The organism is Pseudomonas sp. Irchel s3h9 (assembly GCF_900187475.1).
GTDB lineage: Bacteria > Pseudomonadota > Gammaproteobacteria > Pseudomonadales > Pseudomonadaceae > Aquipseudomonas > Aquipseudomonas neuropathica.
In genome coordinates this window covers 1-42,508 of record NZ_FYDH01000025.1, presented here as the reverse complement: position 1 = coordinate 42,508, position 42,508 = coordinate 1, and the positions used below count along the sequence as shown (strand labels likewise).

Below are 42,508 nucleotides of genomic sequence, written 5' to 3'. Positions count from 1 at the left end.
CATCCCGAACTCAGCAGTGAAACGATGCATCGCCGATGGTAGTGTGGGGTTTCCCCATGTGAGAGTAGGTCATCGTCAAGATTAAATTCCGAAACCCCAATTGCGAAAGCAGTTGGGGTTTTGTTTTGCCCGCAGGAAAGTTCGTACAGCATTCAAGGATGTCGTCCGGCTGTCATACCCTGTCGACAATGCTAAGGTTCTGCCCTGGCTTTTGTACTTCTCCAAGGAAACCCTTATGCCGGACGCCCAGTCCCTCAACGCTGCATTCATGGTGGTCCAGAGCAATAGTCTGGACGAACTGCGCAGCCTTGTGATCAGCATAATGCGGCGCTATCCACTGGCCCCGCTGGAAAACGAAATCGCTCTGGTGCAGAGCAACGGTATTGCGCAGTGGCTCAAACTGGCCTTGGCTGAAGATCCAGAGGACGACGACCTCGGAGGTTGCGGTATTGCTGCCGCGATAGATGTGCAACTGCCGGGCAGTTTCATGTGGCAGCTTTACCGCATGGTATTGGGTCGAGATGAAATTCCTCCCAAATCCCTGCTCGATAAGGCCCCGCTGACCTGGCGCCTTATGCGTCTGCTGCCACAGGTCATTGATCGCCCGCATTTCGAGCCGTTGCAACGCTTCCTTACCCATGACACCGACCTGCGCAAGCGCTATCAATTGTCCGAACGCTTGGCGGATCTGTTCGACCAATATCAGGTGTACCGGGCCGACTGGCTGGAAGACTGGGCCGAAGGCCGGCATCAATTGCGCACTGTCAGAGGTGAAGTAAAACCACTGCCCCCGACCAGTTGCTGGCAGGCAGAACTGTGGCGTGCGCTGCTGGATGACGTGGGTGAGCAAGGTATGGCGCAGAGTCGTGCCGGCGTTCATCAACGGTTTATTGAGCGCATCAACAACCTCAACGAAGCACCTGCGGGATTGCCTTCGCGAGTGATCGTTTTCGGGATTTCTTCGCTGCCAGCCCAAGTACTTGAAGCGCTGGCCGGGCTCGCGCGTTTCAGTCAGGTTCTGCTGTGTGTACACAACCCGTGCCGGCACCATTGGGCCGACATTGTCGCCGACAAGGATCTGCTGCGCCATCAATACAAACGGCAATCGCGCAAGACCGGAATGCCAGCAGTGCTGGATCCTGAAACACTGCATCAACACGCCCATCCACTATTGGCTGCGTGGGGCAAACAGGGCCGGGACTACATCAACCTGCTCGACAGTTATGACGATCCCAATAGCTATCGGGCAGCTTTTCGCGACGGCCGCATAGACCTGTTCAGCGAAACTCAGCCGCACAATCTGCTCAATCAACTCCAGGACGATATCCTGGAGTTGCGCCCACTCAACGAAACCCGTGAGCACTGGCCTGCTGTCGATCTGGCACAGGACGAGTCGATCCGCTTTCATATTGCCCACAGCGCACAACGTGAAGTCGAAATACTGCATGACCAGCTCCTGGCACGCTTCAGTGCCAACCCGGATCTGCGTCCGCGCGATGTGATCGTCATGGTGCCTGACGTCGATAGCTATGCCCCGCATATCCGCGCAGTATTTGGTCAGCTTGACCGGCATGATTCGCGGTTTATTCCCTTCACGTTGGCGGATCAGGGGCAACGTGGCCGTGATCCACTGCTGATCGCGGTCGAACACCTGCTCAAGCTTCCCGACAGTCGTTTCCCGGTCAGTGAAATTCTCGACCTGCTCGACGTTCCTGCACTCCGCGCTCGCTTTGGTGTAGAAGAGCGCGACCTGCCGACACTGCATCGCTGGATCGAAGGCGCGGGCGTGCGTTGGGGCATGAATGCCGAGCAGCGAGCGGGTCTGGGTTTACCCGACGAGCTTGAGCAAAACAGCTGGCATTTCGGTCTGCGTCGCATGCTTCTGGGCTACGCCGTCGGCAGTGCCAATGCATGCGAAGGGATTGAACCCTACGATGAGATCGGCGGACTCGACGCCGCACTGATCGGGCCGTTGGTGGCTCTGCTCGATGCGCTGGAACTGGCCCACCAGCAGCTCACCCAACCCGCTCAACCCAAGGAGTGGGGATACCGTTTGCAAGCGCTGATGCAACTGTTCTTCAAGGCCAGTAACGAGCATGACGACTACTTGTTGACCCAACTCGAAGAGCTGCGCGAAACCTGGCTGGAAACCTGTGAGGCTGTAGGTCTGGCGGATGAGCTACCACTGACCGTGGTTCGTGAAGCCTGGCTCGCCGGCCTGGACCAAGGGCGTTTGTCTCAGCGGTTTCTGGCCGGTGCCGTGAATTTTTGTACGCTGATGCCCATGCGCGCCATTCCATTCAAACTGGTCTGCCTGCTGGGGATGAACGACGGCGATTATCCCCGCGCGCAGCCGCCGCTGGACTTCGACCTCATGGGCAGCGACTACCGTCCGGGAGATCGCTCACGACGTGAAGATGACCGTTATCTTTTGCTTGAGGCGCTTTTGTCGGCGCGCAATCAGCTGTACATCAGCTGGGTGGGGCGCAGCATCCGCGACAACAGTGAACGACCGGCCTCCGTGTTGATTGGCCAACTGCGCGATCACCTCGCCAGCGGTTGGCGATTGCTCGACGAAAATCGCGATCTGTTGAGTGCCATGACGCAAGAGCACCCGCTGCAACCGTTCAGTGCGCGCTATTTTCATGAGGGCGACCAACTCTTCAGCTATGCCAGCGAATGGCAGGTTCTGCATCAACAGCATGAGCCTCAAAACGAAGCGCAGTTACTCACTCCTTATGTGCAAGAAGACCCGTTGAGCCTAGCGTTGTTGCAGGACTTTTTGCGCAACCCGGTCCGGCATTTTTTCACGCAACGCCTCAAGGTGTATTTCGAAGCGGCCGAAGCCCCCCTGGCCGATGAAGAACCCTTCGTGCTGGACGCATTGCAGCGTTACACGCTCAGCGACAGCCTGCTCGAAGCTGCTCTCAGGCAACCGGACAATGTCGAACAGGCGCTGACTGCCCAGGCACGACGTCTGCAAAACAGCGGTCTGTTGCCAATGGCCGGGTTTGGCGAGTGCCTGCAGCGAGAGCTGATCGAACCTCTGCCGGATCTACTGCAGCGTTATCAGCAACTGCTGACATTGTGGCCGACCCCGTTGAGCAGTGCCACGCCGGTCAACCTTGAATTGCAGGGCTTGCGACTCGAAGGCTGGCTCGCCGGTTTGCATCAGCGCGCCGATAGTGGCCTGTTGTCGGTCACGACCATTCCCAACAGCATTGGCTCGATCAAAAGCCGAAAATGGCATCGCCTGACCAAACCCTGGGTCAATCATCTGGTGGCCTGCGCCAGTGGACTTTCCCTGAGCACCGCATTGGTGGCCAGCGATGACACGCTGCTGCTTGAACCGATGGAGCCGGATCGAGCGGTACGTTTCCTCGGTGATTTGCTCCTCGCCTGGCAGGCCGGGATGCGTCAGCCACTGCCGATCGCGGTAAAAACTGCCTTCGCGTGGCTCGCTCAGAGCGACCCGCTGAAGGCCGAAGCGGCCGCGCGTAAAGCCTATGAAGGTGACGGGCAGACCAGCGAAGGCGAGCGCCGCGAGAGCCCGGCGTTGTCACGGCAATTTGCCGATTTTGAGGCATTGCTTGCCGATGAGACGTTCTCCGGTTGGTGTGACGCCTTGTATCGCCCGTTGTTTGAAGCGCCCTGGCGTTCGCTGTCCACCGAAGGGGCTCGCGCATGAGTACCAAGACACCCCTCGCACTGGCCTTTCCGTTACAGGGCAGCCAGTTGATCGAAGCCAGTGCCGGTACCGGTAAAACCTTTACCATTTCGGCTTTGTATCTGCGGCTTATCCTCGGGCATGGTGACGAGGCGAATGGATTCGGCCGAGAACTGTTGCCACCACAGATTCTGGTGGTGACCTTCACCGATGCCGCGACCAAGGAACTGCGTGAGCGCATACGCACGCGTCTGGCTGAGGCCGCTCGATTCTTTCGTGACGAAACGCCTGCGCCCGACGCGCTGATCGCCGAATTGCGTGATCAATTCGACTCCCCACAATGGCCCGGTTGCGCCAACCGCCTCGATGTCGCCGCGCAATGGATGGACGAGGCAGCTGTCTCGACGATCCACAGTTGGTGTCAGCGCATGCTGCGTGAGCATGCGTTCGACAGTGGCAGCTTGTTTACCCAATCTCTGGAAACTGACCACAGCGAGTTGCTCGGCGAAGTGCTGCGCGATTACTGGCGGCTGTTCTGTTACCCGATGCAGGGCGATGCCTTGAATTGGGTTCGCAGCAACTGGGGCGGGCCCGCAGCGTTGTTGCCTCGCGTGCGCGGCCTGTTCGCCAGTGAGCGCGACAGCGACGAGGGCAAAGCGCCTGCGGAGCTGATCGATGAATGTCTGCAAGAACGCCGTGCAGCGCTGATCGAGCTGAAAATGCCATGGCGTCAGTGGGCAGACGAATTGCTCGCCATCTGTCATCAAGGTGTTGCGAGCAAAACTGTCGACGGTCGCAAGATGCAGGCGCGTTACTTCGAACCGTGGTTCGAAAAGCTCAAGGCATGGGCCGAAGATGAGTCCCTGGAGCAACTGGATATCGGCACCGGTTTCACCCGACTGACTCCCGACGGGATGGCCGAAGCGTGGAAAGGCCAAGCTCCCAGTCACCCCGGCCTGGACGCGATGCCAAAGCTCAAGTCGAGCCTCGATGCATTGCCAACCCCTGATGCCGCAGTGTTGCAACATGCCGCCAAATGGGTAGGCGCGCGCTTTGAAGAAGAGAAGCGGCGTCGCGCCGAGATGGGCTTCGACGACATGTTGTTGCGCCTGGATGCCGCTCTGCAATCCGACGGAGGCGAACGTCTTGCGACGTTGATTCGCGAGCAGTTCCCGGTCGCGCTGATCGATGAGTTTCAGGACACCGACCCGGTGCAGTATCGAATCTTCGAAAGCATCTATCGCATCGAAGACAATAGTCCTGAAACCGGCCTGTTCCTGATTGGTGATCCGAAGCAGGCGATCTACGCTTTCCGCGGTGCAGACATCTATACCTACCTGCGTGCGCGTCAGGCCACCACTGGCCGGCTGCATACGCTGGGCACCAACTTCCGTTCCAGCCACGGCATGGTCAACGCGGTCAATCATGTTTTCGCACGCGCCGAGTCCCGAGAGCAGGGCCGCGGGGCGTTTTTGTTCCGCGAGAAAAACGGCGACAACCCGGTGCCGTTCCTCCCCGTCGAATCTCAAGGTCGCAAGGAACAGCTGCAAGTTGCCGGGCAAGCTGTCGCGGCGTTGAATGTCTGGCACTTGTCCACCGACCAGCCACTGTCGGGTGCGGTCTATCGTCAGCAGTTGGCGGCAGCGTGCGCCAGCGAAATCACCTCGCTGCTCAATGGTGGGCAAAACGCTAGCGCAGGGTTCATTCAGGACGGCAAAGACTTCAGAGGCCTGAGGCCGTCCGACATCGCGATTCTCGTGCGCGACGGCAAAGAAGCCCAGGCCGTGCGCGGAGAACTCGCCGCCCGTGGCGTTCGCAGCGTTTACCTGTCGGACAAGGATTCGGTATTCGCGGCACAAGAAGCCCACGACCTGTTGTCCTGGCTCAAGGCCTGTGCCGAGCCGGATATCGAACGCTCCCTGAAAGCCGCATTGGCCTGCATCACCCTGAACCTGCCATTGGCCGAACTGGAACGTCTGAACCAGGACGAACTGGTCTGGGAAACCCGGGTCATGCAGTTCCGTGGCTATCGCGAGCTATGGCGCAAGCAAGGCGTGCTGCCGATGTTGCGCCGCCTGCTGCACGACTTCCATCTGCCGCAAACCTTGATGACGCGCACCGATGGCGAGCGTGTCCTGACCAACCTTTTGCACCTGTCGGAATTGATGCAGCAAGCAGCAGCGGAGCTGGACGGTGAACAAGCGCTGATTCGCCATCTGGCTGAACTGCTGGCAGTGTCTGGCCAGGCCGGCGAAGAGCAGATTCTGCGTCTGGAAAGTGATGAGCAATTGGTCAAGGTCGTGACCATCCACAAGTCCAAAGGCCTGGAATATCCATTGGTGTTCTTGCCGTTCATTTGTTCGGCAAAACCCGTGGATGGCAGTCGCCTGCCACTGCATTACCACGATGCAGAGGGCAAGGCTCAAGTGAGTTTGAAACCAACTGCCGAGTTGGTAGCGCAAGCGGACGATGAGCGTCTGGCCGAAGACTTGCGCTTGCTCTACGTTGCGTTGACTCGCGCACAACATGCCTGCTGGTTGGGCGTGACGGATCTCAAACGGGGCAATAACAACAGTTCGGTGCTGCACCTCTCGGCGCTGGGTTATCTGCTTGGTGGCGGCGCATCGCTTGGCGAGTCCAGCGAACTGAAACGCTGGCTGCAAGACCTGCAACTAGACTGCCCGGCTATCCATATCAATGAAATGCCCCAACCTACCGACGAGCATTACCAGCCGCCACGCAATGACGCCGTGCTGAGTGCCACACTGTTGCCCAAGCGCAAGGCCAGCGAGAACTGGTGGATCGCCTCCTACAGCGCTCTGCGCATCAGCGACGTGTTGAGTGGCGGCAGCGATGAAGCACCGGACAGCCCACAAGCGCAAAAGCTGTTTGATGACGAACGCCTCGACCCCGATGCGCCGCGGGAAATCATTGCCGGCGGCGCCGATATCCACCGCTTTCCGCGCGGTCCCAATCCGGGAACATTTCTCCACGGTTTGCTGGAATGGGCGGGAGATGACGGCTTTGCCGTTTCCCGCGAGGCGCTGGAGGATGCGATTGCCCGACGCTGCAACCTTCGCGGTTGGGAGGGTTGGATCACCACCTTGAGTGACTGGTTGCAGCATTTGCTCAAATCGCCACTACCGATTGCCGGCGGGCAGCCACCGGTTGTACTCGAACAGCTGAAGCAATATCGGGTCGAAATGGAATTCTGGTTCGCCAGCCATAAAGTCGATGTACTCAAACTCGACGAACTGGTGCGTCAGCATACGCATCGGGGCGTGGCTCGCGTGGCAGCCGAACCGGTGCAACTCAATGGCATGTTCAAAGGCTTCATCGACCTGACCTTTGAACACGATGGCCGTTATTACGTGGCGGACTACAAATCCAACTGGCTCGGTGTGGATGATCAGGCCTACACGGAGCAGGCCATGGAACAGTCGATCCTCGACAACCGCTATGACTTGCAATACGTGTTGTACCTGCTGGCGTTGCATCGCCAGCTCAAGGCGCGGCTGCCTGATTACGATTACGACCGACATGTCGGCGGCGCGTTGTATCTGTTCCTGCGTGGCACGCGTGCTGACAGTCGTGGTGTGTATTTCGCCCGTCCCCCTCGTGAACTGATCGAGCGTCTCGACCGTATGTTTCAAGGAAAACCCGAACCCAAGTCCGAACCCGCCTGGGAACAGGGAGTCCTGCTATGAGCCGCACCTTTGCCGATCTGCTACCCATACCGCTCGCAGCCGACAGCCTGTCGAGGCTTTCGCCGCTGACCAGCGCCGATGACCTGTTGATATTGCTGACTCGTTGGGTCGAGCGTGGCTGGCTGCGTGCGCTGGACAAAGCGTTCGTCGCGTTCCTGCACGAACTTGAGCGCGACACGGATCCGCTGGTGCTGTTGGCTGCCGCCCTGACCAGCCATCAACTGGGCCACGGTCATGTCTGTCTTGATCTGTACGAAACCCTGAAAGCTCCTGACTTCGCGCTGTCACTGCCCCCCGAAGGCGACGTGCAAGGCGGTGTGCTGTTGCTGCCGTCGCAATTGCTTGAGGCGCTCGACGGTGCTCATTGGTGCAGGGTGCTGGCGGGCAGCTCCTTGGTCGCGCTGGCGGCGGATTCCAGCGATTTCGCACAGCAACGCCCGCTGGTATTGTCGGGCAAACGTCTGTATCTGCGACGCTACTGGACCTACGAGCGGCGCATTGATACGGCGTTGCGCCAGCGCCTGGAGCAAGTCGAACCAACACCGGACGATCTGCCGCAGCGCTTGAACGAACTGTTCGGATCAGCCAGAACCGGCGAGGTAATCGACTGGCAGAAACTCGCCTGCGCCCTTGCCACTCGCGGTGCCTTCAGCATCGTCACCGGCGGTCCGGGTACCGGCAAAACCACCACGGTGGTGCGTTTGCTGGCCCTGCTTCAAGCGCCCGCAGTCGCTACCGGTCATCCGCTGCGGATTCGTCTGGCGGCACCGACAGGCAAGGCCGCGGCGCGGTTGACCGAGTCCATCAGCCAGCAGGTGCAGTCGCTGAAAGTTACCGAAGAGGTGCGGGCGAAGATTCCTTGTGACGTCACCACCGTGCATCGCTTGCTGGGCAGCCGTCCCGGCACCCGCCATTTCCGCCACCACGCCGGCAATCGCTTGCCACTGGATGTGCTGGTGGTCGACGAAGCCTCGATGATCGACCTGGAAATGATGGCCAATCTGCTCGATGCCTTGCCACCCCATGCACGCCTGGTTCTGTTGGGCGACAAGGACCAACTGGCCTCTGTGGAGGCCGGCGCTGTACTGGGGGATTTGTGCCGTGACGCCGAGGGTGGCTGGTACAGCCCGCAGACCCGACAGTGGCTGGAGTCGGTCAGCGGTGAGTTGTTGCAGGGCAGCGGCTTGCATGAAGACGTCGATGGCGCCCACCCGCTGGCCCAGCAGGTGGTCATGCTGCGCCACTCCCGGCGCTTCGGCGAGGGCAGCGGGATCGGTCAGCTCGCGCGTCGGGTCAATCAACAGTTGCCGGATGAAGCGCGTCAGTTGCTCACCGCCGGACACCATGACGATGTGTATTCGTTGCCACTCAAGGGTGAACACGATCACAAGCTGGAGCGCCTGCTGCTGGAAGGGCACGGCGACGGCCCGCAGGGTTACCGCCATTATCTGAGTGTGCTGCGTGATCAGCGCCCACCCTCGGCTCGGCCCCTCGAACATCCGGACTGGGTCGTTTGGGCCCGCGAGGTCTTGCAAGCTTTCGACACTTTCCAGTTGCTGTGCGCCGTGCGCAAAGGGCCATGGGGTGTCGAAGGTCTGAATCAACGAATCACCGCCGCATTGCTCAAAGCACGTCTGATTGAAAACGATCAGCAATGGTACGAAGGCCGTCCGGTTCTGATGACTCGCAACGATTACGGTCTGGGCTTGATGAACGGCGACATCGGGATCGCCCTCAAGCTGCCCGAGCGCGAAGGGCCGGACGCGGGAAAACCGGTATTGCGCGTGGCGTTCCCGCGCAACGACGGGCAGGGTGGCGTGCGTTTTGTATTGCCAAGCCGCCTCAACGACGTCGAAACCGTCTACGCCATGACGGTGCACAAGTCTCAGGGCTCGGAGTTTGCCCACACCGCGCTGATCCTTCCCGATGCCTTGAACCCGGTGCTTACCAAAGAATTGATCTACACCGGCATCACCCGCGCAAAGCACTGGTTCACCCTGATCGAATCCCGCCCGGGGGTGTTCGAGGAGGCAGTGCAGCGCAAGGTCAAACGCCTGAGCGGGCTGATGCTGGAACTGGAAGAGGGTGCCGTGCCTCGGGGGTGAAAATCCAGACGATTGACGGCGATTACTGACCGACCGGTCAGAGGTCGCTGTCTCGCTGGCGTTCCAGTGCTGTGCTATCGTTGCGGCATCATTTCGCTACGATCCAAGAGAATCCCTGCATGAAGGTGTCTGTCTGGGCGACAGGGCGCGTAGTTGTCTGCAAGCACGCGTTGCTTGTCGGTCTGCTCTGGTTGTTGACGGGTGCGGCTGTCGCACAGTCGCAAGCGCCGACGGGCATGGCCGAACAACGGGCCAAATCTGTCACTCAGGTTGTTCTTGGCATTCTCAGCTACGCGCGCTGGCCGGTGGAACCGGCGCAATTGCGCTTGTGCATCGTCGGCCCCACCGAATACACCGATGATCTGGTCAAAGGCACCACTCAAGCCACCGGCCGGCCGGTCACCGTACGTCGCCTGCTGGCCGACAACCCGGCCATCATCAGCGAATGCGATGCGGTGTACATCGGCAAACTCACTACGGATGAACGCGCTCGCTTGTTCTCTTCACTGATCGGTCATCCGGTGCTGAGCATCAGCGAAGGCGGCGATCAATGCACGGTCGGCAGTCTGTTCTGTCTACGCATTGGCGATGAACAGGTGTCTTTCGAGGTCAACCTCGACTCCGTTGCCCGCAGCGGCGTGCGTATTCACCCAAGCGTGCTGCAATTGTCGCGTCGCAAACCGGCGGCGCCATGAAACTGTTCCGAGCGGAAAAACGCCCGACGTTGGGGTCGGTCATCGGCCGAGGGCATTTGATTGTTGCGCTGGTGGGCGTGGCGATGGCCAGTGTTTCGCTGACGTTGCTCGGCGTACTGGCTTTACGGGTGTACGCCGATCACAACCTGCACTTGATCGCCCGTTCGATCAGCTACACCGTGGAAGCTGCGGTGGTGTTCAACGACAAGACGGCCGCCAACGAATCGCTGGCGCTGATTGCTTCCGCCGAAGAGGTCGCTGATGCCCAGGTGCTGGACAGCCAGGGACAACTGCTCGCGCATTGGCAGCGACCGGAAAACGGCTTGTTCTCTGAGCTGGAAATGCAGATCACCCGCGCCGTCCTGGAGAAACCCATCAGCCTGCCGATCGAGCATCAGGACCGTGAAATCGGTCGCGTATTGCTCACGGGTCATGGCGGTAGCCTGATGCGCTTTCTGCTCAGTGGTCTGGCGGGGATCATCCTCTGTACCGCGATTAGCGCCTGGGTCGCGCTCTACCTGGCGCGGCGCCAGTTACGCGGCATCACCGGCCCCCTGCGCAGCCTGGCCGCCGTCGCCCACGCCGCACGCAGTGAACGCGCGCTGGACCGCCGTGTGCCGCCGGCGAAGATCGCCGAACTCGACAACCTCGGCAATGACTTCAACGCCTTGCTCGACGAACTGGAATCGTGGCAAACCCATCTGCAAAACGAAAATGAAACCCTCGCTCACCAAGCCAGTCACGACAGCCTGACCGGTTTGCCAAACCGCGCCTTTTTCGAAGGGCGGTTGATCCGCGCGTTGCGCAATGCCGGCAAACACGATGAGCGCGTGGCCGTGTTGTTTCTCGACAGTGACCGTTTCAAAGGCATCAACGACAACTTCGGCCACGCCGCCGGTGATGCGGTGTTGGTGGCCGTGGCCAACCGCGTCCGTGCGCAATTGCGTGAAGAGGATCTGGTGGCGCGACTGGGCGGTGACGAGTTCGCGGTTCTGCTCACGCCGCTGCACAAGGTCGAAGATGCCGAGCGAATTGCCGACAAGATCCTCGCCAGCATGGACATGCCCATCGCGTTGCCGGGCGACACCAGTGTGGTGACCTCGCTCAGTATCGGCATTGCGGTTTTTCCCGATCATGGTGCCACGCCGGGGGCCTTGCTCGATGCCGCCGATGCGGCGATGTATCAAGCCAAGCGCCTGTCGCGCGGCGCCCAATTCACGGCCGGGGCGGAGCACCCGGTCGATTCCGTGCAAACCAGGAGCTGACTCTCGTGTCCACACTGACCATTCGATCTTTTTACGCTGTGCTGTTGATGGCCGTACTGGCCCTGACCGGTTGCCAGACAGCGCCGCAAAAAGGCCTGACCCCGGCGCAAGTTGCGGTCCTCAAACAACAGGGCTTTGAATTGACTGACGAGGGCTGGGAGTTTGGCCTGTCCGGCAAAGTGCTGTTTGGCAGCGACGTCGAAAGCCTGAACACGCAAAGCACCGAGATCGTTGAACGCATCGGCAAGGCATTGCTGGGCGTCGGTATCGAGCGCGTGCGCGTCGATGGTCACACCGATGCATCGGGCAAGGAAACCTACAACCAGCAACTGTCCCTGCGCCGTGCGAAAAGTGTCGCCAACGTCCTGCGCACAGTCGGCATGAAGGACGAGAACATCCAGCTGCAGGGCCTGGGCAGCAAAGAGCCGGTGGCGTCCAACGATACGGCAGCGGGTCGCACGGAAAACCGCCGGGTCTCGATTGTGGTCAGCGCCGACTAATCGGCGAACTGCATGTCGCGGGTTTGCCCCATCAGCAGGCCCTGATTACGCTCGGTCACCTCGCGGATGTAATCCCACAACAGGGTGATCCGCTTGAGCTTGCGCAGGTCCTCCCGGCAGTACATCCAGAACTGCCGGGTGATGTCGATGTCCTCCGGCAACACCGGCAGCAGGCGCGGGTCCTGCGCGGCGAGGAAGCACGGCAGAATCGCCAGAGAACGCCCCTGCTGTGCGGCGACGAACTGCGCAATCACGCTGGTGCTGCGCAAATGCGCACTGGCGCCTGGCAGCACGTTCGCCAGGTACAGCAGCTCCGAGCTGAACGCCAGGTCATCCACATAACTGATGAATTGATGCTTGCCCAAGTCTGCCGGGCGGCGGATCGGTGGGTGTTGGTCCAGATAGTCCTGGGTTGCGTAGAGCTGCAAACGGTAGTCGCATAATTTGCAGCAGACGTACGGTCCATGCTCCGGGCGTTCCAGAGCAATGACGATATCGGCCTCGCGCTTGGACAGGCTGATGAAGTGCGGCAGCGGCAGGATGTCCACCGAGATCGCCGGGTAAGCATCGACGAAATGGCTCAGCTGCGGGGTGATGAAAAAACTGCCGAAACCTTCGGTGCAGCCCATGCGCACATGCCCGGACAGCGCCACGCCGGAGCCGGAGACCTGCTCGCAGGCCATGTGCAAGGTGCTTTCGATCGACTCGGCATAACCGAGCAAACGCTGGCCTTCGGTGGTCAGGACGAAGCCGCTGGTCCGCGACTTCTCGAACAGCAAAGTGCCCAATGCCGCTTCCAGCGAACTGATCCGCCGCGACACCGTGGTGTAGTCGACAGCCAGCCGTTTGGCGGCGGTACTGGCCTTGCGGGTGCGGGCGACTTCGAGGAAAAACTTGAGGTCGTCCCAGTTCAGCGAGCCTAGAGAGGTGATGTTTTTTTGCATGATGGACGGGCTTATATGTGCGTTCTTATTAGAAGTTTGCACATCTATACTCCAAAAACAGTCCGACAACCAATTCGTGACACACGCCTCATTTCAAGGCGAACCTTTCGCCTTGGCTCCTACGATAAAAACAAGTTCTGGAGACCAGCATGAACGCATCGCTTACGCCCAACGACACCACGCTGCAGAAGGTCAAACTGCTGATCGACGGCGAGTGGGTCGAGTCGCAGACCACCGAATGGCACGACATCGTCAACCCGGCCACCCAACAGGTGCTGGCCAAAGTGCCGTTTGCCACCGCCGCTGAAGTCGATGCCGCCGTCAGCGCCGCCCAGCGCGCTTTCCAGACTTGGAAACTGACTCCGATCGGTGCGCGCATGCGCATCATGCTCAAGCTGCAAGCGCTGATCCGCGAGCACTCCAAACGTATTGCCGTCGTCCTGAGTGCCGAGCAGGGCAAAACCATTGCCGACGCCGAGGGCGATATTTTCCGTGGCCTGGAAGTGGTCGAGCACGCGTGCTCTATCGGCACGCTGCAAATGGGCGAGTTTGCCGAAAACGTCGCGGGTGGCGTTGATACTTACACCCTGCGCCAGCCGATCGGCGTGTGCGCCGGCATCACGCCGTTCAACTTCCCGGCGATGATTCCGCTGTGGATGTTCCCGATGGCCATCGCCTGCGGCAACACCTTTGTCTTGAAGCCTTCGGAGCAGGATCCGCTGTCGACCATGCTGTTGGTCGAGCTGGCAATCGAGGCCGGTGTACCGGCGGGCGTGTTGAACGTGGTTCACGGCGGTAAAGATGTGGTCGATGGCCTGTGCACGCACAAGGACATTAAAGCCGTGTCCTTCGTCGGTTCGACGGCCGTCGGCACCCACGTTTATGACCTGGCTGGCAAGCACGGCAAACGCGTGCAATCGATGATGGGCGCGAAGAACCACGCCGTGGTGCTGGCCGATGCCAATCGCGAGCAAGCGCTGAATGCGCTGGTCGGCGCCGGTTTCGGTGCCGCCGGGCAACGTTGCATGGCCACCTCGGTGGTGGTGCTGGTCGGCGCGGCGAAACAATGGCTGCCAGATTTGAAAGCGCTGGCGCAGAAACTCACCGTCAACGCCGGTAATGAGCCGGGCACCGATGTCGGCCCGGTGATCTCGAAGAAAGCCAAGGCGCGAATTCTCGACCTGATCGAAAGCGGCATCAAGGAAGGCGCCAAGCTTGAACTGGACGGCCGCGACATCAAGGTGCCGGGCTACGAGCAAGGCAACTTTGTCGGCCCGACCCTGTTCTCGGGCGTGACCACCGACATGCAGATCTACACCCAGGAAATCTTCGGCCCGGTACTGGTGGTGCTGGAAGTCGACACCCTTGATCAGGCGATTGCGCTGGTCAACGCCAACCCGTTCGGCAATGGCACTGGCCTGTTCACCCAGAGCGGTGCGGCGGCGCGTAAATTCCAGACGGAAATCGACGTCGGCCAGGTCGGCATCAACATTCCGATTCCAGTGCCGGTGCCATTCTTCAGCTTCACCGGTTCGCGCGGTTCGAAACTCGGCGACCTCGGCCCGTACGGCAAGCAAGTGGTGCAGTTCTACACGCAGACCAAAACGGTCACGGCGCGCTGGTTCGATGACGACAGCGTCAACGACGGCGTGAATACCACCATCAACCTGCGCTGAGGAATCGATCATGAAAGTCGCATTTATCGGTCTGGGCAACATGGGCGCGCCAATGGCGCGCAACCTGATCAAGGCCGGCCACTCGCTGAGTCTGGTCGACCTGAACAAAACCGTGCTGGCGGAACTGGAGCAACTGGGCGGCAGCATTCGTGCTTCGGCCCGTGAAGCTGCTGAAGATGCCGAACTGGTGATCACCATGCTGCCGGCGGCGGTGCATGTGCGCAGTGTCTGGCTCGGTGAGGACGGTGTGCTGGCTGGCATTCGCCAAGGTGTGCCAGCGGTGGATTGCAGCACCATCGATCCGCAGACCGCTCGCGATGTAGCGGCCGCTGCCGCGAAACAAGGCGTGGCCATGGCCGACGCGCCGGTGTCCGGTGGCACGGGCGGTGCCACTGCCGGCACGTTGACCTTCATGGTCGGTGCCACCCCGCAACTGTTCGCCACCCTGCAACCGGTGCTGGCGCAAATGGGCCGCAACATTGTGCATTGCGGCGAAGTCGGCACCGGGCAGATCGCCAAGATCTGCAACAACCTGCTGCTGGCGATTTCGATGGTCGGCGTCAGCGAGGCGATGGCGCTGGGCGATGCGTTGGGCATCGACACCTCGGTGCTGGCCGGAATCATCAACAGCTCGACCGGGCGTTGCTGGAGTTCGGAGATGTACAACCCGTGGCCGGGCATCGTCGAAACGGCGCCGGCCTCGCGTGGTTATACCGGTGGGTTCGGTGCGGAACTGATGCTCAAGGATCTGGGGCTGGCGACCGAAGCGGCGCGTCAGGCGCACCAACCGGTGGTGCTCGGCGCGGTGGCGCAGCAGTTGTATCAGGCGATGAGCCAGCGCGGTGACGGCGGGAAAGACTTCTCGGCGATCATCAACAGCTATCGCAAGCCTGCAATTGAAGGGCAGCGCTGAACAAACTGTGGGAGCGAGCCTGCTCGCGATGACGGCGGTTGCTTCAACAAGGAAGTGACTGACGGTCCGCTTTCGCGAGCAGGGGAATTGCGTATATCAGAAATTGTTTGCCGGGAAATCACGTCGGGTGATCTCCCGGCTTTTTTGCATCAGGCAAACACGAAATATTTACGCACGGTCTCGACCACTTCCCACGTGCCTTTCATCCCCGGCTCAACCACGAAAATATCGCCAGCACGCAGGTGGATCGGCGCCATGCCGTCCGGAGTAATCACGCAGTAGCCTTCCTGGAAATGGCAGTACTCCCACTTCACATAATCGACGCGCCATTTGCCCGGGGTGCAGATCCACGTACCCATGATCTTGCTGCCGTCTTCGCTGGTGTAGGCGTTGAGGTTAACGGTGTGCGGGTCGCCTTCGAGTTTTTCCCATTTGCAGGCATCGAGTACCGGCAGCGGATGAGTGTCGCGTAGAACGGTAATAGGGGCGGTCATGTGTCGGCTCCAGACAAGGCGATCAAACGGAAGCTGCACCCTATAGCGCCGTGCTTCTGCCCAGATGTCTGTGCTCGACATGCAGATATCCATAAACGCTGCCAGGTTTACGGATGGAGACGTAAACCTTCCAGCAAAATCAATTAACGGCAGTATTGATCTAAAACAAAGGCTATGAAGTTATAACTATTTTACTTGTCTGGTTTTTACTTTTAGTACGTCTGTTCCGTTGCGTCCTTAGTTGCTTTCGATAGTCAGCCTGCCCGATAGCGCGGGCGCCCCACCATACCCCGTCTTTGTTAAGTAAATAAGTCGTTCGCCGCACCAAGGAGGTGCGGTGTCTGTGGGGTTTTGCAGACTTTTTTCGAGTTGTAAAAAAACCTTGAATAGTTCGTTGACTCTCCCCTTAAGGGCAGAGTTTAGATTCCCGCCGCGTGAGAAGTTGCTGTGGGAAAAGTTACTTTTCATAAGTCGAATTCATGAAGTAGTCACGACATATAGGGAGATAGAAATGAACAATCCATTGGACTTGGAACATGTCGTTGCCAGCACTCGCGAAATCCTCGTACAGCTGTTGGTGATGGATGCGAATGACATCGAAGAAAACAGCAGCATCGTCGAAGACCTCGGTGCCGACTCGCTGGACATCGTCGACCTGAGCTTCCAACTGGGCCGCCAATATGGCTGCACACTGCCGAAAACCAGCGTGCTTGACCATGCGGTGGCGGTTTGCGGGGATGCCAGCGAGTTTCTCGCCAACGGTCGCATTACCGAAAGTGGCAAGCACCTGCTTGAGCAAAGCCTCAGCGCCTACACCCCGGATCAACTGAAGGCGGGCATGCAACCGGCTCAGGTGTTCGCCGCGACTACCGTGCGTAACTGGGCCAACCAGTGCCGCAATCTTTTCAACTACCTGCCGGCCACCTGCCCGGATTGCAACGCTCACCAAGCGGTTCTGAACGAACGTCAACAAGTGGTCTGCGGTGCGTGCAGTGCACGTCTGGTGCCGGCGGATGGCGATGAAGTGTCGCGTCAATTGGTTGAGCAGTTTGTCACCACTCACGCCAAAGAAGCGGTGTAGGAGTTCTCATGCGGGCACGAGAAGTCTATGTGGGCGGGTTCGGTCTGGTGGCGCCGATGGCGCTGGACGCTGCCACGTTGTTCGAGCGGATTTGCCGGAAGCAATCCTGTGTCCGCGAACATCCTCGGTTCAAGGCGCTGGGATTCAACAACAGCGCCGCCGGTTTTATCGACGATACGCAGTGGCAGCGGATCGGGGCCGGTTTCGGTGGCAACGCGGCGCTGCACCCACGGCAAAGTGTGCTGGCCGAATACGTTGCCCGACAGGCGCTGGAGCATGCCGGTCTGACACCGGCAGACTTTGCCCACAGTCGCAGCGGTCTGTTTCTGGGCGCCAACAAGTACTGTGCCGACAGCCACGACCTGCAGCGGCTCAGCCGGTGCATGGATGAGGCCGGACGCGTCGACCTCGACCGTCTGCTGGACAGTCCGGCAGCGTCCAGCGCGACTTTCACCCGGCGGGTCGATCAACAGACGCAGCACCTGGCCGATCGGCTCGGCATCCGCGATCACATCTCGACCCATTCCGATGCCTGTGCCGCCGGCACCATGGCCATCGGCAGTGCTTACCGGGCGATCGAGCGCGGAGAGATCGATCTGGCTATCTGCGGCGCCGTCGAACTGATGGCCAACGAACTGCCTTATTACATGTTCAACAGCCTCGGCGCGCTCTGTCAGGCCGACTTGCCGGCGAGCGAACAAAGCCGCCCGTTTATGCCTGACCGTAGCGGTTTTGTCCTCAGCGAAGGCTCGGCGATGGTCATTCTCGAATCCGCTGAACACGCCCAACGGCGCAAGGCTGCGCCACTGGGCCGGGTGTTGGGTTACGCGAATGTCTGCGAGGCGCAGAAAATGACCTCCAGCAGTCGCGACGGCAGTAAATACGAGGAATGCATGGAAGCCGCAATCGAAGACGCCGGGCTGCTGCGCAGCGCCGTGCAACACGTCAACACCCACGGCACCTCCACGCAGGCCAATGACAGTTGTGAAGCGTTGGCGCTGCAGCGTCTGTTCGGCGGCTGCCAGGACTTCATGACCTTCACCGCCAACAAGTCCGCCATCGGGCACTCCCTGGCAGGCAGTGGTGCGATCGAAGCGGTGCTGTCGCTGATGAGCCTGCGTGACGGTGTGCTGCTGCCGACCCTGAATTACGACTCCGAGCGTGCCGAATACCCTTCGCTGAAGTTCTTGAGCGAGCCGGTGCGACAGCCGATCAGCGTGGTGATGTCCAACTCGTTCGGCTTTGGCGGCATCAACAGTTCGCTGGTTCTGGGGAGGGCATGACATGAACCGAGCCATCTACCTGAATGCCGCTGCGGTGCTGAATGTGGCGGGCAGTGAATGCGCTGACTTGCTCGGCACACCCTGCGCGGCGCAACCGCTGGCATTTGACGCACAGCGTCAGGCGTTTGCCTTGCCGACACCGCGACTGGCCAGTGACCTGTTTGATCGCAAGATTCAGCGCAGCGTCGAACCGCAGGGCTTACGGCTGTTGCATTGTGCTGCACGGCTTGCGCCAGCGCTGGCGGCGCTGCAATTGCCCGCGTCACGCATTGCCCTGACAGCGGCCATTCCTGAAGTCGACGCGCCGAGTCCTTGCTGGGATGCGGTGCAGGCGATCATCGAACAGCCGCAAAAACAACTGGCGCAGTTATTGGCCAACACACCGCCCCTGCATGCGCTGACCCTGCTCAACAGCAGCGTCATGGCCTATGTGGCTGAAGCATTGAATTGCCATGGGCCAATGGGTGGATTTTGTTCTCAGGACAACGCCGGGCTGGATGCGCTGATCGAAGCTTGCCAGCAGATTGGCGAGCGACATGCCGACGCCGCGTTGGTGGTCAGCAGCAGCCCGAACCTGACCCCGGCCCTGTATCTGCGCGAGCCCGATCAGGCGAACGAAGCGATTTTCGGTGAGGGCGCCGCCGCGCTGTTGCTGGCGTCGACACCGCCGCCGGGTGCGGCACACGCCGTGCGCATTGCCGGATTTGCCCGCGGTTACAGCAACGATCCGCAACGCTCTGTGGCGGTGGGTCGGCGCGTCATCGATCAGGTCCTGAGCGTCGAAAAACTGCGGGTCGGCGACGTCGAGCATATCGTCGGCAATTGCGCTGACGGGCAAGTGATGAAGTTGCTCGAAGCTTTCCCGCGCGAGATTCGCAGTACCCGCGCCATGACCGGCGAACTGGGCGCCAGCGGCTTGCTGACAGAGGCCGCACTGACTTTGCATCTCAGCGGTGATACGGCGGCGGCACCGGGTTACACGCTGCTCGTCAGCCACACTCGCGCCGGTCACTGGGGCGCATTGCTGTTGGCCAGTGAAACCATGGAGAAGCACGCATGAGTGCGACACGGATTGTGATCACCGGCATGGGCGCCGTCACCGGTTTCGGTTTCGAATGGCAGACCCTCTGGGAAAAAATGCTCGGCGCCGAACATTGCGTGCGGCCATGGCAGCCGGACGACTTGCAAGAGGCGTCGTTCGCGGTGCGTTATGCCGCGCCTGTCGACATGCGCCTGTTGCCGGAAAAACTGCACAGCCATCCGGCCTGGACGATGCCGCTGGAAAAGCGCAGTCGGTTTGGCTGGGTGGCTGCCACGCAGGCAGTCGGTGACAGCGGCTTGCAGCCAGAACAGTTGCGTGGCGCGGCGGTGCTGTGTGCCTCGGGAGCACCGCAGCACATGCTCGCCGACATGCTGCTGACCGAAGCCCCGAATGGTGGCACCCCGAGTTGGTCGTACCTGATGCCACGGGCCGGGCAAGTGAATGCCGATGGCTCACTGCGCCAGAGCAACGATCGTCTGGCGCGGGTAATCGCCGACGACCTGGGCTGTGAAGGACCGGTGATCAATATCAGCAGTGCCTGTGCTGGTGCTTCACAAGCCATTGGCAATGCCTTCCAGATGATTCGTCGCGGAGAAGTCAGCGTTGCGCTGGCGGGTGGCGCCGACTCGGTGCTCAACCTCGACACCATGGCCGCGTTGTATCTACTCGGTGCCGCGTCGGGCGAGCAGCGCTGGGGCGCGGATCTGTGCCGTCCGTTCGATCGTGACCGCAGCGGTCTGATTGCCGGCGAGGGCGGTGGTTTTGTCGTGCTGGAAAGCCTCGAACATGCCTTGGCCCGTGGCGCCACGCCGTATGCCGAGGTGTTGGGTTTCGGCAGCAGTCTGGACGCCTACAAAGTCACCGCACCGCAGCCGGAAGGACGCGGTGCGGCACTGGCGATGCAGGCCGCGCTCGACGACGCCGGGCTACGGCCGCAGCAGATCGATCTGATCAACGCCCACGGCACCTCTACGCCGCTCAACGACGTGGCCGAAACCCTGGCGATTAAAAGCGTGTTCGCCGAACACAAGCACTATCAAGCCTTGGCTGTCAGCGCCAACAAATCACAGTTCGGTCACCTGATCGCAGCCGCTGGCGCACCGGAATGCATCGTCACCGCGTTGGCCTGCCTCAACGATCTGGTCACGCCAACAGTGAACCTGCATGACGCCGACGAACAGTGCGATCTGGATTACTGCGCCGGGCAAGCCGTCAGTCGCCGAGTGGATTACGCGCTGAGCAATTCCTTCGGTTTCGGTGGCCTCAATACTTCGCTGGCCCTTGGCAAATATCGGGAGCAGGGACAATGACTGACACCACTGTACGTGTCGCGATCGCCGGCAGCGGCTGTGTCTTGCCCACCGGCTGGGGCGTTGAGGGTTTCTGGTCGTCGGCCCGCGGAGGGCGTAGCGCGATCTCGCCCCTGAACTCGTCGTTGTTCCACAGCGAGCGGGTCATTGCGTTCGGGCACATCGCTGATCGAGATCATCAACGTAGCCGTCAGGACGTTGCGCAAAACCTCCAACGTTACTGCCCGCCGGCGGTGATCTGGGGCGTCAGTGCGGTGCGCCAGGCGTTGGCCGAGGCCGAGCTTGAACCGGGCCGCGACAACGTGCGTTTTGGTCTCTATTGCTGCCAGGGCGGTTACACCCATCCGTCGCTCGCGTCTTACGGCGAACTGTTGCACGAGTGTCAGACCGAGAGCGGTGCCGACATGCAGCGTCTGGCCAAACGCGTGTTGCAGGAACGTGCACTCGATCCGTTCCTGGTGCTCAAGAGCCTGAGCAACGGTTTGCTCGGCGTCGTCAGTCTGGCCTTGAAGCTTGAGTGCGAATGCAACGCCTACATGCAAGGCGTGGCCGGCAATCTGGCGGCGCTGCGCGAAGCCTGCGCGGCGTTGCAGAGCGGGCGGATCGATGCGGCCATTGTGGTGGGCGCGGGCAGTGAACTGGATCCGCTGGCCCTCGCCGCACTGGCCGAGGCGGGGGTGATCAGCACCGACGGTTCGCCAAGCCTGCGTGCCTTTGATCGCCAGGGCCGTGGCGGCATTGCTGGCGAAGGTGCGGCGGCGCTGGTACTGCGCCGCGCCGATGACCTGCCGGCAGGGCCGCAAACTTGCCTGACAGCACTGTTCGCCCATCCGCGTCTGGACTCGCTGAGCTTGCCCGACAAACAGGTGGATCTGCTGATCAGCAGCGCCACTGGCGATCCGCACAAGGATGCCGATCTGGCCCGCACGCTGGCGCGAACCGGCGCCGCGCACATCACCAGCAGCACGCCGCTGACCGGCATGCTCAGTGGTGCACCGAGCCTGGTTGACCTGATCTTTGCCCGGCAGGCTTTGCAGGCGCAGAGCATCCCGCCGGTCAGTGGCCTGGAGCAACCGCTGGATGCGCATCTGCCGTTCGTTATCGGCGGGCCGCGCGATGCCGTGCTCCACGATTGCCTGGTCATCAACCGCGACGACAACGGTTTTAGCGCCGGTTACCAACTCGAATTTCACGCGGCTGACTGACCGTCGGCACGCAACGAAACGCAGCTGATTTTTTACTCAAGGGATAGAACTGTCATGGATTACCGCGATTACGTACGACCGAAATTCGTTGAATTGATGCAGGCCCTGGGCCTGGAATGCCAGTTCCACAGAGCGCTGGGCAGCAAACTGTTTTACCGCGACCGCCAGGGCGAAGAGGTGACGGTTACCGACTTCCTCGGCGGTTACGGCGCCGCGCTGTACGGCCACAACGATCCGCAATTTGTCGATCAACTCGTCGACCTGTTGCGCGCCGATGTGCCGTTCAACGCGCAGATGTCGGTGCGCGGTGCGGCTGGTCAGTTGGGGCGTGAACTCAGTGAAGCGTTCAACCGTGAGCTGAACAACAGCGAACGCTACATTTCGACCTTTTCCAACAGTGGCGCCGAGTCGGTGGAAATCGCCGTCAAGCACGCCGAATACCGTCGTCAGAAAAACCTGCAGAAGCAATTCGACGAGCGTGATTTCGCCCTCGCCAATCTGGTTGCCAGCGACAAGGCTTACGTCGAGCTGGACGTCGACGATCTCGATTTGCCCGCCGGCCTGCTGCCGCAGAATCTGTCCTGCGTCACCGTGCGCCAAGTGGCCGAAGCGGTGCGTCAGCACAACCTGGCGCAGTTGCATGTCGAGCCGGTGTTCCTCGCTGTGCGCGGCAGCTTCCACGGCAAACTGGTGAACACCGTTCAGTTGACCTATGGCAAGCAGTACCGCAAGCCGTTCGCCCGTTTTGGCCTCAACGTCGAGTTCATCGACCCGCAGCAACCCCTGCAATTGCAAGAGCTGCCGGCCCGTCATATCCGTCATTGGCTGAGCCTGGAATGGAGCGGCGAAACCCTGCAGGTTCGCCGTGAGGCGTTCAGTGCGATCACCGCTGTATTGCTGGAGCCGATCCAGGGCGAGGGCGGCATCAACGAGTTCGCCAATGAGTTCTATCTGGGCCTGCGGCGCCTGTGCAACGAGCAGCAATGCCCGCTGATCATCGATGAAGTGCAATCCGGTTTCGGCCGCACCGGCACCTTGCTTGGCGCCAGCCATTTCAACTTGCAGGGTGATTACTACTGCCTTTCGAAAGCGCTGGGCGGTGGGCTGATGAAAATCGCCGCGACGGTGATTCGCGCCAGCCACTACGAAAACGATTTCAGCTACATCCACAGTTCGACCTTTGCCGAAGATGATGCGTCCTGTCATATCGCCCTGTCGGCCCTGCGCCGTCTGTTCGAGAACGACAGCGCGATGCTCAAGGACGTGAACAAGAAGGGCGAGTACCTCAAGGCTTCGCTGCTGGAACTCAAGGCGGCCTATCCGGACGTCATCGCCGATGTGCGTGGGCGTGGCTTGCTGCTGGGCTTCGAACTACACGACCTGACCGGCACCAGCTCACTGGTTCAGGCATCGGCGCAGTACAACGATGCGCTGGGCTACATCATCGCCGGCTACCTGCTGCAATTCGAATCCCTGCGCGTGGCGCCGTCGGGCAGCAACGCCAATGTGATTCGTCTGGAACCGCCGGTGTGCATCACCTTCGAAGAAATCGACGGCTTGATCGGTTCTTTGCAGAAAGTCTGCGACATGTTGCGCCGCCGCGATGCCTTCCCGCTGGCGGCTGGTGTGTGTGCCGACAGCATCGCGCAAGTGCCGGCCCGCGAGGTCAGCTTCAAGGAGGATGAAAGCCTCCCAAAGTCTGATGAGAACGTGCGCGTGGTGGCGCGCGTGGCGTTCATCAACCATCTGATTGATTCGGACATGCTCAGCGACGTCGATCCTTCACTGTCGACCCTGAGCGCTGAACAGAAACGCGAGTTCATCAAACGCATGGCCCCCGAGCGCCGTGCCGCGCCAATCGGACCGGTGCAGATTCGCTCGAAACTCGGCACCGCCGTGGAATTCACCCTGTACCCGCTGTGCATGGATTCCGATGCGATGGCGGCGTACATCGCCAGCGGTGATCTGCAAACCATCCGCGAAGAAGTCGGCAACCGCATCAAGGATGCCCGCGCCGATGGCTACACCGTCGCCGGGCTGGGCATGTACACCTCGATCGTCACCAACAACTGCCAGGCCCTGCAGATTCCTGACATGGCGCTGACTTCCGGTAATGCACTGACCATCGGCATGGGCCTGGAAGCCATCGAACAGGGCTGCAAACAGCAAGGCCTTGAGCTGGGCGAGCAGACCGCTGCGGTGGTCGGTGCCGCCGGCAACATCGCCTCGACCTACGCCTCGCTGCTGTCGACCAGCGTCGAGCACCTGATCCTCATCGGTAGCGGCCGCGACGGTTCCCTGCGTCGTCTGGAAAAAACCGCGCAACAGATTTACGCCGAAGCCGCCCGCGCGATTCTCAAGGGTGTCGCCGAACACGATCGCCTCGCCCGTCGCCTGCAGCAAATTGATGGAATCGATGGACTCTTGCAGGCCCACGGCAGCAGTGCCGATCTGGGGCTGCGCGTAGCGAAACTGGTCGAAGAACGCTTGGGCGCGAACGCCTTCATCACCGTCAGCAACGATCTTGATGTGCTGAAACAGGCACGCATCGTGCTCTGCGCGGCGAACGCACCGCAGCCGTTTCTCTTTGCCGAGCACTTCGCCGAAAACAGCGTGATCTGCGACATCGCCGTGCCGCTGAACGTCGACCAGAACCTCGCCAGTCAGCGCTCCGACGTGCTCTACATGCACGGCGGCATCGTGCAGACGCCGCTGGGCGATGGCCTAGTGAAAAACGTTCGCGCCTATCTCAAGCAAGGTCAGTTGTACGCGTGCATGGCCGAGTCGGTGCTGATGGGCCTGTCCTGTATGAAACAGCACTACTCCTACGGCGACATCAGCCGCGAGCAAGTGCAGCAGATTCGTGCACTGGCGGCGACTCACGGCTTCAGCCTCGCGCAGTTCAAAACCGACAACTCGCTTTAAGGAACGGTCATGCCGAATAAAGTAGCAGTAGTGACCGGTGGCAGTCGCGGCATCGGTCGGGCGATTGTCCAGACCCTGGCCGGGGCGGGTTATCAGATCGCGTTCAGTTACGTGCGCGATGAAGTCGCGGCGATGGCTTTGCGCGATGAGGTTCAGGCGTCGGGCATCGATTGCCTGGCGTTGCAGTGCGATGTCAGCAGCGGCGACAGCATCAAGGCGTTTTTCGAACGGGTCGAGGAGCATTTCCAGCGTATCGATCTGTTGGTCAATAACGCCGGCATCACCCGTGATGGCTTGCTGGCGACGATGTCGGCGCGCGACCTGGTCGAGGTGATCCAGACCAACCTGATCGGCACGATGCTGTGCTGTCAGCAGGTGGTGCCGGGCATGTTGCGCCAGCGCATCGGTTGCATCGTCAACATCAGTTCGGTGGCGGCGCAGAAACCCGGTAAAGGCCAAAGCAACTATGCCGCCGCCAAGGGCGGAGTCGAATCGTTGACCCGTGCCTTGGCGGTGGAGCTGGCGCCGCGCAACATTCGCGTCAACGCGGTCGCCCCGGGCATCGTCAAGACCGAGATGAGTACGGCGCTGATTGGCAGTCAGGAGGAAGAAATCCAGTCGCGTCTGTTGATCAAACGCTACGCCGAACCGGAAGAAATCGCCGAAGCGGTGCTGTACCTCGCCGATCGCGGTTTGTACCTGACCGGGGAGGTCCTGTCGGTTAACGGCGGGCTGAAAATGCCATGAACCGGACGATTCTGATTACCGGAGCGGCGAAAGGCATCGGTCGCGCGGTCGCCGAAAATTTTGCCGCCGACGCCGGCAATCGCCTAATCCTGCTGGATCTCGATCTGGCCGAACTGCAGCGCTGGGTTGATGAACAACAGGAGCAGATCAAGGCGCGAGTCGAAACCTACGCGGCGAACATTGCCGACCTGCCGGCCATGCAAGCGTTCTTTAAAACCCTCGGTTCGCAAGTCGAATACGTTGATGTGCTGGTCAACAGCGCCGGCATCTGCAACGAGAACGAACCGGAAGATCTGCACAACTGGCACAAGGTGATTTCGGTCAACCTCAATGGCACGTTCTACGTGACCTCGTTGTGTCTGGCGCTGATGCCTGACCGTGGGCGGATTATCAACATGTCGTCGATCCTCGGCCGTGCCGGCAAGGTGCGCAACACCGCGTACTGCGCCTCCAAGCACGGCATCGTCGGCATGACCAAGGCGCTGGCGCTGGATCTCGCTTCGCGGCAGATCACCGTCAACGCGATTCTGCCAGCGTGGATCGACACGCCGATGTTGCAGGGTGAACTGGCGACGCAAGCGGCGATTGCCGGGCTGACCCAGGAACAGATCGTACGCAACGCGAAGAAGAAACTGCCGATGCGCCGTTTCATCCAGAGCGAGGAGGTGGCGGCGATGGTGCGTTACCTGGCCAGCCCCGAGGCTGGCGGGGTGACCGCGCAGAGTCTGGTGATCGATGGCGGTGTCGGGTTGGGAATGTAGCGATGCCTCGATTTCACAACAGTCACATCGTGTGTGCGGTATGGGCGTGCATGGCTGCGCCCACCGCGATGGCCGAATTTACCGTCGCTGATCTGAAGCCCGATTACGCCGACGGTGAAGTCGGCGTGGCCACGGCCATGCGTCTGCACGGCGACGACCAGATCACGCAAAAAGCCGTGTATTTCAAAGCCAACCTGGAAGACAACTGGGAGGGCGGTTACTACAAGGCCAAGGGCCGTGTGCGTTACGACGCGCGCTACGACGGCAACAATCCGTACAGCGAACGTGCACGCGACAAATACCGTTTCGACGCCGATTGGCGGCACCTCTACGTCGGCCATTCGCTGGGTGACGGAGAGGTGACAGTGGGCTGGCAGCAAGTGGTCTGGGGCCGCGCGGATGAATTGCGTGTGCTCGATCAGATCAACCCGCTGGACTATCGCGACGGTCTGACGCCGCTGCTGGAAGACAGCCGCATCGCCGTGCCCATGGTGCGCTTTGCGCAACCGGTGGGCGAGTGGGAACTGGAGGCGCTGTGGATCACTGACTTCGTGAAAAACCAGGCGCCGGTTGAGGGCAGTGAATTTGCCGCGCCACTGTTTGCTACGCCGGACCCGCAGTATTTCCTGCTCGATTCCAAGCCCGGCTATGACGGCGACAAAGGCTATTCCTATGGCCTGAGCGCCAACGGCCGGATCGGTGCGGTGGACACCAGTTTTGTCGCCTTGAGCGCCCGTCAGCAAGACCCGGTGTACGCGGTCGAAGGCCTCGCCGACGACGGCCGCACGCGGCTGGAACGGCAGTTTCCCCGTTACACCATGGGCGGTGCCGGGCTGGCGATCGACGCCGGGCACAGCATCGTGGTGCGCAGCGAGGTGGCGTATTTCGACAACTGGCGCGTGACCAATCCGACCCGCGCCTACGGTGCCGACAGTACGCCGATGGTCAAGTCGCTGCTGGGTGTCGACTACCTGTTGCGCGACTGGCTGATCTCCGCGCAATGGCAGGAACAAGTGCTGCTCGACTGGCAGGACGGCATGTTGCAGGACAAACACGAACCGCTGTTCACCCTGTCGGCCGAAGGCACTCATTGGCAAGACCGCCTCAAGAGTCGTCTGGTGGTCGCTGGCTCACCGCCGTTTCAGGACGACGCCTTGCTGCAAGGCATCTTCACCTACAAACCGGTCGACTACATCAAGCTCGGGCTGGAAGTGGATGTGTTCTTCGGCAAGCCCGAGAAGACTTTCGGCGAGTACAGCAAGCGCGATCAAGTACGGCTGTCGGCCGGTTATCTGTTCTGACCCATCACGCCTGCCGCTCTCGCGCAGGTGCACTCATCCAACGAAAAGGAAGTTGTTATGTTGCCGTTTTTGAAAAGTCTGACCACCGCCGCACTGATCCTCGGTAGCGCCTGCGCCAGTGCCGCCGAGGCTGGCAATGCCGATGAGATCATCCGTCAGGTACGCGATCGCAATGACGGGAACAGCTTCATGTCCCAGGTCTCGCTGATCCTGCATGACAAGAAAGGCAATACCCGGGTTCGCGAGTTCACCTATCTGCAAAAGGATTACCCGGACAGCGACAAGTTCAGCATGTACTTTTCTGCACCGACTGACGTGCGTGACGTGGCCTTCCACATCGAAAACCCGCACGAAACCCTTGGCCTGGAAGACAGCCAGTGGATGTACTTGCCGGTCAGCCGCCAGACCCGCCGCATCTCCACCACCGACAAGCGCGGCTCGTTCATGGGCAGCGAGTACTCGTACGCCGATCTGGACAAGATCCGCGTTAAAGACTACTCGCAGAAACTCGTCGGCGAAGAACAGATCAAGGGCCGCGACTGCTATGTGATCGAGCGCGAACCGGCGTCTCCCGAGGTGCTGGCCAAGACCGGTTACAACAAGCTGAAGGTGTGGATCGACAAGCAGAATTTCCTGGTCATGCGTCAGGATTTCTTCGACGTCAAAGGCGTGTTGATCAAGCAGATGCGCACGCAGAAAGTCGCGACCATCGATTCGATCGACAGCATCGTGCTCAGTGAAACCGAGCACTTCATCGACGGTACGCGTTCGGAAATGCGCTTCAACCAGTTGCAGTACAACGTTTCTCTGGAAGACCGCCTCTTCACCCAGACCGCCATCAAACGCGGGCTGAAAACCGGTGACCTGCCGGACTTTGCCGTGTCTGCCCGCTAAGCGCCGACCCCGACGACCTGGAACCGCATGATCATGGAAAGATATCTGAATTTCGTCGAGCGCTATGCGCGGGCGATTGTTTTCCTGCTGGTGGCGATTACGGCGTATTTCACTTATACGCTGGGCGCGCTGGTGTCCGACACCAACCCTTATCTGCTCAAGGAAAGCCACCCGGCGCGCAAGACCATCATCGATTTGCAGGGTGAGTTCACCGGCACGTTCGACTCGGTCATGGTGGCGCTGAACAACCCGCAAACGGTGTTCAACAAATCGACGCTCAACGCGCTGTTTTCGATGTCGCAATCGGTGCGCAAGATGATTCTGGCCAACGATGCCGACAAGGAGCAGTTGGCGCAAATCGTCGCCCGGCATGCAGGCGACAGCCGTGCGCAGTTGTTGACCCGGGATATTCTCGAGGATGGCTTTTCGCAGAACGATTACGCCAACGCCAAGGCATTGCGTGATCATGCCCAAAGCCAGAACTGGGATGCCCATGATCAGTTGTTCCTGACCTTTCTCGCCGAGCGGATCAACCCGATCCGCGAAATGGCCTCGATGGGCGACCTGGAAAACATCGTCCTGACCGACGACGGCGAGCTGTTGATCCACAAAACCCTGAATGCTTATGACATGGACCCGGCGCTGGTCGAGTCGCAGATCATGGGCAACGAACTGATGGTCGACGGGGTGGTGTCCAAGGACAAGAAAGTCGCGATGCTGGTGGCCGAACTCGGCACCAAGCAGGACGACGCTCAGGCGCAACTGCGGGCTTATCAGATCGTGCGCGGCATCGTCGCGCAATATCAGGCCGAACACCCGGAGTACAAGGACGAAATCTTCATTGCCGGCATGCCGATCTTCATCGCCGCGCAACAGGAAATCATCGATCACGACCTGGCCGTGCTGTTCCCGATCGTGTTTTTGCTGATTACCTTGCTGCTGATTTTCTTCTTCCGCAAACCACTGGGCGTGCTGTTGCCGCTGTTCAACATTCTGTTCTGCACCATCTGGACCTTGGGCCTGATGGCGCTGTTGCGGGTGCCGTTCGACCTGCTGACCAGTGTGCTACCGGTGTTCCTGTTCACCATTTGCTGCTCGGATGCGATCCACGTGATGGCTGAATATTACGAGCAGAAAAACGCGGGCAAGAGCAATCGTGAGGCCAACCGTGAAACCCAGCGCTTGATGGTGGTGCCGGTGGTGTTGACGACCGTGACGACCATCGCCACGTTCATGATTTCCACCACCAACAACATTGTCAGCATCCGCAATTTCGGCGTGTTCATGTCGATCGGTCTGACCGCGGCGCTGATCATTTCGCTGTTGCTGATTCCGGCGTGGATTTCCATCTGGGGCAAGGATCAGCCGCAGCAGGCCAAGGCTGAGGTACACAAGGAATCGATCATCTCGCGGTATCTGGTGGCGTTCTGTGCCTGGATGATCCGCTTTCGCAAACCGATCCTGATGGTCATGCTGCCGCTGTTGGCGCTGGCCACCGTGTTCACCTTCCGCGTCGATATCGAAGACTCCGGCATCGCTTACTTCAAGCCGGAAAGCCACATTCGCGTGTCCGATCAGTTCATCAACCACGCCAAAGTAGCGGGCACGGCGCCGGGCTGGATCGCGATCGACAGCAAAGAACCACGCGGCGTGCTGACCACCGAAGTGGTGCAGTTCATCGACAAGCTCGACCACTTCATCAAACAGCAACCGAACGTCAGTTACGGCTACTCGCTGGCCACTTACGTCAAGCGCATGAACCTGGTGCTCAACGACATGAACCCGGAGTATCTGCGGGTACCGAATGCCGTTGAGAAGGTCACGTCGGTCAATGACGACGGGCAGGTCGAGCAGTTTGAAGTGCCGGGCAATTCGCTGATCGAGCAACACGTGATGCTGTTCGAAAACGGTGGCGGTTCGGACCTGAACAACGTGCTCAACGCCGATTTCTCCAAGGCCTTGACCCTGTACACCATGACCTCGTCGGTCGCCAGCGACTATCAGGGCATGCTCGACCGCCTCGATGCCTGGTTGCTGGTCAACAAACCGGCCAACCTGGAGGTGACCCACGCCGGCACGCCGTTGATCTGGACGGGCGTCCTGCAGGAAATCACTCAGGGCCAGGTGCTGAGTTTTTCCCTGGCCTTGCTGGTCGTTACGCTGATGATGATGTACTGGCTCAAATCGGTGCGCTTGGGAGTGCTGGGCATGCTGACCTTGCTGACCACCTCGGTGACGGTCTATGGCTTCATGTTCCTGTTCGGCATTGAGCTGAACATCGGCACGACGCTGGTGACGTTCCTGGTGGTCGGCGTGGTGGATTACGCGGTGCACCTGTTGTCGCGGATCAAGTTGCTGGTGCAGCAGGGCATCGAGATCGACGCGGCCATTTTGCAGGCGATGCACAGCGTCGGCCGCTCGACGGTGATCAACGTGGTGATCTTTTCCGTGGGCTTCATGGCGCTGCTGTTTTCCGACTTCAAGCCGATTGTCGATCTGGGTGCACTGGTGGCGATGGCGCTGTTTTCCAGCGGAGTCATGACCATTGTCCTGGTGACGCTGGTGTCACCGTGGTTCTTTGCGGCGATAGCACCGGTGCATGCGCCGGTTCAAGCGCTGCGCACAGAAGGGGAGGCGGTACCGGGCTGATTCGCCAACGACCGGGCGCGCCTGCCCTGAGACGACAGGCGAACCCGGTCATGCGGCGCAGCAGGGTTTTCAGTTCAGTGTATTGACCGGGTTTTTTTCGCCATAGCGGGCGATGCGTTCGAACTGACATTCCTGGCGGGCGTCGTTGAGGTTGTGTTCAAACGCCTCAAGGCCATCATGCAATTGCTGCAAATCGCCGATCTGGGTCACCAGTTCGGCTTTTTTTTCGGCAATGGCTCGTTGCGCCATGTCCCACGGGAATTCGTCGCCGCGGTAGTTGTTGAGGATCACCTGCAGCTCTTTGAGCTTGAAGCCCAATTGCTGGGCGCACTTGATGAACGTCAACACCTCGACACTTTGCTGGCTGTAGATGCGGTATTTGCCTTCACGCTTGGGCTCGGGCAACAGGCCGATTTCTTCGTAATGGCGAATGCTTTTGACTGTGGTGCCCGACAGTTGGGCGGCTTTGCCGATATACATAAGGTCCGTCTCGATGATCAAACATAGCGTAGCGCGATCAGGCGTCATGCCGGATCGGCGGCGATTATATGTCCAATACCATCAGAAAATGGCAACTGCGCGTAAATGACGTGCACAGGCGACGGACGGGCTCGAGAAGGGAGCCCGAAGAGGCACTGACGGCGGCTTGTGCGCCGTCAGTTGAGGCGGCAGGAAAGCCTTAGACGGCGGCGGTCACGCGCGCCTGTTCCAGCCAGGCATCGCGCTGGTTTGGCTTGGAGCCAAGGATCGGCCCGAAGGTCAGCGTCTTCAGTGGCTTGATGCCGCAGAATTCCAGCGTGGTCTTGCGCATCTGATTCAGCCCCGGCATCCCATAGATCCATTTGTAGTACCAGTACGGCGTGTCCATGGTCACCAGCAAATGCGCGGTACGGCCCTTGAGCAGCTTGTCGGGGAAGGCTTTGCCTTCGCGATATTTGAAGGCGAAACCCGGCAGGAAAATCCGGTCGACGAAGCCTTTCAACAGTGCCGGAATCCCGCCCCACCAGATCGGATAGACGAATGTCAGGTGCTCGGCCCAGGTGATATCGGCCTGGGCTTGCAGCAGGTCCGGCTCCAGTGGCTGCACCTTGTTGTAGCCTTCGTGCAGGACCGGGTCGAACTCCAGCGCATCCAGACGCAGCAGCCGCACGTCATGCCCGGCGTCCTTGGCGGCCTGAACGTAAGTCTCACTCAATGCCCCGCAAAAGCTGTCGGTGGAGGGGTGACCCAGTATCACGAGCATTCGTTTGCTCATTGTGTGTACTCCTGAAATGAAGCTCGCAGGATAGAGTCTGCCCCTAGCGGTAGAGTCAAGGCACCAGCGCATCAAACAAGGCCCGGGCGTAACCGGGCAGGTGGTCGAAGTCCCGCGCACACAGTTGCAAGGTGCGATGCGCCCAGACTTCGTCCAGCGGCCGGCACGTTACCGAGTGCACCGCCGCCCAGCGCTCGATGGCCACCTTGGGCACGATGGCCAGCCCCGCACCTCGCGCCACCATGCGCATGACGCCCTCGAAGCCATCGGCACGGATCCGGATCGACATGCGCTGGCCGATGTGCAGCGCTTGTTCCTCCAGGTGAATCGCCAGTGCGCTGTGGCTGCCAAGCGCAACATAGTCGTGCGCCAGGGTTTCACCAAACGTCAACGACGCCTGACTCGCCAAAACATGCTCAGGGGGCAGGATCAGCACCAATGGATCGTCGCGAAAGGGCCGGGTCTGCAGACCGTGGGTGTCGACCGCATCGGAGACGATCCCGAGGTCCGCCGCGCCTTGGCGCAAGGCATGGGTGATGCGCGCGCTGGGCAACTCCTGCAAGTCGATGTCGAGATTGGGATGATCGCGCAGGAAGTCCGCGAGTACTTCCGGCAGGTATTCGGTGATCGCCGTGGTGTTGCACAGCAAACGCACCTGACCTTTGACGCCTTGGGCATAGTCGGCCAGATCCTGCTGCAGGCGTTCGGCCTGTTGCAGGAGGATGCGCGCGTGCTGGGCCAACGCTTTACCGGCCGGCGTCGGGGTGACGCCACGACGGCCGCGTTCGAGGAAATCGATGCCGAGCGAGGCTTCCATTGCGCGGATTCTGGCGCTGGCGGCGGCCAGGGATAAATGGCTGCGGACGGCGCCAGCGGTGATGTTGCCGGTGTCGAGGATGTGCAGGTAGAGGCGCAGGTCGGTGAGATCGAAGTGCATGATTGGCAGCCTCTGGTTTTTGTGGTGTCTGGGCTGGCCCCATCGCTGGCAAGCCAGCTCCCACAGGTTTCAGGGTTGATCTCTAAATGTGTGAACAACAAAAATACTGTGGGAGCTGGCTTGCCAGCGATGAGGCCAACAGCTTCAAAAAAATATCAGCCTCTTGTCCAGTGAGAGGCACCCTCAGTATATGGCAGATTTTCAGCCAACCCCGACTGGCGCACAGTAGCGCCATGCACACACTCACAGATTTCTACCAACACCTCGGTCTAGCCCTGTCCCTGCTGGTCATCGTGACGTTCATGCTCGCCGGCCTGATCAAAGGCGTGATCGGCCTCGGCCTGCCTACCGTCGCCATGGGCTTGCTCGGTCTGGCTATGGCACCGTCGCAGGCAGCCGCATTGCTGATCATCCCGGCAACCCTGACCAATGTCTGGCAACTGGCTTTCGGCGGTCATCTGAAAGGACTGATCAAACGCCTCTGGCCGATGCTGCTGATGATTTTCCTCGGCACCGGAATAGGCACGTTATCGATCGGCATGGCGGGCGGGCATTGGGTGGTGCGCGGGCTCGGCGCGGCCCTGTTCCTCTATGCGTTGAGCGGTTTGTTTCTGCCAACGCTGAGCGTCAATCCACGCCATGAAGGTTGGCTGGGGCCGGCGTGTGGTTTGATCACCGGTGTCATCACCTCGGCCACCGGCGTCTTCGTGATTCCGGCGGTGCCGTACCTGCAAGCGCTGGGCTTGAATCGCGATCAACTGGTGCAGGCACTGGGCCTTTCATTCACCGTTTCGACGCTGGCATTGGCCGCTGGATTGCTCTGGCGTGGCGCCCTCGGTGGCGGCGAACTGAGTGCTTCGCTGCTGGCGCTGATCCCGGCCATTCTCGGTATGTTGCTGGGCCAATGGCTGCGCGAACGGATCAGCGCCGTGTTGTTCAAACGGGTGTTCTTTGTCGGTATTGGCGCGCTCGGCGCCCACTTGTTGATCAGCGGTTAGCCGAGGCTTCGCTGAGCATTTCGATCTGGCGGATATCGAAATCGCGCTCCAGATAGTCCATGCGCTGTTCAAAGAAAGCCTTCATGTGCGGCAAATTCGAATGCACGTCCAGGTGCGCCTGGGAGGCCCAGATCTCGTAGAAGATAAACAGCGTCGGATCTTCCTTATCACGCAGCATGTGGTACTCGATGCAACCTGGCTCGGCGCGGCTCGGTTCGACGTAGGCGCGAAACAGCGCTTCGAAAGCCTCGGCTTGTTCCGGGCGGGTCTTGGCGTGCAGGATAAAACCCAAGCGTTCACTCATCACAACGACTCCTCACATTCAGAATGCCGCGGATGTTATTGCAACAATCGGCGATGGATTCGTGCTTTCTGATCAAATGTATTTTGCGCAATCAGGCCTTATTCCGCGCGAGGCGGATCGTTAATCTGCCGCCATTCCAGTTTCCCTTCTCCATCCAGCCCAATGGCTGCGCCGAGGCTTTCTCATGAAAAAAGTGCTGTTGCTCAATGGCGGTAAAAAATTCGCCCACTCTGACGGTCGCTACAACGCCACCCTGCATGAAGCCGCGTTGAGCGTGCTGGATCGCGGCGGTTTCGATGTGAAAACCACCTTTATCGACGAGGGCTACGACGTTGCCGAAGAAGTGGCGAAATTTCTCTGGGCCGACGTGATCATTTATCAGATGCCGGGCTGGTGGATGGGCGCGCCATGGACGGTGAAAAAGTACCTCGACGAAGTCTTCACCGAAGGCCACGGCAGCCTCTACGCCAGCGATGGCCGCACCCGTTCCGATGCGTCGCAGAAGTACGGCAGCGGCGGTCTGATTCAGGGCAAGCAATACATGCTGTCGCTGACCTGGAATGCACCGCAGCAGGCCTTCGATGACCCGACTGATTTCTTTGAGGCCAAAGGTGTCGACGCGGTGTACTTCCCATTCCACAAGGCCAACGAGTTTCTCGGTATGACCGGGTTGCCGACGTTCCTTTGTGTGGATGTGATGAAGCGGCCGAATATCGAGGCTGATGTGGCGCGTTATGAGCAGCATCTGACCGAGGTGTTTGGCCTCAAGGCTTGAGTGTTTCAAGCTACTATCGGTGGTAACAGCAAAAGATCGCAGCCTTCGGCAGCTCCTACAGGAACCCATTTCCATGTAGGAGCTGCCGAAGGCTGTGATCTTGGCGATTTCAAAGAGGACACCCGTGAAAGCCAGATCCGATGAGTTGCAGATTTTCGTCTGCGTGATCGAATGCGGTTCGATTTCCGCCGCCGCCGAACAGGTCGGGCAAACGCCTTCTGCGGTCAGTCGCACATTGTCGAAGCTGGAAGCCAAGCTCGACACCACGCTGATCAACCGCACCACGCGGCGCATGGATCTGACCGAAGAGGGCAAGTATTTCTTCGAACAGGCCAAGCTGATTCTCGATCAGATGGATCAACTCGAAGAACGCCTGTCCTCGCGCCAGCAAACGCCGTCCGGGCGCCTGCGGATCAACGCCGCGTCACCGTTCATGCTCCACGCAGTCGTCCCCTACATCGACGAGTTTCGTCGTCTCTATCCGGACATCCAGCTCGAACTCAACAGCAATGACCTGATCATTGACCTGCTGGAACAAAGCACCGACATCGCCATCCGTATCGGCACCCTCGCTGACTCGACGCTGCATGCGCGCTCGCTCGGTTGCAGTCCGCTGCTGATCGTCGCCAGTCCCGCCTACCTGAAAAAATATGGCGCGCCGCAGCAAGTCGCGGACTTGAGCGAACACACCTTGCTCGGCTTCACTCAGAACGAAGGCCTCAACCAATGGCCGCTGCGCTATGTGCACGGCGATCGCTGGCCAATCACCCCGGCCATCAGCGCCTCCAGCGGCGAGACCGTGCGGCATCTGGCGCTGGAAGGGCAGGGCATCGCTTGCTTGTCGCACTTCATGACCATCGACGACATTCGTGCCGGGCGCCTGAAAGTCTTGCTCGCTGAATTCAACAGCGGTTATCGCCAGCCGATCAACGCCGTGTACTACCGAAACTCGCAACTGGCGCTGCGCATTCAGTGCTTCCTCGACTTTATCCAGAGCAAACTCGCCGCTTACGCCAGCGCCGATTTCAAGGGCTGATTCGTGACCTCTGCGCAAGAGTGAATTGGTCGAGGGCGGGTTTTTCCCTCGGATCCACAGGCCGATACTCGTCCCATCACTTATTCACGCAGGGAGTTTCTCCATGAACGTATTCGTCACCGGCGCTGCCGGTTTTATCGGCGGCTCCATCGCTAGCGGTCTGGTCAAGGCCGGGCATCAAGTCACCGGTCTGGTGCGCAACCCTGAACAAGCGGCTGAGCTCAAGGCACTGGGCATGACCCCGGTCATCGGCACCCTCGACGACAAAGCATTGCTCGCCGAACAGGCCCGTGCTGCCAACGCAGTAATCAACGCCGCCAGCAGCGACCATCGCGGCGCCGTCGAAGCATTGCTCGATGCTTTGCGCGGTTCCAACAAAGTGTTCCTGCACACCAGCGGTTCGAGCATCGTCGGCGATGCATCGGGCGGCAAGTCCAGCGATGTCATCTACTACGAAGACAACTTGCCAGAGCCGACTGTCGACAAAGCTGCGCGCGTGGCAATCGATAACCTGATCCTCGCAGCGGCGCAGGACGGCGTGAACTCGGCGGTGATCTGCAACACGCTGATCTACGGCCACAGCCTGGGCGTTATCCGCGACAGCGTGCAACTGCCGCGTCTGCTCAAACAGGCGCGTAAAAGCGGCGTGGTGCGCCACGTCGGCACCGGCCAGAACATCTGGTCCAACGTGCACATCGAAGACGTCGTCGCCCTGTACCTGCTGGCGCTGACCAAGAACGTACCGGGTACTTTCTACTTCGTCGAAAGCGGCGAAGCATCGTTCATCGACATGACCACCGCCATGGCCGAAGCCCTGAACCTGGGTCAACCACAAGACTGGCCACTTAAAGACGCCGAAGCCGAATGGGGCTACGAAATGGCCAATTACGGCCTCGGCTCCAACAGCCGCGTACGCGGCAAACACGCTCGCGAACTGCTGGGGTGGGCACCAAAGCGCACGTCGGTGGTTGAATGGATTCGTAACGAAATGGTGTGATCCGTACGCTACGTCCCACAGGTTGTGCATCCTGTCTGGAGGAATGCGATCAAAACTGTGGGAGTGAGCCTGCTCGCGAAAGCGGTGGATCAGTCGGCAAAGATGTTGAATGTGAAGCCGCCTTCGCGAGCAGGCTCGCTCCCACATTGGTTTCTCGTTCACCGAAAAAGTATGTAAATCCCGCCCCGAAATTTTCATTAATCACGACAAGACATATCCGTTAGCGACACGCCTTGCCTCTCCACGAAAATTACTTTCATGTGGTTTGAAATCTCGATCTCGAAATGATTTATGAGTTTCACAACCCATTCGAACGTGACCCTTTCGAGGAGTACCGCATGACGCCTTCCTTCGGCTATTGGCTGCTGGTCTATGCCGCCGTCGCCATCATTGCGCTGATCGTGTTGATTGCCCGTTACCGGCTCAACCCGTTCATTGTCATCACCCTGATTTCCATCGGCCTGGCACTGGTGGCGGGGATGCCGCCGTCGGGTGTGGTAGGGGCGTATGAGGCCGGGGTGGGCAAGACGCTGGGGCATATTGCGCTGGTGGTCGCGCTGGGGACGATGCTTGGCAAGATGATGGCCGAGTCCGGTGGCGCCGAGCAGATGGCGCGTACGCTGATCGACAAGTTTGGCGAGAAGAACGCGCATTGGGCGATGGTCTGCATCGCTTTTCTGGTCGGTCTGCCGCTGTTCTTCGAAGTCGGTTTCGTCTTGCTGGTGCCGATTGCGTTTACCGTGGCACGGCGCGTCGGCGTGTCGATTCTGATGGTCGGTTTGCCGATGGTCGCCGGCCTGTCGGTGGTGCATGCGCTGGTGCCGCCGCACCCGGCGGCGATGCTCGCGGTGCAGGCCTATCAGGCGTCGGTCGGGCAGACCTTGCTGTATGCGATTGCCATCGGCATTCCCACCGCGATCATTGCCGGGCCGCTGTACGCCAAATTCATCGTGCCGCGCATTCAACTGCCGGCAGATAACCCGCTGGAAAAACAATTTCTCGACCGCGAACCCCGCGACAAACTGCCGGGTTTCGGCATCACCATGGCGACCATTCTGTTGCCCGTGGTGCTGATGTTGATCGGCGGTTGGGCCAATCTGATTTCTACCCCAGGCAGCGGTTTCAATCAGTTTCTGTTGTTCATCGGCAACTCGGTGATTGCGCTGCTGCTGGCGACCTTGCTGAGCTTCTGGACGCTGGGCATCGCCCAGGGCTTCAACCGTGAATCGATCCTCAAATTCACCAACGAATGTCTGGCGCCGACCGCCAGTATCACCCTGCTGGTGGGCGCTGGCGGTGGCTTGAACCGCATTCTGGTCGACGCGGGCGTCACCGATCAGATTGTCGGTCTCGCCCACGAATTCCACCTGTCGCCGCTGATCATGGGCTGGTTGTTCGCGGCGTTGATGCGCGTCGCCACCGGTTCCGCGACCGTGGCCATGACCACCGCGTCCGGCGTGGTCGCACCAGTGGCCATTGGTCTGGGTTATCCACACCCTGAACTGTTGGTGCTGGCGACCGGCGCTGGCTCGGTTATCTTTTCCCACGTCAACGACGGCGGCTTCTGGTTGATCAAGGAATACTTCAACATGACGGTCGCGCAGACGTTCAAGACCTGGACCGTGCTCGAGACGTTGATCTCGCTGGTCGCTTTTGGTCTGACCGTCGGCCTTTCTTACCTGCTGTAACCGGAGCACGCCGCCCATGGACATCCTCTACCAGATCCGCGCCCGCCAGGATTCCTTCAGTGCCGGCGAAGGGCGCATCGCCCGGCTGATGCTCGACGACGTTGGCTTCGCCGCGAGCACCAGCCTCGAAGACCTCGCGCAACGTGCCGAAGTCAGCACGGCCACGCTGTCGCGTTTTGCCCGCACCGTGGGCTGCCGCGACCTGCGTGATCTGCGCCTGCAACTGGCTCAGGCCAGCGGCGTTGGCAGCCGTTTTCTCGACCCGGCGGGCACGCCTGAGCAGTCGGCGTTTTACGGGCAGATCGTCGGCGATATCGAAACCACGCTGCGCCAGCATCTGGCCGGATTCGACGAATCGCGCTTTGCCGATGCGGTGAAAATGCTCGGTCAGGCGCGGATGATTCACGCCTTCGGCATGGGCGGTTGCTCCACCCTGTGCAGCGACGAATTGCAGGTACGCCTGGTGCGCCTCGGCTACCCGATTGCCGTGTGCCATGACGCGGTGATGATGCGCGTCACCGCCGCCAGCCTGAACGCCGAGCAAGTGCTCATCGTCTGCTCGCTGACCGGCATCACCCCGGAATTGCTCGAGACTGTCGAGCTGGCGCGCAACTACGGCGCGCGCATTCTGGCGATCACCCGCGCCGACTCGCCACTGGCAGAACTGGCCGACATCGTCCTGCCGCTGCAAGGCGCAGAAACCTCGTTCATCTACAAACCGACGGCGGCCCGCTACGGCATGCTGCTCGCCATCGATGTGCTGGCGACCGAGCTGGCACTGGCCAATCCTGAAGACAATCAAGAGCGTCTGCGGCGGATCAAACTCGCCCTCGACGAATACCGTGGCGGCGACGATCACCTGCCGCTGGGAGACTGACATGCTGTACGACACGCTGATTCGCAACGCCCTGATCATCGATGGCAGCAACATGCCCGGTTACCGCGCCGACGTGGCGATTCGTGAGGGCCGCATCGAGCGTATCGGTGACTTGCACGACGCCACTGCAACCGAAGAAATCGACGCCGCCGGTCGCGTGCTGGCGCCGGGCTTCATCGACGTGCACACCCACGACGACACTATGGTGATTCGTCAGCCAGAGATGCTGCCCAAGCTCAGCCAGGGCGTGACCACGGTGATTGTCGGCAACTGCGGGATCAGCGCTTCGCCCGTGACATTGAAGGGCAATCCGCCCGACCCGATGAACCTGCTCGGTACAGCGGCGGCATTCGTTTATCCACGCTTCAGCGATTACCGCGCGGCGGTGGAAGCGGCCAATACCACGCTGAACGTGGCGGCACTGATCGGCCACACGGCGCTGCGCAGCAATCATCTGGATGATTTGTTCCGTACCGCGACGCCAGAAGAAATCGCGGCGATGCGCGAACAGTTACGCGAAAGCCTTGAGGCTGGTGCGTTGGGTTTATCCACAGGTCTGGCGTACGCCAGCGCCTACAACGCCTCCACCGATGAAGTGATGCAACTGACCGAAGAACTGACGGCATTCGGCGCGGTGTACACCACGCACCTGCGCAGCGAATTCGCCCCGGTTTTGGAAGCGATGGAAGAAGCGTTCAGCATCGGCCGTCATTCGCGTTCGCCGGTGATCATTTCCCACCTCAAATGTGCCGGCGTCGGTAACTGGGGGCGCAGTCCGCAACTGCTCGCGTCGTTGGAAGAGGTCGCCAAAACTCACCCGGTCGGCTGCGATTGCTACCCGTATGCGGCGAGTTCATCGACACTGGATTTGAAGCAAGTCACCGATGCGCATCGCATCACCATAACTTGGTCGACGCCGCACCCGGAAGTCAGCGGTCGCGACCTGATCGACATCGCTGCCGAATGGAATCTGCCGCTGCTCGATGCCGCCAAACGCCTGCAACCGGCCGGCGCGGTGTACTACGGCATGGACGAGGCGGATGTACGAAGAATCCTCGCCCACCCGTTATCGATGATCGGGTCTGACGGACTGCCCGAAGATCCGTTCCCCCATCCGCGCCTGTGGGGGGCTTTCCCACGGGTGTTGGGCCATTTCAGTCGTGATGTCGGGCTGTTTCCGCTGCACACGGCCGTACACAAGATGACTGGGCTGTCGGCGGCGCGGTTTGGTTTGAAGGAGCGCGGCGAGATTCGTGAAGGCTATTGGGCGGATCTGGTGTTGTTCGATCCGGCGACCGTGCGTGATGTCGCGGACTTCAGTGATCCGCAACGGGCTGCGCAGGGGATTGATGGGGTTTGGATCAATGGCGTGTTGAGTTACCGCGATGGACAGGCGAATGGCAGGAGAGAAGGGCGTTTTCTGGCACGCGAAGGTGATTTGCGCCAAGGGTTTCATTGATTCTGATGGCGCCAAAAGATCGCAGCCTTCGGCAGCTCCTATAGTGGAACGCATATACCTGTAGGAGCTGCCGAAGGCTGCGATCTTTTGACTCACGTCTCATAGTGGCACTCTGAGATTAAAGAAAGTCATCAACAGGCCGAATTGCTGACATCCACCCCGTCTACACTGTCGGGCTAATCAGTCAGGGAGCACCCCATGAGCTTCGGCAAAACCACCCCGATCCTGCGGATCTTCGATGAAGCCAAAGCCGTAGAATTCTACGTCGACTTCCTCGGCTTCAAGATCGACTGGCAGCACCGTTTCGAGGCGAACTTCCCGTTGTATCTGCAGGTGTCCCGTGGCGAGTGTGTGCTGCACCTGTCCGAGCACCATGGCGATGCGACGCCGGGTTCGGCGCTGCGTATCGAGACGGATGAGCTGGAGGCGTTTCAGCAGCAGTTGGTGGCCAAGGATTACAAGTTCTCCCACCCGGGTATTCAGGCGATGCCGTGGGGGAGCCAGGACATGACGATCGTTGATCCGTTTGGTAATCGGCTGGTGTTTACCAATGCGATTTGTCTCTGAGCTGAACAGCCCCTCACCCTAACCCTCTCCCGGGGGGAGAGGGGACTGACCGAGTTGTCTGGCGCTATGCACCGACCTGAAAGATCTGCAGCGATTATGGATTCACAGCAGCACTTTCAGGTCGGTGTATTTAGCGAACATCCCACTGTTGCCCCCTCACCCTAGCCCTCTCCCAGAGGGAGAGGGGACTGACCGAGTTGTCTGGCGCTATACATCGACCTGAAAAATCTGCAGCGATTGTGGATTCACGGCAGCACTTTCAGGTCGGCGTATCTAATCAAGATCCCCCGTTCGGCCCCCTCTCCCTCCGGGTGTATGTACCGGAGACATGGTGGACACATGTTCGGAGACATGGTGGACGGTTTTAGATCTTCTTACCTGCCGTCACGATCTGCAAGTTCAAGTCGATTCGGGCGATACGATGTCTACTCCAGTAGACATCGTGGATGCC

At 60.1% G+C, this 42,508-nt stretch carries 33 protein-coding genes; 27 read left to right on the top strand and 6 right to left on the bottom strand.

Going from position 1 to position 42,508, the window contains the following annotated elements:
* Positions 1-235 precede the first annotated feature (235 nt).
* From recC to CKW26_RS28590, 6 genes are all read left to right on the top strand, one after another.
* A complete protein-coding gene (gene recC, locus CKW26_RS28615) occupies positions 236-3,688 on the top strand; it encodes an exodeoxyribonuclease V subunit gamma (RefSeq protein WP_095051051.1) in 3,453 nt (1,150 codons plus the stop codon).
* Positions 3,685-7,374: an exodeoxyribonuclease V subunit beta gene (recB, locus tag CKW26_RS28610; RefSeq protein ID WP_095051050.1), complete on the top strand. Its 3,690-nt coding sequence runs from the start codon at positions 3,685-3,687 to the stop codon at positions 7,372-7,374. The genes recC and recB overlap by 4 nt, the downstream gene beginning before the upstream one ends.
* Positions 7,371-9,479 (top strand): exodeoxyribonuclease V subunit alpha, encoded by a 2,109-nt coding sequence (gene recD / locus CKW26_RS28605; RefSeq protein ID WP_095051049.1) that lies wholly within the window; start codon positions 7,371-7,373, stop codon positions 9,477-9,479. Before recB ends, recD begins: the two co-directional genes overlap by 4 nt.
* A gap of 119 nt (positions 9,480-9,598) precedes the next feature.
* The gene (locus CKW26_RS28600; RefSeq protein WP_095051048.1) at positions 9,599-10,174 is read left to right on the top strand and encodes a YfiR family protein; all 576 of its coding nucleotides are present in this window, start codon (positions 9,599-9,601) and stop codon (positions 10,172-10,174) included.
* Positions 10,171-11,439 carry a diguanylate cyclase domain-containing protein gene (locus CKW26_RS28595; RefSeq protein ID WP_095051047.1) on the top strand — a complete coding sequence of 423 codons (1,269 nt, stop codon included), beginning with the start codon at positions 10,171-10,173 and terminating at the stop codon, positions 11,437-11,439. The genes CKW26_RS28600 and CKW26_RS28595 overlap by 4 nt, the downstream gene beginning before the upstream one ends.
* Positions 11,440-11,486: 47 nt before the next feature.
* Complete coding sequence (locus tag CKW26_RS28590; protein WP_095051054.1) at positions 11,487-11,939, top strand: OmpA family protein; 453 nt, start codon at positions 11,487-11,489, stop codon at positions 11,937-11,939.
* Here the strand turns inward: CKW26_RS28590 and CKW26_RS28585 are convergent.
* A complete protein-coding gene (locus CKW26_RS28585; protein WP_095051046.1) occupies positions 11,936-12,883 on the bottom strand; it encodes a LysR family transcriptional regulator in 948 nt (315 codons plus the stop codon). The two genes, CKW26_RS28590 and CKW26_RS28585, sit on opposite strands and share 4 nt — an antisense overlap.
* Before the next feature lie 149 nt (positions 12,884-13,032).
* Here CKW26_RS28585 and CKW26_RS28580 point away from each other — a divergent pair, with 149 nt between their 5' ends.
* Both CKW26_RS28580 and mmsB read left to right on the top strand, forming a co-directional pair.
* On the top strand, positions 13,033-14,559 hold the full coding sequence (locus tag CKW26_RS28580) for a CoA-acylating methylmalonate-semialdehyde dehydrogenase (RefSeq protein ID WP_095051045.1): 1,527 nt from the start codon (positions 13,033-13,035) through the stop codon (positions 14,557-14,559).
* A gap of 10 nt (positions 14,560-14,569) precedes the next feature.
* Positions 14,570-15,472, top strand: a complete 903-nt coding sequence (gene mmsB, locus CKW26_RS28575) for a 3-hydroxyisobutyrate dehydrogenase (RefSeq protein ID WP_095051044.1) — start codon at positions 14,570-14,572, stop codon at positions 15,470-15,472.
* Positions 15,473-15,621: 149 nt separating this feature from the next.
* Here mmsB and CKW26_RS28570 read toward each other — a convergent pair whose 3' ends face one another.
* The gene (locus CKW26_RS28570; RefSeq protein WP_003177747.1) at positions 15,622-15,966 is read right to left on the bottom strand and encodes a cupin domain-containing protein; all 345 of its coding nucleotides are present in this window, start codon (positions 15,964-15,966) and stop codon (positions 15,622-15,624) included.
* A gap of 511 nt (positions 15,967-16,477) precedes the next feature.
* Between CKW26_RS28570 and CKW26_RS28565 the strand changes: the two genes are divergently transcribed.
* From CKW26_RS28565 to CKW26_RS28515, 11 genes are all read left to right on the top strand, one after another.
* Positions 16,478-17,047 carry an acyl carrier protein gene (locus CKW26_RS28565; protein ID WP_095051043.1) on the top strand — a complete coding sequence of 190 codons (570 nt, stop codon included), beginning with the start codon at positions 16,478-16,480 and terminating at the stop codon, positions 17,045-17,047.
* Positions 17,048-17,055: 8 nt separating this feature from the next.
* Positions 17,056-18,330: a beta-ketoacyl-[acyl-carrier-protein] synthase family protein gene (locus tag CKW26_RS28560; protein WP_095051042.1), complete on the top strand. Its 1,275-nt coding sequence runs from the start codon at positions 17,056-17,058 to the stop codon at positions 18,328-18,330.
* 1 nt (position 18,331) lies between these two features.
* Positions 18,332-19,390 carry a beta-ketoacyl synthase gene (locus CKW26_RS28555; protein WP_095051041.1) on the top strand — a complete coding sequence of 353 codons (1,059 nt, stop codon included), beginning with the start codon at positions 18,332-18,334 and terminating at the stop codon, positions 19,388-19,390.
* A complete protein-coding gene (locus tag CKW26_RS28550) occupies positions 19,387-20,682 on the top strand; it encodes a beta-ketoacyl synthase (RefSeq protein WP_095051040.1) in 1,296 nt (431 codons plus the stop codon). Before CKW26_RS28555 ends, CKW26_RS28550 begins: the two co-directional genes overlap by 4 nt.
* Positions 20,679-21,887 carry a beta-ketoacyl synthase N-terminal-like domain-containing protein gene (locus CKW26_RS28545; RefSeq protein WP_095051039.1) on the top strand — a complete coding sequence of 403 codons (1,209 nt, stop codon included), beginning with the start codon at positions 20,679-20,681 and terminating at the stop codon, positions 21,885-21,887. Before CKW26_RS28550 ends, CKW26_RS28545 begins: the two co-directional genes overlap by 4 nt.
* Positions 21,888-21,941: 54 nt before the next feature.
* Complete coding sequence (locus tag CKW26_RS28540; protein ID WP_095051038.1) at positions 21,942-24,812, top strand: aminotransferase class III-fold pyridoxal phosphate-dependent enzyme; 2,871 nt, start codon at positions 21,942-21,944, stop codon at positions 24,810-24,812.
* Between the two features lie 9 nt (positions 24,813-24,821).
* Entirely contained in the window at positions 24,822-25,559 is a 738-nt protein-coding gene (locus tag CKW26_RS28535; RefSeq protein ID WP_095051037.1) for a 3-oxoacyl-ACP reductase family protein, read from the top strand.
* Positions 25,556-26,320 (top strand): SDR family NAD(P)-dependent oxidoreductase, encoded by a 765-nt coding sequence (locus CKW26_RS28530; protein ID WP_095051036.1) that lies wholly within the window; start codon positions 25,556-25,558, stop codon positions 26,318-26,320. The genes CKW26_RS28535 and CKW26_RS28530 overlap by 4 nt, the downstream gene beginning before the upstream one ends.
* A gap of 68 nt (positions 26,321-26,388) precedes the next feature.
* Positions 26,389-27,621 (top strand): DUF1302 family protein, encoded by a 1,233-nt coding sequence (locus tag CKW26_RS28525; RefSeq protein ID WP_371857766.1) that lies wholly within the window; start codon positions 26,389-26,391, stop codon positions 27,619-27,621.
* A 57-nt stretch (positions 27,622-27,678) separates the two neighbouring features.
* Entirely contained in the window at positions 27,679-28,515 is an 837-nt protein-coding gene (locus CKW26_RS28520; protein ID WP_093442334.1) for an outer membrane lipoprotein-sorting protein, read from the top strand.
* 33 nt (positions 28,516-28,548) lie between these two features.
* The gene (locus tag CKW26_RS28515) at positions 28,549-31,164 is read left to right on the top strand and encodes an RND family transporter (protein ID WP_095051053.1); all 2,616 of its coding nucleotides are present in this window, start codon (positions 28,549-28,551) and stop codon (positions 31,162-31,164) included.
* A 69-nt stretch (positions 31,165-31,233) separates the two neighbouring features.
* On the opposite strand, the gene CKW26_RS28510 is transcribed toward CKW26_RS28515, so the two are convergent.
* From CKW26_RS28510 to CKW26_RS28500, 3 genes are all read right to left on the bottom strand, one after another.
* Entirely contained in the window at positions 31,234-31,644 is a 411-nt protein-coding gene (locus CKW26_RS28510) for a MerR family transcriptional regulator (RefSeq protein WP_034154373.1), read from the bottom strand.
* A gap of 199 nt (positions 31,645-31,843) precedes the next feature.
* On the bottom strand, positions 31,844-32,419 hold the full coding sequence (locus CKW26_RS28505) for an NAD(P)H-dependent oxidoreductase (RefSeq protein ID WP_095051034.1): 576 nt from the start codon (positions 32,417-32,419) through the stop codon (positions 31,844-31,846).
* A gap of 55 nt (positions 32,420-32,474) precedes the next feature.
* Positions 32,475-33,356, bottom strand: a complete 882-nt coding sequence (locus CKW26_RS28500; RefSeq protein WP_093442329.1) for a LysR substrate-binding domain-containing protein — start codon at positions 33,354-33,356, stop codon at positions 32,475-32,477.
* A 233-nt stretch (positions 33,357-33,589) separates the two neighbouring features.
* On the opposite strand from CKW26_RS28500, the gene CKW26_RS28495 reads away from it, so the two are divergent.
* On the top strand, positions 33,590-34,354 hold the full coding sequence (locus CKW26_RS28495; protein ID WP_095051033.1) for a sulfite exporter TauE/SafE family protein: 765 nt from the start codon (positions 33,590-33,592) through the stop codon (positions 34,352-34,354).
* On the opposite strand, the gene CKW26_RS28490 is transcribed toward CKW26_RS28495, so the two are convergent.
* The gene (locus CKW26_RS28490) at positions 34,344-34,658 is read right to left on the bottom strand and encodes a putative quinol monooxygenase (protein WP_095051032.1); all 315 of its coding nucleotides are present in this window, start codon (positions 34,656-34,658) and stop codon (positions 34,344-34,346) included. The genes CKW26_RS28495 and CKW26_RS28490 overlap by 11 nt on opposite strands.
* Positions 34,659-34,842: 184 nt before the next feature.
* Here CKW26_RS28490 and CKW26_RS28485 point away from each other — a divergent pair, with 184 nt between their 5' ends.
* The 7 genes from CKW26_RS28485 to CKW26_RS28455 all read left to right on the top strand — a co-directional run bounded on the left by CKW26_RS28485 (position 34,843) and on the right by CKW26_RS28455 (position 42,057).
* A complete protein-coding gene (locus tag CKW26_RS28485; RefSeq protein WP_095051031.1) occupies positions 34,843-35,433 on the top strand; it encodes an NAD(P)H-dependent oxidoreductase in 591 nt (196 codons plus the stop codon).
* Positions 35,434-35,557: 124 nt separating this feature from the next.
* Positions 35,558-36,469, top strand: coding sequence for a LysR family transcriptional regulator (locus CKW26_RS28480; protein WP_095051030.1), 912 nt, complete (start codon positions 35,558-35,560; stop codon positions 36,467-36,469).
* A gap of 103 nt (positions 36,470-36,572) precedes the next feature.
* On the top strand, positions 36,573-37,466 hold the full coding sequence (locus CKW26_RS28475; protein WP_095051029.1) for an NAD-dependent epimerase/dehydratase family protein: 894 nt from the start codon (positions 36,573-36,575) through the stop codon (positions 37,464-37,466).
* Between the two features lie 338 nt (positions 37,467-37,804).
* On the top strand, positions 37,805-39,154 hold the full coding sequence (locus CKW26_RS28470; protein WP_095051052.1) for a GntP family permease: 1,350 nt from the start codon (positions 37,805-37,807) through the stop codon (positions 39,152-39,154).
* A gap of 16 nt (positions 39,155-39,170) precedes the next feature.
* Entirely contained in the window at positions 39,171-40,031 is an 861-nt protein-coding gene (locus CKW26_RS28465) for a MurR/RpiR family transcriptional regulator (protein ID WP_095051028.1), read from the top strand.
* Between the two features lies 1 nt (position 40,032).
* Positions 40,033-41,490 (top strand): amidohydrolase family protein, encoded by a 1,458-nt coding sequence (locus CKW26_RS28460; protein WP_095051027.1) that lies wholly within the window; start codon positions 40,033-40,035, stop codon positions 41,488-41,490.
* 198 nt (positions 41,491-41,688) lie between these two features.
* Positions 41,689-42,057: a glyoxalase superfamily protein gene (locus tag CKW26_RS28455; RefSeq protein WP_095051026.1), complete on the top strand. Its 369-nt coding sequence runs from the start codon at positions 41,689-41,691 to the stop codon at positions 42,055-42,057.
* Positions 42,058-42,508: the final 451 nt, after the last annotated feature.

Excerpts from the sequence above, each read along its gene's own strand:
- recC (WP_095051051.1), top strand. The coding sequence starts at position 236 with ATGCCGGACGCCCAGTCCCTCAACGCTGCATTCATGGTGGTCCAGAGC.
- recB (WP_095051050.1), top strand. The coding sequence starts at position 3,685 with ATGAGTACCAAGACACCCCTCGCACTGGCCTTTCCGTTACAGGGCAGC.
- recD (WP_095051049.1), top strand. The coding sequence starts at position 7,371 with ATGAGCCGCACCTTTGCCGATCTGCTACCCATACCGCTCGCAGCCGAC.
- CKW26_RS28600 (WP_095051048.1), top strand. The coding sequence starts at position 9,599 with ATGAAGGTGTCTGTCTGGGCGACAGGGCGCGTAGTTGTCTGCAAGCAC.
- CKW26_RS28595 (WP_095051047.1), top strand. The coding sequence starts at position 10,171 with ATGAAACTGTTCCGAGCGGAAAAACGCCCGACGTTGGGGTCGGTCATC.
- CKW26_RS28590 (WP_095051054.1), top strand. The coding sequence starts at position 11,487 with ATGGCCGTACTGGCCCTGACCGGTTGCCAGACAGCGCCGCAAAAAGGC.
- CKW26_RS28585 (WP_095051046.1), bottom strand. The coding sequence starts at position 12,883 with ATGCAAAAAAACATCACCTCTCTAGGCTCGCTGAACTGGGACGACCTC.
- CKW26_RS28580 (WP_095051045.1), top strand. The coding sequence starts at position 13,033 with ATGAACGCATCGCTTACGCCCAACGACACCACGCTGCAGAAGGTCAAA.
- mmsB (WP_095051044.1), top strand. The coding sequence starts at position 14,570 with ATGAAAGTCGCATTTATCGGTCTGGGCAACATGGGCGCGCCAATGGCG.
- CKW26_RS28570 (WP_003177747.1), bottom strand. The coding sequence starts at position 15,966 with ATGACCGCCCCTATTACCGTTCTACGCGACACTCATCCGCTGCCGGTA.
- CKW26_RS28565 (WP_095051043.1), top strand. The coding sequence starts at position 16,478 with ATGAACAATCCATTGGACTTGGAACATGTCGTTGCCAGCACTCGCGAA.
- CKW26_RS28560 (WP_095051042.1), top strand. The coding sequence starts at position 17,056 with ATGCGGGCACGAGAAGTCTATGTGGGCGGGTTCGGTCTGGTGGCGCCG.
- CKW26_RS28555 (WP_095051041.1), top strand. The coding sequence starts at position 18,332 with ATGAACCGAGCCATCTACCTGAATGCCGCTGCGGTGCTGAATGTGGCG.
- CKW26_RS28550 (WP_095051040.1), top strand. The coding sequence starts at position 19,387 with ATGAGTGCGACACGGATTGTGATCACCGGCATGGGCGCCGTCACCGGT.
- CKW26_RS28545 (WP_095051039.1), top strand. The coding sequence starts at position 20,679 with ATGACTGACACCACTGTACGTGTCGCGATCGCCGGCAGCGGCTGTGTC.
- CKW26_RS28540 (WP_095051038.1), top strand. The coding sequence starts at position 21,942 with ATGGATTACCGCGATTACGTACGACCGAAATTCGTTGAATTGATGCAG.
- CKW26_RS28535 (WP_095051037.1), top strand. The coding sequence starts at position 24,822 with ATGCCGAATAAAGTAGCAGTAGTGACCGGTGGCAGTCGCGGCATCGGT.
- CKW26_RS28530 (WP_095051036.1), top strand. The coding sequence starts at position 25,556 with ATGAACCGGACGATTCTGATTACCGGAGCGGCGAAAGGCATCGGTCGC.
- CKW26_RS28525 (WP_371857766.1), top strand. The coding sequence starts at position 26,389 with ATGGCCGAATTTACCGTCGCTGATCTGAAGCCCGATTACGCCGACGGT.
- CKW26_RS28520 (WP_093442334.1), top strand. The coding sequence starts at position 27,679 with ATGTTGCCGTTTTTGAAAAGTCTGACCACCGCCGCACTGATCCTCGGT.
- CKW26_RS28515 (WP_095051053.1), top strand. The coding sequence starts at position 28,549 with ATGGAAAGATATCTGAATTTCGTCGAGCGCTATGCGCGGGCGATTGTT.
- CKW26_RS28510 (WP_034154373.1), bottom strand. The coding sequence starts at position 31,644 with ATGTATATCGGCAAAGCCGCCCAACTGTCGGGCACCACAGTCAAAAGC.
- CKW26_RS28505 (WP_095051034.1), bottom strand. The coding sequence starts at position 32,419 with ATGAGCAAACGAATGCTCGTGATACTGGGTCACCCCTCCACCGACAGC.
- CKW26_RS28500 (WP_093442329.1), bottom strand. The coding sequence starts at position 33,356 with ATGCACTTCGATCTCACCGACCTGCGCCTCTACCTGCACATCCTCGAC.
- CKW26_RS28495 (WP_095051033.1), top strand. The coding sequence starts at position 33,590 with ATGCACACACTCACAGATTTCTACCAACACCTCGGTCTAGCCCTGTCC.
- CKW26_RS28490 (WP_095051032.1), bottom strand. The coding sequence starts at position 34,658 with ATGAGTGAACGCTTGGGTTTTATCCTGCACGCCAAGACCCGCCCGGAA.
- CKW26_RS28485 (WP_095051031.1), top strand. The coding sequence starts at position 34,843 with ATGAAAAAAGTGCTGTTGCTCAATGGCGGTAAAAAATTCGCCCACTCT.
- CKW26_RS28475 (WP_095051029.1), top strand. The coding sequence starts at position 36,573 with ATGAACGTATTCGTCACCGGCGCTGCCGGTTTTATCGGCGGCTCCATC.
- CKW26_RS28470 (WP_095051052.1), top strand. The coding sequence starts at position 37,805 with ATGACGCCTTCCTTCGGCTATTGGCTGCTGGTCTATGCCGCCGTCGCC.
- CKW26_RS28465 (WP_095051028.1), top strand. The coding sequence starts at position 39,171 with ATGGACATCCTCTACCAGATCCGCGCCCGCCAGGATTCCTTCAGTGCC.
- CKW26_RS28460 (WP_095051027.1), top strand. The coding sequence starts at position 40,033 with ATGCTGTACGACACGCTGATTCGCAACGCCCTGATCATCGATGGCAGC.
- CKW26_RS28455 (WP_095051026.1), top strand. The coding sequence starts at position 41,689 with ATGAGCTTCGGCAAAACCACCCCGATCCTGCGGATCTTCGATGAAGCC.